49 protein-coding genes and 1 riboswitch are annotated in these 56,093 nt (G+C 39.2%); of the genes, 14 read left to right on the top strand and 35 right to left on the bottom strand.

The window, feature by feature from the left end; translation table 11 throughout:
• Window positions 1–286: 286 nt before the first annotated feature.
• From galU to rppH, 6 genes are all read right to left on the bottom strand, one after another.
• The gene (gene galU / locus I6F53_RS12960) at window positions 287–1,165 is read right to left on the bottom strand and encodes a UTP--glucose-1-phosphate uridylyltransferase GalU (protein WP_166420206.1); all 879 of its coding nucleotides are present in this window, start codon (window positions 1,163–1,165) and stop codon (window positions 287–289) included.
• Between the two features lie 23 nt (window positions 1,166–1,188).
• The gene (locus I6F53_RS12955) at window positions 1,189–2,040 is read right to left on the bottom strand and encodes a thymidylate synthase (protein ID WP_076923555.1); all 852 of its coding nucleotides are present in this window, start codon (window positions 2,038–2,040) and stop codon (window positions 1,189–1,191) included.
• Window positions 2,041–2,050: 10 nt separating this feature from the next.
• Window positions 2,051–2,854 carry a prolipoprotein diacylglyceryl transferase gene (gene lgt, locus I6F53_RS12950; RefSeq protein ID WP_007583122.1) on the bottom strand — a complete coding sequence of 268 codons (804 nt, stop codon included), beginning with the start codon at window positions 2,852–2,854 and terminating at the stop codon, window positions 2,051–2,053.
• Between the two features lie 13 nt (window positions 2,855–2,867).
• The gene (locus I6F53_RS12945) at window positions 2,868–3,677 is read right to left on the bottom strand and encodes a sulfite exporter TauE/SafE family protein (RefSeq protein ID WP_197239806.1); all 810 of its coding nucleotides are present in this window, start codon (window positions 3,675–3,677) and stop codon (window positions 2,868–2,870) included.
• A 90-nt stretch (window positions 3,678–3,767) separates the two neighbouring features.
• Window positions 3,768–6,032, bottom strand: coding sequence for a phosphoenolpyruvate--protein phosphotransferase (gene ptsP, locus I6F53_RS12940; protein ID WP_197239804.1), 2,265 nt, complete (start codon window positions 6,030–6,032; stop codon window positions 3,768–3,770).
• A gap of 29 nt (window positions 6,033–6,061) precedes the next feature.
• Window positions 6,062–6,580, bottom strand: coding sequence for an RNA pyrophosphohydrolase (gene rppH / locus I6F53_RS12935; protein WP_002958704.1), 519 nt, complete (start codon window positions 6,578–6,580; stop codon window positions 6,062–6,064).
• A gap of 530 nt (window positions 6,581–7,110) precedes the next feature.
• On the opposite strand from rppH, the gene mutH reads away from it, so the two are divergent.
• Window positions 7,111–7,782, top strand: a complete 672-nt coding sequence (gene mutH / locus I6F53_RS12930; RefSeq protein WP_197239802.1) for a DNA mismatch repair endonuclease MutH — start codon at window positions 7,111–7,113, stop codon at window positions 7,780–7,782.
• 406 nt (window positions 7,783–8,188) lie between these two features.
• Here mutH and eno read toward each other — a convergent pair whose 3' ends face one another.
• The 5 genes from eno to rlmD form a co-directional block, all read right to left on the bottom strand.
• Window positions 8,189–9,487 (bottom strand): phosphopyruvate hydratase, encoded by a 1,299-nt coding sequence (gene eno, locus I6F53_RS12925; RefSeq protein ID WP_024589994.1) that lies wholly within the window; start codon window positions 9,485–9,487, stop codon window positions 8,189–8,191.
• Window positions 9,488–9,763: 276 nt separating this feature from the next.
• Entirely contained in the window at window positions 9,764–11,398 is a 1,635-nt protein-coding gene (locus I6F53_RS12920) for a CTP synthase (protein WP_010553216.1), read from the bottom strand.
• Between the two features lie 162 nt (window positions 11,399–11,560).
• Window positions 11,561–12,358, bottom strand: coding sequence for a nucleoside triphosphate pyrophosphohydrolase (gene mazG, locus I6F53_RS12915; protein WP_197179177.1), 798 nt, complete (start codon window positions 12,356–12,358; stop codon window positions 11,561–11,563).
• A gap of 2 nt (window positions 12,359–12,360) precedes the next feature.
• Window positions 12,361–14,517, bottom strand: a complete 2,157-nt coding sequence (gene relA / locus I6F53_RS12910) for a GTP diphosphokinase (RefSeq protein ID WP_197179175.1) — start codon at window positions 14,515–14,517, stop codon at window positions 12,361–12,363.
• 8 nt (window positions 14,518–14,525) lie between these two features.
• Window positions 14,526–15,851: a 23S rRNA (uracil(1939)-C(5))-methyltransferase RlmD gene (gene rlmD, locus I6F53_RS12905; protein ID WP_197239801.1), complete on the bottom strand. Its 1,326-nt coding sequence runs from the start codon at window positions 15,849–15,851 to the stop codon at window positions 14,526–14,528.
• Window positions 15,852–15,960: 109 nt separating this feature from the next.
• On the opposite strand from rlmD, the gene barA reads away from it, so the two are divergent.
• A complete protein-coding gene (barA, locus tag I6F53_RS12900) occupies window positions 15,961–18,735 on the top strand; it encodes a two-component sensor histidine kinase BarA (RefSeq protein WP_197239798.1) in 2,775 nt (924 codons plus the stop codon).
• Window positions 18,736–18,816: 81 nt separating this feature from the next.
• On the opposite strand, the gene pdxJ is transcribed toward barA, so the two are convergent.
• The 10 genes from pdxJ to rpoE form a co-directional block, all read right to left on the bottom strand.
• Complete coding sequence (gene pdxJ, locus I6F53_RS12895) at window positions 18,817–19,548, bottom strand: pyridoxine 5'-phosphate synthase (RefSeq protein WP_166420197.1); 732 nt, start codon at window positions 19,546–19,548, stop codon at window positions 18,817–18,819.
• 22 nt (window positions 19,549–19,570) lie between these two features.
• The gene (recO, locus tag I6F53_RS12890) at window positions 19,571–20,263 is read right to left on the bottom strand and encodes a DNA repair protein RecO (RefSeq protein WP_010553211.1); all 693 of its coding nucleotides are present in this window, start codon (window positions 20,261–20,263) and stop codon (window positions 19,571–19,573) included.
• Between the two features lie 20 nt (window positions 20,264–20,283).
• Window positions 20,284–21,216: a GTPase Era gene (gene era, locus I6F53_RS12885; RefSeq protein ID WP_007581730.1), complete on the bottom strand. Its 933-nt coding sequence runs from the start codon at window positions 21,214–21,216 to the stop codon at window positions 20,284–20,286.
• On the bottom strand, window positions 21,206–21,883 hold the full coding sequence (gene rnc / locus I6F53_RS12880; RefSeq protein WP_197239797.1) for a ribonuclease III: 678 nt from the start codon (window positions 21,881–21,883) through the stop codon (window positions 21,206–21,208). Before rnc ends, era begins: the two co-directional genes overlap by 11 nt.
• 2 nt (window positions 21,884–21,885) lie before the next feature.
• Window positions 21,886–22,821 carry a signal peptidase I gene (gene lepB / locus I6F53_RS12875; protein ID WP_197239795.1) on the bottom strand — a complete coding sequence of 312 codons (936 nt, stop codon included), beginning with the start codon at window positions 22,819–22,821 and terminating at the stop codon, window positions 21,886–21,888.
• Window positions 22,822–22,837: 16 nt separating this feature from the next.
• The gene (gene lepA / locus I6F53_RS12870; RefSeq protein WP_197175361.1) at window positions 22,838–24,625 is read right to left on the bottom strand and encodes a translation elongation factor 4; all 1,788 of its coding nucleotides are present in this window, start codon (window positions 24,623–24,625) and stop codon (window positions 22,838–22,840) included.
• Between the two features lie 275 nt (window positions 24,626–24,900).
• Window positions 24,901–25,350 (bottom strand): SoxR reducing system RseC family protein, encoded by a 450-nt coding sequence (locus I6F53_RS12865; RefSeq protein WP_197179161.1) that lies wholly within the window; start codon window positions 25,348–25,350, stop codon window positions 24,901–24,903.
• Between the two features lie 19 nt (window positions 25,351–25,369).
• Window positions 25,370–26,320, bottom strand: coding sequence for a MucB/RseB C-terminal domain-containing protein (locus I6F53_RS12860; RefSeq protein ID WP_166420193.1), 951 nt, complete (start codon window positions 26,318–26,320; stop codon window positions 25,370–25,372).
• A 4-nt stretch (window positions 26,321–26,324) separates the two neighbouring features.
• Entirely contained in the window at window positions 26,325–26,942 is a 618-nt protein-coding gene (locus tag I6F53_RS12855) for a sigma-E factor negative regulatory protein (RefSeq protein WP_197239793.1), read from the bottom strand.
• 1 nt (window position 26,943) lies between these two features.
• Window positions 26,944–27,525, bottom strand: a complete 582-nt coding sequence (gene rpoE / locus I6F53_RS12850; protein WP_002958721.1) for an RNA polymerase sigma factor RpoE — start codon at window positions 27,523–27,525, stop codon at window positions 26,944–26,946.
• Window positions 27,526–27,771: 246 nt separating this feature from the next.
• On the opposite strand from rpoE, the gene nadB reads away from it, so the two are divergent.
• On the top strand, window positions 27,772–29,382 hold the full coding sequence (gene nadB / locus I6F53_RS12845) for an L-aspartate oxidase (RefSeq protein ID WP_197239792.1): 1,611 nt from the start codon (window positions 27,772–27,774) through the stop codon (window positions 29,380–29,382).
• On the opposite strand, the gene I6F53_RS12840 is transcribed toward nadB, so the two are convergent.
• Together I6F53_RS12840 and I6F53_RS12835 are read right to left on the bottom strand one after the other, a co-directional pair.
• Window positions 29,357–29,713, bottom strand: a complete 357-nt coding sequence (locus tag I6F53_RS12840) for a hypothetical protein (RefSeq protein WP_197239791.1) — start codon at window positions 29,711–29,713, stop codon at window positions 29,357–29,359. The genes nadB and I6F53_RS12840 overlap by 26 nt on opposite strands.
• Window positions 29,714–29,768: 55 nt before the next feature.
• Window positions 29,769–30,020, bottom strand: a complete 252-nt coding sequence (locus I6F53_RS12835) for an FAD assembly factor SdhE (RefSeq protein WP_024598759.1) — start codon at window positions 30,018–30,020, stop codon at window positions 29,769–29,771.
• A gap of 164 nt (window positions 30,021–30,184) precedes the next feature.
• Here I6F53_RS12835 and ygfZ point away from each other — a divergent pair, with 164 nt between their 5' ends.
• Together ygfZ and I6F53_RS12825 are read left to right on the top strand one after the other, a co-directional pair.
• On the top strand, window positions 30,185–31,096 hold the full coding sequence (ygfZ, locus tag I6F53_RS12830) for a CAF17-like 4Fe-4S cluster assembly/insertion protein YgfZ (protein WP_197239789.1): 912 nt from the start codon (window positions 30,185–30,187) through the stop codon (window positions 31,094–31,096).
• A 12-nt stretch (window positions 31,097–31,108) separates the two neighbouring features.
• On the top strand, window positions 31,109–31,594 hold the full coding sequence (locus I6F53_RS12825; protein ID WP_197239788.1) for an FKBP-type peptidyl-prolyl cis-trans isomerase: 486 nt from the start codon (window positions 31,109–31,111) through the stop codon (window positions 31,592–31,594).
• A 45-nt stretch (window positions 31,595–31,639) separates the two neighbouring features.
• Here I6F53_RS12825 and I6F53_RS12820 read toward each other — a convergent pair whose 3' ends face one another.
• Genes I6F53_RS12820 through I6F53_RS12810 form a run of 3 tightly spaced genes read right to left on the bottom strand, consistent with a single transcriptional unit; the run spans window position 31,640 to window position 33,323 of the window.
• Window positions 31,640–32,122 carry a hypothetical protein gene (locus tag I6F53_RS12820; RefSeq protein WP_197239786.1) on the bottom strand — a complete coding sequence of 161 codons (483 nt, stop codon included), beginning with the start codon at window positions 32,120–32,122 and terminating at the stop codon, window positions 31,640–31,642.
• Window positions 32,123–32,147: 25 nt separating this feature from the next.
• Window positions 32,148–32,960, bottom strand: coding sequence for a DUF481 domain-containing protein (locus I6F53_RS12815; protein ID WP_197179148.1), 813 nt, complete (start codon window positions 32,958–32,960; stop codon window positions 32,148–32,150).
• Window positions 32,961–33,002: 42 nt separating this feature from the next.
• Window positions 33,003–33,323: an HI1450 family dsDNA-mimic protein gene (locus I6F53_RS12810; RefSeq protein ID WP_197175369.1), complete on the bottom strand. Its 321-nt coding sequence runs from the start codon at window positions 33,321–33,323 to the stop codon at window positions 33,003–33,005.
• A gap of 367 nt (window positions 33,324–33,690) precedes the next feature.
• Between I6F53_RS12810 and I6F53_RS12805 the strand changes: the two genes are divergently transcribed.
• The 4 genes from I6F53_RS12805 to I6F53_RS12790 all read left to right on the top strand — a co-directional run bounded on the left by I6F53_RS12805 (window position 33,691) and on the right by I6F53_RS12790 (window position 36,518).
• Window positions 33,691–34,482 carry a crotonase/enoyl-CoA hydratase family protein gene (locus I6F53_RS12805; RefSeq protein WP_197179146.1) on the top strand — a complete coding sequence of 264 codons (792 nt, stop codon included), beginning with the start codon at window positions 33,691–33,693 and terminating at the stop codon, window positions 34,480–34,482.
• Between the two features lie 71 nt (window positions 34,483–34,553).
• Complete coding sequence (locus I6F53_RS12800; RefSeq protein ID WP_197239784.1) at window positions 34,554–34,907, top strand: CidA/LrgA family protein; 354 nt, start codon at window positions 34,554–34,556, stop codon at window positions 34,905–34,907.
• Window positions 34,900–35,643, top strand: a complete 744-nt coding sequence (locus I6F53_RS12795) for an LrgB family protein (protein ID WP_197179142.1) — start codon at window positions 34,900–34,902, stop codon at window positions 35,641–35,643. The genes I6F53_RS12800 and I6F53_RS12795 overlap by 8 nt, the downstream gene beginning before the upstream one ends.
• Window positions 35,644–35,681: 38 nt before the next feature.
• Window positions 35,682–36,518: a mechanosensitive ion channel family protein gene (locus I6F53_RS12790; protein WP_197239783.1), complete on the top strand. Its 837-nt coding sequence runs from the start codon at window positions 35,682–35,684 to the stop codon at window positions 36,516–36,518.
• A 53-nt stretch (window positions 36,519–36,571) separates the two neighbouring features.
• Here I6F53_RS12790 and I6F53_RS12785 read toward each other — a convergent pair whose 3' ends face one another.
• Window positions 36,572–37,054: a winged helix-turn-helix transcriptional regulator gene (locus I6F53_RS12785; protein WP_197239781.1), complete on the bottom strand. Its 483-nt coding sequence runs from the start codon at window positions 37,052–37,054 to the stop codon at window positions 36,572–36,574.
• A 169-nt stretch (window positions 37,055–37,223) separates the two neighbouring features.
• Here I6F53_RS12785 and putA point away from each other — a divergent pair, with 169 nt between their 5' ends.
• Together putA and I6F53_RS12775 are read left to right on the top strand one after the other, a co-directional pair.
• Window positions 37,224–41,027: a bifunctional proline dehydrogenase/L-glutamate gamma-semialdehyde dehydrogenase PutA gene (gene putA / locus I6F53_RS12780; RefSeq protein WP_197239780.1), complete on the top strand. Its 3,804-nt coding sequence runs from the start codon at window positions 37,224–37,226 to the stop codon at window positions 41,025–41,027.
• A gap of 117 nt (window positions 41,028–41,144) precedes the next feature.
• On the top strand, window positions 41,145–42,338 hold the full coding sequence (locus I6F53_RS12775; RefSeq protein ID WP_197179830.1) for an HD-GYP domain-containing protein: 1,194 nt from the start codon (window positions 41,145–41,147) through the stop codon (window positions 42,336–42,338).
• Between the two features lie 53 nt (window positions 42,339–42,391).
• Here I6F53_RS12775 and I6F53_RS12770 read toward each other — a convergent pair whose 3' ends face one another.
• The 6 genes from I6F53_RS12770 to I6F53_RS12745 all read right to left on the bottom strand — a co-directional run bounded on the left by I6F53_RS12770 (window position 42,392) and on the right by I6F53_RS12745 (window position 47,845).
• Window positions 42,392–43,438 carry a general secretion pathway protein GspB gene (locus tag I6F53_RS12770; protein ID WP_197179832.1) on the bottom strand — a complete coding sequence of 349 codons (1,047 nt, stop codon included), beginning with the start codon at window positions 43,436–43,438 and terminating at the stop codon, window positions 42,392–42,394.
• An 11-nt stretch (window positions 43,439–43,449) separates the two neighbouring features.
• Window positions 43,450–44,367, bottom strand: coding sequence for an ExeA family protein (locus tag I6F53_RS12765; protein ID WP_197179834.1), 918 nt, complete (start codon window positions 44,365–44,367; stop codon window positions 43,450–43,452).
• Between the two features lie 165 nt (window positions 44,368–44,532).
• On the bottom strand, window positions 44,533–45,051 hold the full coding sequence (locus I6F53_RS12760; RefSeq protein ID WP_166420873.1) for an Lcl C-terminal domain-containing protein: 519 nt from the start codon (window positions 45,049–45,051) through the stop codon (window positions 44,533–44,535).
• Window positions 45,052–45,060: 9 nt separating this feature from the next.
• A complete protein-coding gene (locus tag I6F53_RS12755) occupies window positions 45,061–46,716 on the bottom strand; it encodes an Lcl C-terminal domain-containing protein (RefSeq protein ID WP_197239778.1) in 1,656 nt (551 codons plus the stop codon).
• Between the two features lie 70 nt (window positions 46,717–46,786).
• Window positions 46,787–47,119 (bottom strand): hypothetical protein, encoded by a 333-nt coding sequence (locus tag I6F53_RS12750; protein ID WP_166420875.1) that lies wholly within the window; start codon window positions 47,117–47,119, stop codon window positions 46,787–46,789.
• A 21-nt stretch (window positions 47,120–47,140) separates the two neighbouring features.
• Window positions 47,141–47,845 (bottom strand): DUF2982 domain-containing protein, encoded by a 705-nt coding sequence (locus tag I6F53_RS12745; RefSeq protein WP_166420876.1) that lies wholly within the window; start codon window positions 47,843–47,845, stop codon window positions 47,141–47,143.
• 245 nt (window positions 47,846–48,090) lie between these two features.
• On the opposite strand from I6F53_RS12745, the gene I6F53_RS12740 reads away from it, so the two are divergent.
• The 3 genes from I6F53_RS12740 (at window position 48,091) to msrA (ending at window position 52,867) form a co-directional block, all read left to right on the top strand.
• Window positions 48,091–49,143: an efflux RND transporter periplasmic adaptor subunit gene (locus I6F53_RS12740; protein ID WP_166420877.1), complete on the top strand. Its 1,053-nt coding sequence runs from the start codon at window positions 48,091–48,093 to the stop codon at window positions 49,141–49,143.
• A 3-nt stretch (window positions 49,144–49,146) separates the two neighbouring features.
• The gene (locus I6F53_RS12735; RefSeq protein ID WP_197239777.1) at window positions 49,147–52,245 is read left to right on the top strand and encodes an efflux RND transporter permease subunit; all 3,099 of its coding nucleotides are present in this window, start codon (window positions 49,147–49,149) and stop codon (window positions 52,243–52,245) included.
• An 85-nt stretch (window positions 52,246–52,330) separates the two neighbouring features.
• Complete coding sequence (gene msrA, locus I6F53_RS12730) at window positions 52,331–52,867, top strand: peptide-methionine (S)-S-oxide reductase MsrA (protein WP_197239776.1); 537 nt, start codon at window positions 52,331–52,333, stop codon at window positions 52,865–52,867.
• A gap of 74 nt (window positions 52,868–52,941) precedes the next feature.
• On the opposite strand, the gene I6F53_RS12725 is transcribed toward msrA, so the two are convergent.
• Together I6F53_RS12725 and I6F53_RS12720 are read right to left on the bottom strand one after the other, a co-directional pair.
• A complete protein-coding gene (locus I6F53_RS12725; protein WP_197239775.1) occupies window positions 52,942–54,771 on the bottom strand; it encodes a TonB-dependent receptor domain-containing protein in 1,830 nt (609 codons plus the stop codon).
• A 37-nt stretch (window positions 54,772–54,808) separates the two neighbouring features.
• Window positions 54,809–54,972: riboswitch (cobalamin riboswitch) on the bottom strand.
• Window positions 54,973–55,070: 98 nt separating this feature from the next.
• Window positions 55,071–55,856, bottom strand: a complete 786-nt coding sequence (locus I6F53_RS12720; RefSeq protein ID WP_197239774.1) for an ABC transporter substrate-binding protein — start codon at window positions 55,854–55,856, stop codon at window positions 55,071–55,073.
• Window positions 55,857–56,093: the final 237 nt, after the last annotated feature.

Here is a 56,093-nt window from a genome sequence, read left to right as displayed (position 1 = left end):
TTTGATCATGAATTGAGCTTCAACTCAATTTCTTAAGATCTTACCTATGACATCCATGTAGGCAACAAAGAGTAAATTGCCCCGAGGCAGAACCCTTCGGGCAGCGCATGTTTGGCATTTATGCTACGTTATCGCCTATTTATGGGGAATAACCACACTACATAGGCTCTGCCTTGCCTAAATACCAAACAGCCTGCTGCAAATTTAACCTCGAAAGATAAACAGGCCCTGATAAAACTCATAAAAAAAGACGCCTATAGGCGCCTTTCATGTTTTTCGTTAAATGTTAAATCAGTTTTTTGATAAATGATTTTAATTCATCGGCAAATTCATCACGGCGTAGTGCAAATTCAATCGTTGCTTTTAAGTAACCAATTTTACTTCCACAATCGTGGCTACGGCCTTTTATAGCGTATGCATCTACTTTTTCGTGTTCCATTAACATCGCAATTGCGTCAGTTAATTGAATTTCGTCGCCTGCACCTTGCGGAGTTTTTGCAAGTAACGGCCAGATATTTTCGCTTAATACGTATCGACCCACTACCGCTAAGTTTGATGGTGCTTCATCTATTGGCGGCTTTTCTACCATATTAATAATTGGCGAGCTTTCACCTTGCTTTAAGTCAACATCACCTAAATCAACCACACCAAACTGGTTCACTTGCGCCATTGGTACTGGTTCTACCATAATTTGGCTATGCTTGGTTTTCTCAAAATTAGCGATCATTTCTGCTAAGTTATCTTTTTTAAGATCGCTCTCTACATCATCAATAATTACATCTGGTAAAATAACTACAAACGGTTCGTTTCCAATAATAGGCGCTGCACAACTAATAGCATGGCCTAAGCCTTTTGCTTCACCTTGGCGTACGTGAATAATGGTTACGTCTTTAGGGCAGATTGCTTGCACTTCGGCAAGTAGTTGCCGCTTAACACGCTTTTCTAAAGTAGCTTCTAGTTCAAAACTTGTATCGAAGTGATTTTCGATTGAATTTTTACTTGAGTGCGTTACTAACACTATTTCTTTAATGCCTGCAGCAACAGCTTCGTTTACTACATATTGAATTAAAGGACGGTCTACCACTGGAAGCATTTCTTTAGGAATTGCTTTAGTGGCTGGTAACATACGAGTACCAAGGCCCGCTACTGGGATCACTGCTTTCATTTTATGTTTTCCTTAATCTTTTATTATACTGAAAATGGATATTGAATCGCTTCGTGGCATTGATAGCCTGTTACTTCAAAGTCGTCTCGTGTTACCCACGTTTCTATGTCTTCTAACGATTTAATTTTTGGATTAATTTTTAACTGAGGTGATGCAAATGGCTCACGCGTTAACTGCACGTCTCGCATCAACTCAAGTTGGTTTTCGTAAATATGTGCATTAGCAATTTTATGATACGCCTTACCCGCTTTGTGGCCGGTAATTTGAGCCACTAACGCAAGCAACACAAAACACTGAATTTGATTAAAGTTAAGGCCAAGCGGCACATCACAGCTTCGTTGATATGACGTTAAATATAGCGTATCGCCAAGTAAGGAGAAAGTGTGCGTATGCATACACGGGCGCAGGCAACCAAGCTCAAACTCACCTGGATTATAAAACGTAATTATTTCACCACGGTCATCAATGCCATTTTTTAAGTTATTAATAACTTTGGAAAGTTGATCAAGCGTTGAGCCATCTGGACGCTGCCAGCCACGGCCTTGTACGCCATAAACACGCCCCATGTCATCCTCACCTTTACGGTTAGGGTTATTAAGCCATGCGTTGTTATCGTTCGCATTGGCATCCCAAGTTTTACAGCCAATTTCACGAAACTGCTCAGCGCTGTCGTACCCGCGTAAATATCCTAGCAATTCAGCAATCGCTGCTTTGTAGTAACTTTTGCGCGTAGTGATCATTGGGAACTTATTATTAGCCACATCGTATTCTAAATCGGCATTAATAACGGTTAAACAACGCGTACCTGTACGTTTGTTTTCGACCCACTGACCTTCGTCAACAATACGCTGACATAATTTTAAATATTGTTTCATGTTGTTTTTATTATGCCTTAGCTGTTTTAACGTGTTGTGGTTGCTTATATGCCCAAATTAATAAACCTAAGCCGCCTACAATCATAGGAAGTGACAATATTTGTCCCATTGAAATAAAGTCGGCGAATAAACCGAGTTGTGCATCGGGTTGGCGGAAATATTCAATACAGAATCTAAATACGCCGTAACCTAATAAAAACACACCGGCTACGCTGCCTGCTGGACGTGGTTTTTTAATAAACCATTGTAGGATTAAAAACAGCACTAAACCTTCAAAAAATGCTTCGTATAATTGCGATGGGTGACGCGCAAGCGGACCGCCCGTTGGAAATACCATTGCCCATGGCACGTCGGTAACTCGGCCCCATAACTCACCGTTTATAAAGTTACCAATACGCCCTGCTAATAAGCCAACAGGCACAAGCGGAGCAACAAAGTCGCCCACTTGAAGCAGTGACTTTTTACGCGTCCACGAAAAAATTGCGACGGCGGTTATAACGCCCAGCGTTCCACCATGAAACGACATACCACCCTGATCTATTCTAAATAAATATAATGGGTTTTCTATAAAATAACTAAACTGGTAAAACAATACGTAGCCAATACGCCCGCCTAATATTACCCCTAACATGCCGTAAAACAGTAAATCGCTTACTTGGTCTTTAGTCCAACCCGAATTTGGTTTTGATGCTTGACGATTAGCAAACCACATTGCAAATGCAAAACCAATTAAATACATTAATCCGTACCAACGTACGCTTAGCGGTCCAACAGAAAAAATAATTGGATCAATTTGAGGAAATTCAAGTGCCATAAAAAATAAACCTTTAGCTAAAAACCATTTTAATTGCGATAACTACAAGCAGTATCGCGAAAACTTTCTTAATTGTATTAACAGGTAAATAGTGAGTTGCTTTGGCGCCAATAGGCGCAACAAACCACGAAGTAATAACAATTCCAAATAATGCAGGTAAATAAACAAACCCAGCAAAACCATGTTCTAAATCGGTAACCTGCCAGCCTGCGCTGATGTAACCAATAGAACCAAATAATGCGATAACAATTCCACAGGCCGCCGCGCAGCCAATTGCTTTTTTTATATCAACCGAAAAATAATTAAGCATCGGTACTATTAAAGCTCCGCCGCCAATCCCTATTAAACCTGATAACCCGCCCATTATTGCAGAAACGCCCCCTAAAATAGGACCTGCCGGCAACGGTTTTTCTGACATCGGTTTATTACGCGCGGAGAGCACCATTCTTGCTGCAATAAATACAACACTTATAGCAAACACTGTACGTAATATTTGTTCAGGGATTAAACTTGCTGCAAAGCCACTAATAAGTGCGCCTAAAGCCACACCCGACATAACCCACGGGGCGATTGCCCAAGGCACGTTATCATTTTTATGATGAGCCAGCGCTGAAGACGTTGAAGTAAATAAAATAGAAGCGAGTGAGGTTGCAATAGCAATTACTAATACATGATCAGCCGACGTTACATTAAATGAGAGTAACAGAGTGCTTAGTACTGGAACGATAATTAAACCGCCGCCAATGCCTAGTAACCCAGCTAAAAACCCAACAATACAGCCTAGTAGTGCGCAGCTTGCGACTAACAAACCTAAGTCATACATAGTAATCTCAAGTACCCTTTGAAGGTTTATATATTAAAGGATTATAAAACTAATAGCATCTGTGTATGCAAATTAATTAGGTGTACAGTATTATTTGGGGGTGTAAAACAAATCACCTAATTTATGCTCTAGCATAAAGCTTCGCGTTAAACGTAGTACTTGTTTAGCTGTCGATTGCGCTAAACATTCACTTAGTAGTTGTTCCATGTCACTGACATTTAAACGCCTAAGTACCCACTTTACTTTATTAAGCGATGATAAGTTCATACTAAGGCGCCTGTAGCCCATGGCGATAAGTAAAATAGCCCCTTCAGGATCGCCGCCTAGTTCACCACACAAACTAAATGGCAGTTCATATTGCTCACATTCGTGCGCCACTTTATTTAGTACTCTTAGTACACCAGGGTGATAAGGGTTAAAAAGTTCGGCTACACGTGCGTTAGCCCTGTCTACTGCTAATAAATACTGTGTTAAATCGTTACTACCTACTGAGCAAAAATCGACTTTTTTTGACCACTCTGGAAGCATAAATACACTTGAAGGTACTTCTAGCATTATTCCTATATCAGGTCTTTCTATGGTTTGCTCTGGGTATTTTTCACTTAACTCAAAATAAGCCTGCTCAAATAACGCAAGTGACTCATCAACTTCTTCAGTGCCACTGATCATAGGGAGCATTATTTTTAAATTACCCAAACCAATATTTGCTTTAAGCATCGCTTTTAGTTGGTCTAAAAATAACTCTGGATGATCAAGACTAATACGAATACCACGCCAACCTAAAAATGGGTTTTCTTCAGTAATATTAAAGTAATCAAGTACCTTATCGCCCCCAATATCCAATGTACGCATAACCACTGGGTTGGGATGATAGCTAGTTAGTACTTCTCGGTACCAGTTTTCTTGCTCTGCTTGCGAAGGAAACTGACCCTTTTGCATAAACCACGCTTCGGTTCGATAAAGCCCCACACCGTCACAAATATGCGCGCTACTTTGCTCAGTATTAAGCTCAAGGCCTGCGTTTAATAATAAGCTAACATGCTCACCGTCAAGCGTAATTGATTCTGAATCTTGCTCTGCTAAAAAGCGGTTATTTAGTAGGTTATCTTGATGCTGTAACTCTGTGTATTCGTCCATCAGCATTTGTGAAGGCGATATATATAAACGCCCAGCAAATGCATCTAAAATCATCGGCTTGCCATTAAACTGCAGTAAGGGTAAATCCTCTATACCCCAAATAGCAGGAATGCCCATCGCACGCGTTAATATAGACGCATGGCTATTTGCAGAGCCATTTACACTAACAACGCCAGTTAAGTGACCTTTTGGCACTTCAGCAAGCATGGCGGGTGTTAAAGTGTTAGCAATTAAAATTGTATTGGGTGGATAGTTTTTAACAGCGTGCTCGGTATTAACAAGATGATGCAATACACGAAGGCCAATATCTTTAACATCAACAGCACGCTCTTTTATATAAGGGTCTTGCATGGCATTAAATTGAGATATTAAACGCTCTATTACAATTTTTAGGGCGCTTTTAGCACACCAGCCTTCTTGTAATTGCACTTCGACATTATGACCTAAGCTTTTAGCATCAAGTAATTGTTGATACACATCAAATACCGCAAGAGCTTCGTGCGGAATAGAATCGCTTAGCGTCATCGATAGGGTGTTAAATTCTTTGCGCGTTGCAGCTACAGCTTGAGTAAACAAACGGCGCTGCTCAGTAACGTCACTGTCTTTTAGAAGCTCAATAGATTTAAAATCGAGTTTTGGTAATACAACAAATGCTTGCCCTATGCCTATTCCTGGTGCGCTCGATACACCTTTTAAAACAGACGTTTGATGAGATGACTCATCTTGGCGTAGTATTTCTTTAATTTCAGCATGCGCTAACTGTGAAGCAAGTTGGGCAGAAAGCGTTATTAAAAACGATTCTTCGTCTTGGCTAAATACACGTGCCATTTTTTGTTGGACAACAATAACGCCCAGTACTTTTTTTTGATGAACGACAGGTACAGATAAAAAAGCGTTATAGCCTTCTTCGTTTACTTCAGGAGAGAGCTTAAAACGAGGATGCGATTTAGCAAATGCAATATTAATAGGTTCTTCGCGTTGCGCTACTAGGCCAACTAAACCTTCGGTAAAACCAATTCTAAACTTACCTACCGCATCGGGGTTTAGCCCTTCGGTTGCCATAAGTACAAAATTGTCTTGGCTGTAATCTGCAAAATAAATGGAGCAGCACTGGGTTTTCATGGCATCTTTAACCATTTGCACAAAGCACACTAATGCACTGTCTAAATTCGCTTGTCGCGATACAGACTCCGCAATAGATCTCAGTGTAGCCAGCATGTCCTGCTCCTTTACTTATTCTAAATTAACTACCTTTTGCTTCGCCAATGATCTTTATGTTGTTCTCTCTTATTAAAAGGCATCGCGAAAGGAGCAAACTCTTTCATTACACGTCGATAAACATCCCGTTTAAACGATACAACCTGTCTTACAGGATACCAATAACTTACCCAGCGCCAATCATCAAATTCAGGGTGATGGGTTTTGAGTAAATTTACATCTTCGTCTTTACAGCGTAACTTTAGTAAAAACCATTTTTGTTTTTGCCCAATACACACCGGACTAGAGTCTCGGCGGATTAATCGTTTGGGTAATTTATAGCGTAACCAATGTTTTGAGCTTGCGACTATTTCTACATCTTCTGGTCGCAACCCTACTTCTTCGTGTAATTCACGGTACATGGTTTGTTCTGCAGTTTCGCCATCATCAACACCACCTTGGGGAAATTGCCAAGAGTGTTGACCATAACGTCTGGCCCAAAAAACCTGTCCCTGATTATTGCAAATCACAATTCCGACATTGGCACGAAAACCTTCGGCATCAATCACCTTAGTGCCTCATTTGTAAGTCGATTTTTTATGATTGTTCCACATTAGCCGCAATACGGCAAATACTATTATACCCAAGCCAATTAGTTAGCTAAGTTTGAGCTTTTAGCGCATCAATAAATTAATAGAAAGTGAGTAAATATTTGAAAAATAACTAAGTGAAGCTATTGCGGTTCTTGTTTTCCTCTAGTTACTCACAGTTTGTGCATAACTTTTATAAAACGCGCTCATTTTGCAAACAAATCCACAATACAAGATCGAAAAACTCGTGTTCTCCACAGATTCTGTGGATAAACATGTTCATATAGTTGTATTTATCCTTACAACTTTTAAACGGCTTAATCAAAACTGAACGTATAGCTTTAAAAAACTCAAGTGAGTCAGTAACTTAAAGTAAAGCACTCTAATTAAAACATGTTCAAAATTAACACAAACAACAAGCGAGCAAAAAACACACAACCCTAGAGATATCCACGGCTTAGTCAATTTGCTATCATGGCTATGGTATTTATTCAATCGAAATTAATAGTATGCGACCATCAAAACCACTTTCAATTAATGACTTAATGCAGCGCGTAAATAGTATTGCTGGATTGACCTTAGGCCAAATTGCTAGCCAATATAATTTTAAAACCCCTGATGATTTGCTGCGTGAAAAAGGTTGGACTGGCCAGCTAATTGAATATGTACTGGGTGCTACGGCAGGTTCAAAACCAGTTCCAGATTTTGAAGATTTAGGCATTGAGCTAAAAACACTCCCTATTTCTTATAAAGGTAGGCCACTAGAAACGACCTTTGTATCGGTTACACCTTTAATGAACGTTACAGGAATGACCTGGCATACCAGCTCTGTACGTAAAAAACTAAATCATGTTTTATGGCTGCCAATATTAAGTGAGCGAGATATTGCTCCGTTTGATAGAACCATCGGCAGCGGCTTTTTGTGGCAACCCACGCCTGAACAAGACGCTTTATTACAGCGTGACTGGGAGGAACAAATGGAGCTAATTGCGCTAGGTAGAGTCGACGAAATATCAGGCCATTTAGGCGATGCGATGCAAATACGCCCCAAAGCTGCTCATAGTAAAATAGTCACTGATGCTATTGGCCCAAATGGGCAAATAATTAAAACCCTACCCCGTGGCTTTTATTTAAAAACCAGTTTTACGGGTGATATTTTAAAGCAACAGTTTCAGCTTTGAGCTGTGCAGAAAATATTATGAGTTAAGCAAATTCTTTTTCGCACTACGTGCGCGCGTCAGCAAGCTTAACGCCTACAAGGTATTTCACCTTTTTTAATAAAATAATTTGAGGTTTAAATAAAGAGTTTACGTTTTTGTTGATCCCCCTTTTCGCACTGCGCGCGCGTCAGCAAGCTTAACGCCTACAAGGTATTTCACCTTTTTTAATAAAATAATTTGAGGCTTAAATAAAGAGTTTTCGTTTTTGTTGTTCACCCTTTTCGCACTGCGTGCGCGCGTCAGCAAGCTTTTAACGCCTACAACTTATTTTCATCTCTTTGAATAAAAGTATCAGGCATAAAAAATCCCCGCTTATGCGAGGATTTTATCATCTAAAATTAAAAATTAGATTCTATATAAAATAGAATTACTGACCTTTAACTTCTTTAAGACCATTGTACGGTGCTTTATCACCTAATTGCTCTTCAATACGTAGCAATTGGTTGTACTTTGCAACACGGTCAGAACGGCTCAATGAACCTGTTTTGATTTGACCTGCAGCAGTACCTACCGCTAAATCAGCAATTGTTGAATCTTCAGTTTCACCTGAACGGTGAGAAATAACAACAGTAAAACCAGCATCTTTAGCCATTTTGATTGCAGCTAAAGTTTCAGTTAAAGAACCGATTTGGTTAAACTTAATTAAGATTGAGTTAGCAATACCGTTGTCGATACCACGTTTTAAAATCTTAGTATTTGTTACAAATAAATCATCACCTACTAATTGGATTTTATCACCCATTAGTTTAGTTTGATGTGCAAAGCCATCCCAATCAGACTCATCAAGACCATCTTCAATAGAAACGATTGGGTACTGATTAGTAAGATCTTGTAAGAAGAAGTTAAATTCTTCAGAAGTGAATTTTTTACCTTCACCTTTAAGATCGTAGATGTTTGCTTCTTTGTCGTAAAACTCAGATGCAGCACAATCCATCGCTAAAGTAATATCTTTACCTAGCTCGTAACCTGCGTTTGCAACAGCTACTTTGATTGCAGCAAGAGCCGCTTCGTTAGATGCAAGGTTAGGTGCAAAACCACCTTCATCGCCAACCGCTGTTGAGTGACCATCAGCTTTAAGTACTTTAGCAAGGCTGTGGAATACTTCAGCGCCCATACGTAGGCCTTCGCGGAAGTTTTTAGCGCCAACAGGTTGGATCATGAATTCTTGAATATCTACAGAGTTATCTGCGTGCTCACCACCATTGATGATGTTCATCATTGGAAGTGGCATAGAGTAAACACCTGGTGTGCCATTTAAGTCAGCAATATGTTCATAAAGCTCAACTTTTTTAGACTGTGCAGCTGCTTTCGCAGTTGCTAGTGATACAGCTAAGATTGCGTTTGCACCTAATTTTTCTTTATTTTCGGTACCGTCTAAATCTAGCATCACTTTATCTACAGCGCTTTGATCTAATGCACTTTGGCCTTTTAAAGCATCAGCAATTTCGTTATTGATATAACCAACTGCTTTTAATACACCTTTACCTAAGTAACGTGATTTATCACCGTCGCGTAACTCTAATGCTTCACGAGTACCAGTAGATGCGCCTGAAGGTGCTGCTGCACGACCCCAAGAGCCATCTGCTAAATGTACGTCTGCTTCAACAGTTGGGTTACCACGCGAGTCCATAATTTCGCGACCGATTACTTTTACGATTTCTGACATCTTGATTCCTCTATATTCCCAAAATGGTGAGTTCAGCTAACTTTACTACGTTTTATATAGTTTATACCAATTGCATTTAATTAGTGAGCTATTATAGCGCTAAGAAAACAGCTCAATAACAAGGCAGAAATTATGACATATAGTTGTTCTATATGAGTAATTTTTAACCCAGTGAGTGAGTTATTTAATGCGATACAATGCTCATGTTTTTAATAAAATTGGTATCGGTCAGCCCTTAAAACAAAAAAGCCGTGCAATATGCACGGCTTTTTAAAATTACGAATTTGCTTTTTGGTGGATATGCGCGGCTGCTACAAACCCTTCAAACAACGGATGACCATCACGTGGAGTTGACGTGAATTCCGGATGGAACTGCGCGGCAATAAACCAAGGGTGATCTTTATTCTCGATAATTTCTACTAGTTTTTTATCTTCTGATAAACCAGTAAAGCTTAAGCCTGCTTTTTCAAGTATTTCTACAAAGTTATTATTTACTTCGTAGCGATGACGATGACGTTCAACAATTTCGTCGCTGCCATATACTTCGCGTACTTTAGAGCCTGGCGTTAAATGACATTTTTGTGCGCCTAAACGCATAGTGCCACCTAAATCAGATTTTTCGCTGCGAGTTTCAACATTACCTTCAGCATCTAGCCATTCAGTAATTAAGCCAACTACTGGCGCTTCTGAATTTGCATTAAACTCTGTAGAGTTTGCATCCGTTAAGCCTGCAACATTACGTGCATATTCAATTAGTGCTACTTGCATACCTAAACAAATACCTAGGTATGGTACTTTATTTTCACGTGCGTATTTAGCTGCTAAAATTTTACCTTCAACACCACGTCCGCCAAATCCACCTGGTACTAAAATAGCATCTAAGTGTGAAAGTAATTCAACACCTTTGTTTTCTAAATCTTGTGAATCTACGTATTGAATATTAATTGTTAAACGGTTTTTAAGGCCCGCATGTTTTAATGCTTCGTTAACCGATTTGTACGCATCTGGTAATTCAGTGTATTTACCAACCATACCAATTGTCACTTCACCCGTTGGGTTAGACTCTTGATAAAGTACTTGTTCCCACTCAGCTAAATCAGCTTCTGGTGGATCTAAGTGAAAACGACGACATACAAAGTTATCTAATTCTTGCGTTTTTAATAGCGCTGGAATTTTATAAATGCTGTCTACGTCAGGTAATGAAATAACCGCTTTTTCTTCTACGTTTGTGAATAATGAGATTTTTGCACGCTCATTATTAGGTAGTTTACGGTCTGAACGACAAATAAGAATATCTGGCTGAATACCTACTGAGCGTAACTCTTTAACGGAGTGCTGAGTTGGTTTCGTTTTAACTTCACCTGCAGGGCCTAAAAATGGCACTAACGTTAAGTGAATAAATAGCGCGCGTTCGCGGCCAATTTCAGTTCCCATCTGACGAATTGCTTCAATAAACGGTTGTGATTCTATATCACCTACAGTGCCGCCAATTTCTACAATAGCAATATCATAACCTTCAGCACCGTCGTATACACGTTGCTTAATATCGTTAGTGATATGTGGAATAACCTGAATAGTAGCGCCTAGGTATTCACCACGGCGCTCACGACGTAATACGTCTTCATATACACGGCCTTGTGTGAAGTTATTACGACTAGTCATTTTGGTACGAATAAAACGCTCGTAGTGACCTAAATCAAGGTCAGTTTCTGCGCCGTCTTCTGTAACGTAAACTTCACCGTGTTGAATTGGGCTCATTGTGCCTGGGTCAACGTTGATGTAAGGATCCAGCTTTAAAATGGTAACATTTAAACCACGGGCTTCTAAAATAGCGGCCAGTGAAGCTGCGGCAATACCTTTACCCAACGAAGAAACAACTCCGCCAGTAACGAAGATAAATTTTGTACTCATGCGAACCCTAGAATATCAGGAATTAAAAGGAATATAACACCCAAAGAAGAGCCTAAGGGTATATCATCAAGACGGGGCGAAATTGTACCAAAACACTGCTTATCAATCCAGCTAAAATTAGCTAATGCACGCACAAAAAATGTGCACTATTTAACATTAAACCTATTTTACTTTTTTAATCGCATCCCATGCGCTGTCCATTTCTTCAAAGGTGGCTGTATCTAAGCTTTTGCCTTGCGCGTGCAAATAAGCGTGTACCTTTTCAAAACGCGCTGAAAACTTATCATTTGCGCTTCTCAGTAATTGCTCAGGGTCTCGTTTAACATGGCGTACAACATTAACAGTGGCAAAAAGTAAGTCGCCGAGCTCTTCCGCTGTATGATCAGATAACGGGTCTTGCTCAATCGCTTCTTTTACTTCAAGCACTTCTTCGCTCACTTTATCAAGTGCACCATGATACGTTGGCCAATCAAAACCAAGTGCGGCAACGCGTTGTTGAATTTTTTTAGCTTTACTTAAACTTGGCATATTTGCAGGAATATCTTGCCAAAAAGAAGGTGATTCTGTTTGCGTTCTTGCACTGCGCTCTTGTGCCTTGATTGCTTGCCACTGCTGCGATAGCTGCTCGTCTGTTAGCTCTTTTTTATCGCCAAACACATGCGGATGACGACGGGTAAGCTTGTTATTTAATTGCTCTACTACATCATTAAAATCAAATAGATTTTGCTCTTGTGCAAGTTGCGCATAAAAAATAATTTGAAATAACAAATCACCCAATTCGCCTTTAAGCTCACCTAAGTTGCCTGACTCAATACAGTCGGCAACTTCGTATGCTTCTTCAAGTGTATGCGGAACAATAGATTTAAAATCTTGTTTGAGATCCCACGGGCAACCGCCCTTGGGATCTCGCAGTGTTTTCATTATGCTAAGAAGTTGTGTAAGCGCTGCATTATCATTCATGATTAATGACCACGCTTGGCATCGTGTACACCTTCAATTTGGTGTAACTTAGAAAGAACACGGTTAGTACCCGATAAGTCATGTACTTCTATTTGCATCGTAAATATAGCTAACTGATTATCTTCAACCGTATTTACGTTCATGTTTAAAACATTTACTTTTTCGTTAGCAAGTACTGAGCTTATATCGCGTATTAGCCCTGAACGATCGGTTGCTTCTATTTTAATACTTAGTGCGTACGAACCATTAATATCATCAGACCAACTTACTGAAATAACACGCTCTGGATGCTGATTTTTTAAGTTATTAAACGAATCACAGTCTTCCTTATGAACACCTATTCCTCGACCTTGCGTTATATAACCTATTATTTCATCGCCAGGTACTGGGCGACAGCATTTGGCTACATGGCTCATTAAGCTACCAACGCCATCAACCACAATGCCGTTTTTGTCACCGGTTACTTTGCTAGGTGCTTTAATACGAATAATCGGCTCATCTTCAGTCCGATCACTTACAAAGTTAAGCATTTGATTGAGGCGTACATCGCCCGCACCAATGGCAACCATTAAGTCATCAAGTTCTTTAAAGTTAAAACGCTTGATGGCAGGCTCTAAATCTTTGTATGTTAAATTAAGCTTTTGTAGTTCGCTGTCGAGAATTTCTTTCCCCGCACTTAAGTTTTTGTCGCGATCGAGCTGTTTAAACCAGTGATGAATTTTGGCTCTAGCGCGCGATGACTTAATGTATCCTAATGACGGGTTTAACCAATCACGACTTGGATTTGGTTGTTTTTGGGTCAGTATTTCTACCTGATCCCCAGTTGTAAGTTGATGCGTGAACGGCACTATTTTGCCGAAAATTTTTGCGCCAATACAACGATGCCCTACATTTGAGTGAATGTAGTAAGCAAAATCAAGTGGTGTAGCGCCAAGTGGTAAATCGATAATATCGCCGCTTGGGGTAAATATGTATACGCGGTCTTCTACTACTTGGTTTTTAAGCTCTTCAGCTAAATCACCACCATCGACTACTTCTTCTTGCCATTGGAGTAACTTACGTAGCCAGCTAATTTTTTGCTCATAACCCGAGCCGCGCCCTGGTAATGCACCTTCTTTGTACATCCAGTGTGCAGCCACACCCAACTCAGCATCTTGATGCATATCGCTGGTACGAATTTGTATTTCTACTGTTTTACCTTCAGGCCCAAATACCACGGTATGAATTGACTGATAGCCGTTTTGTTTTGGGGTTGCTACATAGTCGTCAAACTCTTTATTAAGATGACGCCAATTGGTGTGCACAATACCCAGCGCTCCATAACAATCTTGTAGGCGTTCAACAACGATACGCATTGCACGAATATCAAAAAGCTGATCAAACTCGTAGTTTTTTTGCTGCATTTTTTTATAAATGCTGTAAATGTGCTTGGGGCGGCCATAAACTTGGGCCTCTATGCCCGCTTCACTTAAACGGTTTTTTACTTGCTCAACCATATCTTCCATATAGGCTTCGCGCGTAAGACGTTTGTCGTCAAGTTGTTTGGCTATGCTTTTATAGGTGCCTGGGTGCAAATATCTAAACGATAAATCTTCCAGTTCCCACTTTAATTGCCCTATTCCTAATCTGTTTGCCAATGGTGCAAAAATATCAGCCGTTTCTTTAGCGGCAATGACGCGGTCTTCTTCATCCGCATTTTTTACATTACGTAAATGACATACCTGCTCGGCAAGCTTAATGACCACGGCGCGCACATCTTCAACCATGGTTAATAACATTTTTCGAATATTATCAACTTGCATAGTTCCTTTACCTTGATGCGATAAAGTACTAATAGTGGCCATTTGTGCAACCCCAGTTAACAGCATGGCTATATTACTACCAAGCTGCTCTTCTATGGTTTCAAGTGATATTAAATCGTTTAAAAAATACGGGGTTAAATACGCAGTAGCTAACGATTCGGGGTCGAGATTTAGCTCAGCTAAAATTTCAACCATTTCGATTGCAGTAGTTTGCCTGCTTTCATTATCACATTTTACGCAGAGCGCTTGCGCTTTAGTAAGTAGCTCTGTTTTTTCTTCAGACAAGGCAAGAAATGAAAGCCGAGTGCTAAAATCTGTTGTCTCATCTTGTTGATGTGATTGTCGTGTAGCTACCATAATGCGTTCTACCTCCGTTGAAATAACGCCATAGTTTCAATATGCCCTGTATGAGGGAACATATTCATTAGCCCAATTTTATTAAGATCAAAGCCAGCTTGTGAAATAATTGCGCTGTCACGGGCTAAAGTAACAGGGTCACAAGAGACATATAAAATAGTTTTAAACTGCTTTAAAGGTAATTGCTCTAATACAGCCATTGCACCCGCCCTAGAAGGATCGAGTACAAGCACATCTAAGTTTTTACTAAACCATGGGGCGCTCTGTATGCTTTGCGTTAAATCAAAGCAATGAAACTGCGCATTGGTAATAGAGTTAGTTTGCGCATTTTGAGCAGCCATTGCAACCGCTGAAGTTACACCTTCTACGCCAATTACAGATTTTGCTTGTTTTGCCAGCACTAATGAGAAATTACCAATGCCACAAAATAAATCCAATAAATTTTCATCACCTTTTAAATCAAGCCAATTTGCTGCTTGCTTTAACATAGCTTCGTTAACTTGCGCATTTACCTGAATAAAATTATCTAAACCAAATTCAAATTTTAGAGCAAATTCTTTAAGATAATAAAACGGCATGGCTAAGTGTGAATGCTCAATTACATCGCTCTCGCTTTGCCATACAATTTGATATTGCTGACTTTGTGAGGCTTGTTCCACTATTGCTTTAAATTCATCGTTGATCGCTTTAGTGTGGCGAATAACAACAAAGTTTTTCTCATCACTTTGGCATAACTGTAAATGGCTTATACTGTGCAGCGCTTTGTGTTGATTAATTAAATCATCAAAAAGTGTAAAAACATCTGTAAATACTTCATCAAGTACTGCACATTTATTAATACTGACAATATTTTTTGAACCACTGGCTCTGTAACCCACACGCATTTTTTTAGCTGCTTTATCAAACATAACGGCAATTCGGGCGCTGCGTCTGTAATGCACAGACTTACTTAATAATGGAGCTTGCCAGTTTAAGCTGTTTAATTTAGCAAACTTACTAAATAGCTGAGTAACTGCAGTTTGTTTTTCTACAACTTGTTGGCTTACTTCTAAATGCTGTAGTTGGCAACCACCACACTGATTGTAGTGCTCGCAAAAAGCGTCAACTCTTGATTCACTCGCTTTAATAACTTTAATTACTTTTGCACTGCTGTATTTAGCTTTATCATCGACGAGCGTTGCTTTAACTGTTTCATTTGGTAATGCGCCACTAACAAAACATACTTTATTATTATGCTTAGCAATGCCACGCCCTTGATGATCCATTCCCGTTATATTTAATTCTAGTGTTTGTTGCTTAAGCGGTTTTTTTTTCGCTTTAAAAATTTGCGCCATTAGGCATTACCTTCAGTTTATTTATGAAGCACCTATATTTAGATGCTTTAGAATGCGTGTTGAACCGTATATACTCAGACCATACTAATAACGATAAAACGCTCCCATCATGACCAAATTAGGCTTACGCGATTCTGTTTTAACACTGACCCTGATCCCAACGGTGATCATAGGATTACTACTTGGTGGCTATTTTACAATAAATCGTTACATTGAGCTTGATGAAATTTTATATCAGCAAGGTACTACTATTTCTGAACCCCTTGCTATTGCGCTTGAGCAACCCATGCTCGAAAAAAACAAACAGCTATTGAATCGCCTTATAAGCTACACACATAACAAGCACTCCCCTACCATTAAGTCGATTGCTATTTTTGATAAAAATAATGCGCTATTAATGACCAGCAATTACCACCGCTCATTTGAAAAGTTAATTAATCAAAAAACGCTCATAAATTTAAAAACAACTCATGTGCAAAAAACTGATGAGCTTATTACGTTTTTCACTCCCATTATTAATCATACAAGTCACGACTCTAAATGGGATCCATCGGCTTTTCAGTCATCTCTGGGCACCGTTATTATACAGCTAAACAAAGACCAAGCGGTTATAGGGCAACAACGTGCTTTATTAATTAGCGGTATTGTCATTATTTTATCGTTAGTGTTTGCAGCAATTTTAGCTTTAAGGTTAAGCCGCATGTTTATGACGCCGCTTAATAAGTTAGTACTTGCAACCGACAAGTTAGTCGAAGGTAAAAGAAGTACTGGCCTTAACGACAACATGATAGGTGAATTTGAGCTATTGCGAGAAGGCTTAAATACCATTGCACACACTATGGTGATGCAAAAAGATGAAATGCAAAAAAATATTGATCAAGCAACGAGCGACTACCGCGAAACACTAGAGCAATACGAAACTTCAAATATAGAGCTCTCGTTTGCAAAAAAAGAAGCTCAAGATGCTAACCGCGTAAAATCAGACTTTTTAGCTAAAATGAGCCACGAACTTCGTACTCCGTTAAATGGTGTTATTGGATTTACACGCCAGCTTTATAAAACACCGCTAAATAAACATCAAAAAGATTATCTCGATACTATTATGCTATCAGCAAATAGTTTAATGACTATTATTAGCGATATTCTAGACTTCTCCAAACTAGAAGCGGGTGCAATGGAACTTGAGTCGATTCAGTTTCAACTTCGTGATGCTGTAAATGAAGTGATGACACTACTCGCTCCCAGCGCACACGATAAACAATTAGAGCTATCCATTTACATTAACCAACAAGTACCAGATGACTTAACGGGCGACCCTACTCGCTTTAAACAAGTGCTGATAAACCTATTAAGTAATGCAATTAAATTTACTGAAAAAGGCTCCATTAAGGTCGATATAAGTCACAGGTTGCTTGACAACGAACGTACCTCTTTACTTGTGGCAGTAACCGATACTGGTGTGGGTATACCAATGGATAAGCAAGACTCTTTATTCACTCCATTTGGGCAAGCCGATTCAAGTATTACACGTAAGTTTGGTGGAACAGGTCTTGGCCTTATTATTACCAAGCATATTGTTGAAGCGATGAGTGGTCGCATAACATTAAACTCTGCGCCAGGTAACGGTACCTGTTTTACGTTTAACAGTGTGTTTAGTTTACCAAATCATGTATTTACTAACGACTTGCCAACTAAATCGCTCATTGGTAAGCGTATTTTATATTTAGAGCCGCATGAGCATACACACCATGCTGTACTTTCGTTATTGACCCAATGGGAATCAAGCGTAACAGCATGCTTTAACGAGACCAGCTTTTTAGACGCTATAAAAAATAGTGAATATAAATATGATATTTGCTTAATTGGTCATATGGCATCTGTTGATGATATGCAGCAGCTAAAAAGCTACGTAAAAGCCGTGCGTGAATCTACTGACTACTTATATTTAATGCTTAATACTGTATCGCACAATATGAGAGAAGCGTTTATTGGTAGCGGTGCTGATGCGTGTTTGAGCAAACCGCTTAATCATCGTAAATTATGTGAAGTACTTGCTGCGCCTTACAGACTTGACCACCCTACTCATAATATTGAGCAAAACGATCAAGCTTTGCTGCCGTTAAAAGTATTAGTTGTTGATGATAATGATGCCAACTTAAAGCTTATTCGCACGCTTTTATGCGAGCAAATTGAAACAGTAGAAACTGCGCATAATGGTTCTCAAGCTTATAGTCTAAGTAAAAGCCATAAATATGATGTGATTTTTATGGATATCCAAATGCCGATAATGGATGGTATTACAGCGTGTAAGCTTATTCGCGAATCATCATTAAATGAAGATACGCCAATTATTGCAGTAACGGCCCATGCCCTTCAAAGCGAAAAAGAGCAACTACTAAAAGATGGCTTTAAAGGCTATTTAACTAAGCCTATTGATGAAGATATGCTTAAACAAATTATTAGCGACCATAGCCCACAGACCCCGGTTAATCGTGATAAAGCGAAAACAGATACACCACAAAGCCCAGCACCATTTCAAAGTAGTCGCATTGACTGGGCACAAGCTCTGCAGCGTGCTGGCGGAAAGAGCGAGTTAGCGCTAGAGATGCTTAATATGCTACTTCTAAGCGTCCCTGAAACTCTTACATTGCTTGCTAAAGCGATAGAGAGTAACGATTGCCAACAAGTGTTAAGTATTGTCCATAAGTTTCATGGTGCATGTTGCTACACCGGTGTACCAAAACTAAAATCACTTGCAGAAACAATTGAAACATCGCTTAAAAATAAATGCTTGCTAGAAAATATTGAACCTGAATTATTCGAGTTGCAAGACGAGCTTGAAAACTTACTTGCTGATGCAAGCGTAACTGAGCTACAAAGATAAGCTTTGAATTTTAGATACAAAAAACGCGGTATTTACCGCGTTTTTTTTAATTAAGCTGTTTAAATACTTATATTGGCAGTATTACATTCTTGCTTCAATCATTAATCGTTTCATGTCGCGTACGGCTTTATCGAGTCCATCTATCGCTGCACGAGCAATAATAGCGTGGCCAATATTTAGCTCGTAAATCTCAGGCATCGCGGCAATGGGTTTAACGTTATGATAATGAAGACCATGGCCAGCGTTAACAATCAAACCTAAGCTTGCTGCGTATTGAACACCTTCACGAATATGCTCTAATTCTTTGTGTAAATCAGTGTCATTTGTTGCATCAGCGTACGCACCAGTGTGTATTTCTACATAAGGGGCACCACACTCTTTGGCTGCGTCTAATTGTGCTTTATCTGCATCAATAAATAACGATACTTTTATGCCCGCGTCGGTAAGTGTTTTTGTTGCGGCTTTAATTTTATCTATATTGCCCGCTACGTCTAAGCCGCCCTCGGTGGTTAACTCTTCACGTTTTTCAGGCACTAGGCACACATACTCAGGTTTTACTTCAAGCGCTATTTTTATCATTTCGTCGGTAACAGCTGTTTCAAGATTCATACGCGTTTGAATGGTTTTTGCCATCACATAAACGTCGCGATCTTGAATATGGCGTCTGTCTTCACGTAAGTGAATCGTAATACCGTCTGCCCCTGCATGCTCTGCTACACTGGCTGCATGAGCGGGATCTGGGTAATTTGTTCCACGCGCTTGGCGAAGTGTTGCAATATGATCTACGTTTACACCCAAAAGAATATCTTTCATTTTCTTACCTGTAAAATTACGTTTATTGAGAGGCCATAAATAGCTCACGGCTTTTTAATGGTTTACTACCTAATAAGGGTTTTAATAAATAGCGGCTTAATTGCTTTGCCATATATAGCACATCGCTTTGGCTAAAGTCATGATTAGCTATGGCATTAAGTTGTTTGCCGCTAAATCCAGAACGCGTATCTTCCTGTACTAAAAAACCAAGTTCGGGGAAATAACTATACGTTTGCTTTTCATCTATTGGCTCACCGCTGGCGTCAAAACTAAAATCCACGCCATAACCGAGTAATTCCAATAATTGAAACTCGTATGAGCGAAGTACTTCTTGTAAATTAGCCCCGCTGTTTAGGTTTCCTAAATGAGATTTATATAGCTCAAATACTTGTTCAATGGGCTCGTTAACAGGCACTATGCGATTGGTAAGCTCATTTAAATAAAAACCACAATAAAGCTCATCGCCTTTTAAAAAGTGCGAGTTACCATGCAGTTCAAATTTATTGATATATTTTAGATCGTACTTGCCGCTGTAATTAACAAGGAGTGCCTGAAACGGCTGAAGTTGTGCTTTATGTTTAGTGGCCTGGCGACCACTAATTCGGGCCAGCATTCTTAGCTGACCCACGCCTTCTACAAGCATATCTAACATTACTTGGGAGTCACTATAAGGACGCCGATGCAATAAATACGCGGTGTAGAAGTCGCTATCCATTCACTAAGCTACTGCTTGGTTTAGTCTTCACTGTAACCTAAGCTTCTTAGTGCACGTTCATCATCAGCCCAACCTGACTTCACTTTAACCCAAAGTTCTAAAAAGACTTTGTTATCAAGCATTTCTTCAATGTCTTTACGGGCTTCACGGCCAATGGTTTTTAGCTTTTCGCCTTTATTACCAATAACCATGCGTTTTTGCGTTTCGCGTTCAACAAGAATCAACCCATTAATATGCCAAATACCGTTGTCTTGCCACTTAAATTGCTCAATTTCAACAGTCACAGAATACGGTAGCTCTTCACCCATAAAACGCATTAGTTTTTCACGGATAACTTCAGCCGCCATAAAACGCATCGAGCGGTCTGTTACGTAATCTTCTGGGAAATAAAACTCGCAAGGCGGTAAACGTTTAGTTACTTCCGCTTTAATTAAATCAACGTTTTTACCTTGCGTTGCTGATACTGGCATAATTCCAACAAAATCAAACTTGTCACTTAACCACTTCATATGAGGTAGCACAAGGTCACGGTCTTTAACTTGGTCAATTTTATTAATAACTAATAATACAGGTTTACCACTTTGCGATACTTTATTAAGTACCATATCGTCATCGGCATTCCAATGAGTGCCTTCAACGACAAAAATAATAAGCTCTACATCGCCAATAGAACTAGACGCTGCTCGGTTCATTAGACGGTTAATAGCACGCTTTTCTTCAACGTGTAGACCCGGTGTATCTATGTATACCGCTTGGTGTTTATCAACAGTATGAATACCCATAATACGATGGCGTGTAGTTTGTGGTTTACGTGAGGTAATACTCACTTTTTGCTCAATGATTTCATTAAGCAAAGTCGATTTACCTACATTAGGTCGACCAACAATGGCAACCATTCCACAAAATGTATCTACATCACGTTCATGAGGCTGTATTAAGGTATCAAGATTCATTTTTAATTATCTTCAATGCTTTTTCAGCAGCTTTTTGTTCGGCCTTACGGCGCGAGCTACCAACAGAAATTATGCTATCCATTCCATCAACAATACATTCAACCGTGAATGTTTGATTGTGTGCTTGGCCTTGTGTATCAACCACAGTGTAGCCCGGTAAAGATAATTTACGGGCTTGTAAATACTCTTGCAGCAGGGTTTTAGGATCTTTCTGGTTAAGCCCTGGTGAAATAGCATCCAAACGTGATTGGTACCACGCCAATATCAGATTGCCACAGCTGTCGATACCTGAATCTAAAAATGCAGCACCTATAATTGCTTCTACTGCATCAGCAAGCGTTGACTCGCGACGGAACCCGCCACTTTTAAGCTCACCCGGCCCTAAGCGTAAATAGTCGCCTAGACCAAATTCAAGTCCAAACTCGGCAAGTGTTTGACCACGCACAAGCGTTGAACGCATGCGGCTTAAGTCGCCTTCACGCGCTTTAGGAAATTTGGCATAAAGTGCATTGGCAATCACAAAGCTTAAAATAGAGTCGCCTAAAAATTCTAGTCGCTCATTATGTTGACCTTTGTGGCTGCGGTGCGTCATTGCTTGCTCAAGTAAACCTTGATCAGCGAATTCATAGCCAATTTTTTTATATAATTCTGTTACATTTTTTTTCATCGTTACTGAATATTACCTAGGCGCTCAAAGCGAACACCAGTTGGAACCCATCCTGGTAAAATATCATCAGGGCCATTCTCAAATTCAAAACTCATCCATATAAAGACAGCTTTACCCACCAAGTTTTCTTTTGGTACAAAGCCCCAAAAGCGACCATCTTGGCTGTTGTCGCGGTTATCACCCATCATAAAATAATGATCAGCAGGGACAGTCCATTCATCAGAAGGCGTGCCCGGTTGCTGGTAGTAACGCCCTTTTCTTTCAGGCGCTTGTGGGTTGATTAATATATCATGCGTAACTGTTGTTAAATTTTCATTCACACGAGCTAGAGGCATTGGGCCTTGTTTAAATTCGTTATCATTAATTAGTTTAAAATCAATTTTATTGAATTCATTACATAAAAGCTCACCCTGTTGGGCTTCGCCTTCTTTACAGTTTGGCTGAATATACAAACGTTTATCACGATAAACAATTTTATCGCCAGGTAAACCAATCGTACGTTTAATATAGTCAACACTTTCATCTAAAGGGTATTTAAAAACAACAATATCACCACGTTCAGGCTCACCGACATCAACTAACTGAGTGCGCCAAACTGGGTCTTTTATTCCATATGAATACTTTTGTACTAAAATAAAGTCACCTACTAGTAGTGTAGGCATCATTGAACCAGATGGAATCTGAAACGGTTCAAAAATAAATGATCTAAAAATAGTAATTGCTGCAATCATCGGAAAAATCGATTTTGCGGTTTCTGTTATTACTGGTTCTGGTGCAATTAATGCCGCAGTTTCTTCATCTAACGGAGCTCCAGCAGACGTTTGCGCTATCGCTAAACGCTCCTGCCTTTTAGGAGCATACATTAAGTGATCTATTAACCATATTAAGCCTGAGCCTAAAGTTAACAGCACCAATAAAACTGAAAAATAACCAGCCATTTATAATCCTTTGTTTTTATTTACCAACTTTCAAAATAGCTAAAAACGCTTCTTGAGGTACTTCAACATTACCTACTTGCTTCATACGTTTTTTACCATCTTTTTGCTTTTTAAGTAGCTTTTTCTTACGGCTCACATCACCACCGTAACACTTAGCAATTACGTTTTTACGTAACTGTTTTACCGTAGTACGGGCAATAACATGTTGTCCGATAGCTGCTTGAATAGCGATATCAAACATTTGACGTGGAATAAGCTCTTTTAATGCATCAGCTAACTGACGACCACGAGACTGCGCACCATCTCGGTGAACAATAATCGCAAGTGCATCAACACGCTCACTATTAATTAAAATATCAACACGTACCATATCTGATGTTTGAAAGTGTTTAAAGTTATAATCAAGTGATGCAAAACCACGACTTGTTGATTTTAATTTATCAAAAAAGTCCATTACCACTTCAGCCATAGGTAGCTCGTACGTAACCGCTACTTGCTTTCCGTGATAGGTCATTCTTGTTTGGCTACCACGTTTTTCAATACACAAAGTAATAACATTACCTAGGTATTCTTGTGGTACCAAAATATTAGCTTCAACAATCGGTTCACGAATTTCTAAAATATCGTTTACTGCAGGTAAATCAGACGGGTTATCAATCTGAAATGTACCTTCTTTAGTAACTATCTCATAGATTACCGTAGGTGCCGTTGTAATTAAATCAATATCATATTCACGCTCTAAACGCTCTTGAATGATTTCCATGTGCAGCATACCTAAAAAGCCACAGCGGAAACCAAAACCTAGTGCAGTTGAATTCTCTGGTTCAAAGAATAACGACGCATCGTTTAAGCTTAATTTGTTAAGTGCATCACGAAATGATTCATACTCATCTGATGCAATTGGGAACATACCCGCATAAACCTGAGGTTTTATTTTTTGAAAGCCTGGTAAGCGAAGCGGCGCCGCATTTTTTTGATGAGTAATAGTATCGCCCACTGGCGCACCATGTATCTCTTTAATACCGGCAATAACGAACCCTACTTCACCAGTTCTTAAAATACCGGTATTAGTTTGCTTAGGTGTAAACACACCCACTTGGTCAGCAGTATGTATATGCTCGTTCGACATTATTTTTATTTTGTCGCCCGTGCGTAATTCACCGTGCTTAATACGCACTAGTGATACAACGCCTTGGTACGGGTCAAACCAAGAATCAATAATAAGTGCTTGTAGTGGCCCATCTTTTTCGCCTACTGGCGGCGGAACATCCCTAACAATCATTTCAAGTACTTCGGCAATCCCTACTCCTGTTTTAGCGCTACATTGCACTGCATCAAGAGCATCAATACCAATAATTTCTTCAATTTCTTCTGCAACACGTAAAGGATCCGCTTGCGGTAAATCGATTTTATTAAGTACTGGAATTACTTCTAAATCCATTTCCATCGCGGTGTAACAGTTAGCTAATGTTTGTGCTTCAACGCCTTGGCCTGCATCAACAACAAGTAGTGCACCTTCACATGCAGCTAAAGAACGCGATACTTCATACGTAAAATCAACGTGTCCTGGAGTATCAATGAAATTAAGTTGATAAGTTTCACCATCGTTCGCTTTATAATTCAACGTTACACTTTGCGCTTTAATGGTAATACCACGTTCGCGCTCAATATCCATTGAATCCAAAACTTGTTTTTGCATTTCACGGTCGGTTAAACCGCCACAAACTTGGATCAAACGATCTGAAAGGGTCGATTTACCATGGTCAATATGGGCGATGATCGAAAAATTACGGATATGCTTCATAAACTGGATTCTATACTTCTATTTTAATGGACTAAATATGAATACCTAAGTGACTTGAAAATACTTGCTATAGGATGCCATAAGCTAAATTTGTATATAACAAACATCACGAATGCTTTTTAAGATGGGTTATAACCATTTTATTTATTGAATAACAACAAGTTATGTTTACTTAACTTAAATAATTCAGTCAGATAAAATAATTTAAAAAACCACGGTTCCCTGTATTTCCAAGTTACTTTGGTATAAAACGGCAATTTTACATTTAATTGGCGTCAATCACCATCTATTTGAGTTAAAGGGATACTAATTGGATGAATTTTTATAACTTTTATATCGTGCTTTAGCGATTTCACACGAGTTTTAGCTATAAAAAAGCCAGTAACACCACCTAAAGCTGCTGCTAAAATCTGCCAACCTTCGGGAGCCATAAATAATTGCGCCGCAATAAATGCAAAAACCAAGCTTAAAAGGAGCGGTAACATGTAAACAGCAAAAGCATGCCTAACTACATGACTATCATCAAGTGATAAGGTAACTTTTTGACCCACTTCGACCGCGGATTCAAATTTATAGGGGAAGGTTTTTTTTGCAGTGCCAAATAGCTTACCAAACACTTGTGAACCGCAACGACCGTTACAGCCTTCACAAGCTTGTTTTTGCTCTGCTTCTAAATGAGCAATGTGGCCATCAAGGGCCACAATAGTGAGGGTTTGTTCAATCATAACAATCCTTACGAATCGTTTATAATGCGCGAGTAACTGACTCTGCAATCGCTTTTGCGGTCATACTCGGTACATTACCAACAACCGATACATCAAAATTACCGCCATTATGCACATATACTGTCGTTGCACCAGAGGTTAGTGCTCCGCTTAAACGCTTACCTGGCAATGGGCGCTGAATAAATACCGAAATTTCAACAAAACCATCAGAGAACAAGTAATAGTCAGTTAATTCATTATTTAAATCGAGCTTATGCCTATCTGATTTTAGTAACTCAAAACCATCTGGTAACCAACTTATTTTCCAGTTGGTGGCAGCACTATCTTCGTTTATAAGTGCATCATTTGGTAAAGGCGTTGGAAAGTTTCGATTAAGTACTTCAAGTAGCATACTGGCTGGCTGCTCTGTCACACTAATATGCGTAAGTTGTAATTGCTCTAAGGCTTCACCTTCATGGTTTACGTATGCTGCTTTTAATAACAACGACGATTCCATATCCAGCCAAATCCAATAATTATATTTATACTCGTCTTTGGACTCTATGCGAACTAACTGTGCAGCACGCCCTGCGATACGACCCTTTCCGCCAAGCACAAAGTCATAGTGCGCACTTAAGCGATCTATATCTTTAAAAAGTACTTCAGGAATTGGTCCAGCTATTGAATCTGTTTTTAGAGAATAGGGTTCAGACTGAGGTTCAAAATAAGTAACTTGGTTATTAATGCGCACCATTTCTAGGCCAGCACCATTAAGTAAACTTAAATGCTCAAGTTCTGTGTCACCTTGTAAAGCATGCACCCAGCGGTAGGGTTCCATTGTTTTACCTTTAACAACCACAAACGAGGCGTCAAAATTACGGGTATGAACGGCATTAGCCATTTGTAGTAATAAATCTTTGGCAGGATTTGTGTCGCTGGCAAATGCATTAAAGCTTACTACCAACGACAGAACAAAAGTGATTACTTTCATTTAATTAGTTTTTTTCCTCAGACGCTTTGATATTAGTTTGCGCTGTTTCTAAAGAATTCGCAACTCGTGCTTGGCGTTGATGCTCAAGAACTAATGCACCAATACGTTGTTGCTGCAGTTCACGCAAACCTTGCTCTGCATTTTCAAGCGCAGGCTCAGATGAATAACTTACTGGTGACGCCATACCCGCTAGCGGTGTGGTTTGCAGTAATGGAATTTCGCTTTGTTGGTCGTTGTTGCTTTGAGGTAACGTATTAACGCCTACAATAGCAAACATTGCCACACTTGCTGCAATAGCTAGTTGAGCAACTGGCTTGCGCCAATTAAAAGCCACTACTTTATTATCTTGTACTGTTTCAGTGATTGCTTGAGGCTGTGTTTTTGTCTGACTAAAGTCAGCATAAACAGGCTCGCTTTCTAGTGCTAATGCAACGCGATCGCTAATATCAATATGTATGTCGTTATTATTTTTTTGAGCACGCATCGCATCACCAATTAACGCATAACGGCCAAACGTAGTGACATCTTGCTCTGCAATTTTTGCATCGGTCAGATGTTGCTCGCCATCAAGTAATGCCGATAACGCTTCGTTATCTAACTTGTTAAGGTGTGCTTTTGTCATACTAAGACTCGCCTATTAATGGGTTTAATTTGTTATCAATTGCTTCACGGGCACGAAATATACGCGAACGCACCGTCCCGACTGGGCAATCCATTACCACGGCTATTTCTTCATAGCTCATCCCTTCGATTTCTCTAAGGGTGATTGCGGTTTTAAGATCTTCAGGCAAACTATCAATCGTATTAAAAATAACAGCGCGTACTTCTTCGCTTAAAAGTAGGTTTTCAGGAGATGCATTAGATCGCATTGAATCTGCACAATCGTAAAATTCGGCATCTTCGGCGTCTATATCATTTGCTGGCGGTTTACGCCCCTGGGCTACTAAGTAATTTTTAGCACAATTAACGGCAATACGGTATAACCACGTGTAAAAGGCGCTGTCACCTCTAAAGTTAGGAAGTGCACGGTAAGCTTTAATAAAAGCCTCTTGTGCTACATCAGCAATATCGCCTTGGTTAGATACATAACGTGAGATCAAACCTGCAATTTTGTTTTGATACTTCTTTACTAATAGGTTGAAGGCGTTTTTATCTCCTTGCTGGACCCTTTTTACTAGCACTAAATCTAATTCCTGCTCGCTCATTCGAGCCGGTACTCCTATGTCTGATTTTTGCTTGTTATTCATATTGTCGTCATTGTTCACAAATACTCTGACCTCTTTATGAATAAAAAGTTCTGCTTAATATTCTTTTTTTATAAAATAGATGATAAATAACGGCGCTAAGCCTTCAAAATCACTACGTAGTAGTATGACAAATATGATACAACTACAGATATTAAAAACAAATATTGCTCTATATGGGCATTGTAACCGCAAAGTACCTCTGACATGAACCAAAATAAACATCACATTGCAGATGTCGCTATTATCGGTAGCGGCGCAGCAGGCTTATCACTTGCATTATCTCTCGCTAATTATTGTAACGTTACCGTGATCAGTAAAGGAGCGCTTACCGAAGGTTCTACTTTATATGCCCAAGGCGGTATAGCAGCAGTATTTGATAAACAAAACGACAGCATAGAATCTCATGTCGAAGATACACTCGATGCGGGCGGCGGTTTATGCGATAGAGACGCTGTTCATTATACAGCGAGTAATGCTCATGATTGCCTACAGTGGTTAATTGACCAAGGTGTTCCCTTTGATATGGAGTTTGATAGCAAAGGAAAAGAGCGTTTTCATTTAACACGTGAAGGCGGTCACAGCCATCGTCGTATTTTGCATGCTGCCGATGCCACTGGCAAAGCGGTGCAAACTACACTTATCAGCCAAGTTAAAATTCATAAGAATATAACGCTTTTAGAGCAATACAACGCCATTGATTTAATTACAGATAAAAGCGCAGGTAAAACAGGCTCACACATTGAAGGTATGTATGTGTGGAACAAAAAAGCGAAAAAGGTAGAAACCATTTCAGCTAAATTTGTTGCGCTTGCAACTGGTGGCGCAAGCAAAGTGTATTTGTATACTTCTAATCCAGATGTATCAAGTGGTGACGGTATTGCAATGGCATGGCGCGCAGGCTGTAAAGTTGCCAATATGGAATTTAATCAATTTCATCCAACAAGCCTTTACCACCCAGAACTACAAAACTTTTTAATTACAGAAGCGATGCGCGGTGAAGGGGCTTATTTAAAACGCCCTGATGGCACTCGCTTTATGAAAGACTTTGACAGCCGTGAAGAGCTTGCTCCACGCGATATAGTGGCACGCGCAATCGATTTTGAAATGAAGCGTCTAGGCGCTAATTACGTTTATTTAGATATTAGCCACAAAGACAAAGATTTTATTATTGAGCACTTCCCTACTATTTACGCAAAATGCTTAAGTGTTGGCCTTGATATAACTAAAGAAGCAATCCCTGTTGTACCTGCCGCCCATTACACCTGTGGTGGCGTAATGACTGACTTTAACGGTAAAACAGATCTCGATAACTTATATGCAGTTGGTGAAGTGGCTTATACAGGCCTGCACGGTGCAAACCGTATGGCAAGTAATTCACTATTAGAATGTATTGTATTTGCCCACGCTGCAGCTAAAGATATTTTAAGCAAAATTGAACATGCACCTGAGCCAATGGAACTGCCTCATTGGGATGAAAGCCGTGTTAGTAATTCAGACGAGGAAATAGTTATTACCCATAACTGGCATGAGCTACGTTTATTTATGTGGGATTATGTAGGTATTGTACGCTCAACTAAACGCTTAGAACGCGCATTACACAGAGTTGAGTTACTGCAGCAAGAAATACACGATTACTATGCAAACTTTAGAGTAAGTAATAACTTACTTGAGCTTCGTAATTTAGTGCAAGTATCTGAGTTAATTATTAGAAGTGCGATGGAGCGAAAAGAAAGCCGAGGATTGCATTACACAATTGACTACCCTGAACAAAATGAAAACCCAACACCGACTATTTTGACTCCAAAGCGAAATTAATCGCATTTAAAGCCGCGCGCTTTAAGCGTGCATAGCTTTGTTTATTAACACCATTGGCTGAAATTATAAGCCAATGGTCGTTACTAAAACCGTTAATATGCAGCCAGATGCTATTGCCATAAAAGCGACTTTTTTTACTAATTTCACCCTGAACTTGTAAAGCTTCACCCTCAAATCGAAATAGTTTAGGTTCTAATATTATAACGCCGTGATTTGGGTGAATTGCTAACACTTTTTGCCAAACTACAAAACCAGCGACCACATTCATTACTAAGCAAAAAATCATAGCCAAAACTGAACTTAAAAATAAGCATAATATTAAACTCAGCATGCAAAAAAAGACCACAATAGGTTTGTGGTCAGCTTTATTATTTGTAACCGTAAACCTATACACGAACTCGGTCTAAGATAAGTTGAACCATGCTATTTAGCTGCTCATCTTTACATTCTTGATGGCCCATAAACCATGCAAATAAATCAGGATCTTCTTCCGTGAGCAAACGCTGAAAGATAGCCTGTTGCTCTGCGTTTAAAGAGTCGTATGCTTCTTCTACAAACGGCATAAACAAAACATCTAGCTCTAACATGCCACGACGACAAGCCCAACGAATACGTGCTTTACTATGAATTTCAACCATTTTAAACCTCATACTTAATTGACTCGAGTTTAACAAACACAAGCCCATTTAGCAGCTATTAATCTCTCATTAAATAATAAAGTCACACCATTAGGTGCTTGTCTGTACCATACGTAACAACTGCGTTATTATGTCACTTCATTTATATTGCAAAGAAGGTTTTTATGTCGAGCGTTTATGCATGTCCGTTATCTCATCAACTTATTAGCCTCTACGGTGCTGATAAATTATCTTATTTACACGGGCAAATCACTCAAGATCTAAATAAATTAACCAGCAGTAATTATTTGTGGGCTGGCCATTGCAGCGCTAAAGGTAAACTTTGGGGCGTATTTAAATTATTTTCTTATCAAGATAGCTACTACCTTGCGGGTAGCCAAGCCGAAGTTGAAAAATCGTTAGCTGAACTTAAAAAATATGCTGTATTTGCAAAAGTTGATATCAGCGAGTGTTCAAGGCGTTTAATTGGCTTAATTGGTGATGATTTATCTGATGTACTTGCACAACTTGATATTAGCTTTGAAGGCGATGCAAGCGCGTGTGACTTTGAAAATGGTAAAGCATTAAAATTAGCTGATAACCGTGTTTTATTAATGGTTGATAACCAATTTAGCATGCCTGATAACGTATCTACACTTGATAACGAAGCTCTTTGGCAACAAGCAGCCATGCTTGCAGGTGAGCCACAGCTAAGTGCTGATGCAATTGGCGAGTATGTTCCTCAAATGGTAAACCTACATGCTATTGGCGGTATAAGCTTTAAAAAAGGGTGTTATACCGGTCAAGAAACTGTGGCTCGCATGAAGTACCTAGGTAAAAATAAGCGTGCAATGTATATAGTTTCAGGGCAAAGCGAAGGACTACTTTCAGAGCCCGATTTAGAAACCCAATTAGGCGAAAATTGGCGTCGTGCTGGTAAACTTATTGCACAGAGCTTTGATGAGCAAACAAATAAATTAACAGGCCTTGTTGTGTTGCCAAACGATACTGATGTAACTCAGGTACTTCGTGCAAAACACACACCTCAGGTGGAGCTAAGCATTCTGCCTCTACCCTACTCTCTTGAAGATGAATAAATAGGAATGACTATGATCGTTGCGGCAAACAAAGTGGTAAAAATGCATTATTCGGTAATGGATAATGATGGCAATAGCATTGATAACTCGTTCGGTGGTGAGCCACTACACTTTATCATTGGCACAGGCTATTTAATTTCAGGCCTAGAAAATGCTTTGCAAGGCAAACAACCAGGCGACACTCTTAGTGTAAAAGTTGAACCTGATGAAGGTTATGGCGAACGCCACGAAAACCTAATGCAAGCTGTACCTAAGTCAATGTTCGAAGGCATGGAAATTGAAGTGGGCATGCAGTTTCGTGCTTCAACAGACGATGGCGACCAATCAGTAATGATCATCGATATTCAAGATGAAGAAGTGATTGTAGATGGCAATAATCCGCTTGCAGGCATAACACTTAACTTTGATGTAGAAATACTAGAAGTACGTGATGCTACAGAAGATGAGTTAACTCACGGCCATGTACACGGCGAAGGTGGATGTGGTCACGACCACTAACACACTGCAAAAGCAGATATAAAAAAAGCGCCTAAGGCGCTTTTTTTATATCATATTACTAGGTTTAACCGTTTCAGTTTTTACCTTACTAGGAAGCACTATTAACACGTTCTTCTCTTTTAGAGCGGCCAATAAACCTTTTTGATCGTTTGTACCAACTCGATACAGTGTGCCATCTTTAAGCGTTAGCTGTATCGCACTAAAACCAGATACTGTATATACCCAGCCATCGTGAGTAATTCGCATACCAATACCGTGTCTGTAAGAGTTTTGAACTGCCTTAGCTTCTATTACTTCGCTAAGCTCGATACTTTGACCGGCAACGCCTGGACCAAACGCCCAGCTAATTTTTTTATCATCTACTTTTACTGTTAGACCATGGAACAAAAAGCCCACCAGCACTAAAATCCCAGCAAATATTATTAAAGGTCCATCAGCGCCTAACAAATTCCATGCAAGCGCCACAAAACCGCCAATCCACGCCAATACAAAAAAGATAAACACCGCATACTGTTTATGCTGATACATAATATTCTCTAAATTAAATAAATACTTAAAAGCTGTACACCAATGTAGCACTCAGCTCTGAGTCAAACTTGAGTTTATCATCTTCGGGTTTTGAATTATAACGATACATGTAGGTAAATTTAAGCGATACCGCGCCAATCACTTGGCTTATCAGTGCGGTTTCTGATTTTAAGCGAGAATTAAGACCTGAAAGCGACTGCTCTATACTCACATCTTGATTAAAACGAGTACGCTTAGAAACCAAGCGTTCCCACTGCATTGCAACACGTACTAAATAACCGGTTTTATTAATTTCATCTTCGCTCACGTCCGAATCTTCATCAGCTACTGAGCGGTATAAACCAGGTCCTACATCAATATCTACTTTGTTTTTAGAGCCTTGATATACACGCGCACCATAACCTGTTGCTATTGTGCTTTTAAAATCAAGTCCACTAAACTCATCTTCTTCGTAATCGCCGTAAATAAAAAATGAAGAGTTTTTAACGCCCACCTTATAGTTACCTTGAGCAGATACAAATATACGGTTTGCTGTTACATCCGTTTCATCCGTATCATCATTATGATCACGTTTGTAAAGAGAGTCTATTTTGAATTGATTTCGCCACTTTTCAAAATCTTGGTATAAATTACCTTTGAGCTTAAAACTGGTCGAATTAGTGTTACCTTTGCTTAAAATAAAGCCAAATTCAGTATCACCGTAAAACATTTCACCTTTATGTAACTCATGAATTTCTTCATCAGAGAGCTTGCCATATTCATGAAAATCTTCAAATGGATCAACCGCCCAACTTGGGCAGCTAATTATCAAAAAAATTAAAAATAAATACTTACGCACATCACTCTCTCTGCACACAATTATAAAAATAAGCCGTATTGCTTATTCAGTTTCTTTCCATAAAATATGACAAAACGGTGCATCTTTATCACGACTAATCAAAATTTTAGCAAACAAAACATCATCATTTTCAAATTCTAAGCCTACCAATACTTGAATAAAGTGCTCTGGCTCTATCTCAAGGGCTACAAAGTCTTGCCACTGATCATCTGGCTCATCTTCTTCAATAAAGCCTAGGTCTTCTCTAAACTCATTAAAGTCTTCAACATCTTTATCACTTAAGTTATTTGGCGCTAACTCTAAAAAAATATCATAAGCTTGGTGAGTAGCTTCTTCTACCGTATATAAACGTGGACCCGACATATGTGCTTAACCTTAAGCTTTTAAGTTGCGCTATATTATCAAATCTCATCATCATTTTGATAAAAAAAAGCTTAAAACACTGACTTTTTTGTAACCGAGTCATGCTTTATTCAGCATACAACTAAAACGATAAAGAATAATTTAAGTAACTTATTGAATATAAAGGTTACTTTTAATAATTTAAGCTTAAATAGCAGCTTAAACTATTTTTATTATCCCAAATTAAAATTGTTCAGTTTTTTATCATCTAAAACCAATCATTTAAGACTACCGCTTTACTAATAAATTCAATTTATTTAAAAATACCATCACTTTACTTAATTCTTATAACAACATAAGCTCAAGTAACAGGTCAGAGGAGTATGTAATGATAAAACTAGAAAAACAAAATGGCATTGCAACCGTCACGCTTAGCAGAGCTAAAAAGCAAAATGCATTAAGCTTTGAAATGTTTGTAGAGCTAAACAAAGCGATTAAAAATATAAAAAAGGATCGTAGTATTCGCGCTGTTGTAATAAAAGGCGATGGCGAGCATTTTTGTGCCGGCCTTGATATATCAGCAGTAATGGCAGCGCCAATGAACATAGTAAAACTATTACTCAAATGGTTGCCGGGCAATCAGAACTTAGCGCAAAAAGTGGTATTAGGCTGGCAGTCGCTAAGTGTGCCCGTTATTGCACAAATTAATGGCAACTGTTTAGGGGGAGGCTTACAAATAGCTTTAGGAGCTGATTACAGGATTGTTCATGTTGATGCCAAGCTTGCTATTATGGAAGCTCGTTGGGGGTTATGCCCCGATATGGGAGCAAATGTAATGATGAGCGGTTTAGTTAATAGAGATCAAGCTCTTTGGCTTGCAAGCCATGCAAACCCTATTACAGCACAACAGGCAAATGAGCTTGGTTTAGTTACTCAACTTACCGATGATACCCAACAAGCCACGCAAAACATGCTCAATACATTACTTGAACGCTCACCCGATACGCTTGCTGCAATTAAACGTATTACACAACTTAGCTATAAACCAAACCAACGTAAAATACTCGCTAAAGAAACTTTTAGCCAAATTCGCTTGCTACTAAATCCAAACACTAAAAAAGCAATTGCTAAAGCTAAAGGAAAAGCGGGTATAACCTACGCAAACACAAAGCATTGGTAGACTATTGCACAATGCATAAAAGAGTTTGATTTGTTAAAGTTAAGCTCTTATCTTTTCTGTGAGCCACTTTGATGAAATATCTGCTCAGTAGCGCTATTATTTTACTATGTCTAGCCTTAGCTAAACTCATTATGCACTTTATTGGTGGGAGCTTTCCTGCACCGTTACTTGCTATGGTTATTTTATTAGTTTTACTCTTATCTGGTATTGTAAAAGAGCAACACGTAAAACCATGCGCCTCCCCTATTTTAAATATTATGCCTATCTTTTTCATTCCTGCAGGTGTGGGATTTATTGAACATCTCGGCCTTATAAAATCGCATTGGGCATTTTTAGCCTCAGTTGTGGTGCTAGTCCCTATAACGACCTTATTACTTGTTAGCAGTGTAATTGCGTATTTTAAGGGAAAAGAAAATAATGACTAATTTAACTTTTTCCGCTATTTCAGAGCTACAGCCTAATTTATGGTGGCTAAGTATCCCTTTTATTATTGTATTGTTTTTAGCATTAAGGGCCGTAAACCAAAGTATAAAAAACAGCGTATTTAAATCGCTCACTAACCCCGTATTTTTAAGTATTAGTATTATCGCTTTATTGCTAGTTAATCTAAATTTGCCTTATACGCAATTTGCCTCGCACAGCAAATTACTAAGTTGGTTATTAGAGCCCGCGATTGTAGCTTTAGCACTTCCGCTATATCAGCAGTTTACGCACGTACGAAAAAACCTATTACTCATAGTCGCAACTTGTAGCTTAGGTATTGTTAACGCAACCGTTGTAGCATTTTTACTAAGCATGCTATTTAATGCGCCAACGCAGCTAAGTGCATCTGTTGCTGCTCTTAGTGTTACTACGCCAATATCTTTAATTGTTACCGACTCATTAGGCGGGATTAGCTCTCTTGCCGCCGCTTTAGTTATTTTTATTGGTTTATTAGGGGCTTTATTTGGTTTTATGCTTTTTAAACTCGTTAATATTTTTAATCACGAATCTCAAGGTGTTGCCATGGGCACAGCTTGTCACGCAATTGGGACTGCCGCTGCTATTGCCGAACACCCAAAAGTTGGCGCTTACTCATCAGTTGCAATGGCGCTAAGCGCTTTATTAACCGCGATTATAGTGCCGCTGTTATATCCATTTTTAGTCAACATTTTGCTATAGTTGGAAAAATACAACATAGCCCTAACATAGAGCGCTTTATGATCAGTTCTGAAATTGAACAGTTTGAAAAATATTACACCATGCTTACTGAGTATATGGTTACCTACAGTATGCAAATTGTTGGCGCTATTTTTATCGTCCTCATTGGTTTGTGGATAGCACAAAAGCTTGCCAAATTTGTAGCCGCGTTAATGACCCGCCATAATGTTGACATTACGCTCACTAACTTTGTCAGTAGCGTGGTAAAAGTACTGCTAATTGTAATGGTTATAATTATTGCACTTGGCAAAATAGGTATCAGCGTTACGCCTTTTGTAGCGGCCATTGGTGCAGCATCTTTAGGTGCTGGTTTAGCACTACAAGGCATGCTTTCTAACTATGGTGCGGGCCTTGCCATTATAGCCACACGGCCTTTTGTTGTTGGTGATACTATTGAAGTTAAAAATGTCAGTGGCCAAGTTAAAACGATTGAGCTTGGCTACACCATTTTAATTAATGAAGAAAAAGTAGAAATTACCATTCCAAATAAACATATTGTGGGCGAAATACTTCACAACTCGTTTAGTTACTCATTAGTAAAAGGTGAGATAGATATTGCTTATAGTGCTTGCTCTGATAACGCAATTAGCCTTATTGAAGACGTACTCAAAGCCCATGAATTAGTCGCGCAAAATCCATTATCACAAGTAGGTATTGAGCGTTTTGCTGATAGCGGCGTAACTATTAGTTATAGGTATTGGGTACCTACAACTAAAATTATCGAAACTAAGCTAGCTATTAACGGTGGTGTTTATAAAGCAATTAATAATGCTGATATTGAAATCCCATTCCCTCAACGTGTCATCACAATTAATAAAACTGATTTAGAAAGCTAATTAGTTTTGATATTGAGCTTGCATACCGGCAAGCTCAACCTACTTTTAATAAACTAAAGATTTATAATCAGCCCTTCGTCTTTTTTAATTTTTTCGATCACCATATAAGTATGATGAGTGCCCACGCCAGGTATATCGACTAAGTCACCTAGCACTTGTCTGTACTCTTCCATATTAGAAACACGGATTTTTAATAAATAATCATAGCCACCTGCCACCATGTCACATTCGACTACTTGATCTATCCTTAATATGTGCTCTCTAAAGACTTTAAATACAGCAGTATTTGAAGCAACAAGCGATACTTGAACATGCGCTACTAAGCTCTGATTAAGTTTAGCTTCGCTAAGCTTGGCGTAATAGCCTTCAATATAGCCTTCTTGCTCTAAACGTTTAACCCGATCTAGGCACGGGCTGGCGCTTAAATTAACCTGCTTTGCGAGGTTAACATTAGAAATTCTGCCGTTCTTTTGAAGAACGTCTAGTATGGCTAAATCAATACGATCTAGCATGCGTAATCTATTTGGAATTGTCATAACAGAATTTTATGCGGATAAGTTAAATTTATACCCTGTAAATTATCGTAAATCGCGAAATTTAACCAGCATATTCTGCTGAATTTTAATTAGAATGCACTCACAATATCACTGGTAATTTATTGGTAATTAATTTTACTATAATTCTTAACACTCCTGAGGGTTGCTTATGTTATTCAACGGCGATTTAACAACGATTTGTCCTATTAGACAAAGAATCCGTGACTTCTACCGCATAGATGAAAATGCGGTTATTGATCATATTTTACCGCTTGCAGAAGTAGGCGTAAAAGCACGAAGTCGTGCCTGGGAAAGAGCCCGCCAAATTGTTTTAAACATTCGTAAAGAGCAAGATGGGCAAGGCGGTGTTGATGCGCTTTTAAATGAATTTTCACTCTCTAGTGAAGAAGGCGTTGTATTAATGTGTTTGGCCGAAGCGCTGCTTCGTGTTCCAGATAAAGCAACTCAAGATGTACTTATTCGCGACAAATTAGCGAAAGGTGATTGGAGCTCTCATTTAGGAAGCAGCGATTCTTTATTTGTAAACGCGTCTTCTTGGGGATTATTAGTTACCGGTAAAATGGTTAACTACACAGACAAAACGAAAGAACAACAGTTCGGCATGCTTAAAAAGACTATTGGTCGTTTAGGTGAGCCAGTTATTCGTAAGTCTGTAAATTTTGCAATGAAAATTATGGGCAAGCAATTCGTTATGGGTCGTACCATTGACGAAGCAATTGAACGTGCTGCCGATACAGAGCAAAAAGGGTATGTATACTCTTACGATATGCTAGGCGAAGGCGCGCGCACAATGAAAGATGCGAAGCGTTACTTTGACAGCTACATGAATGCAATTCATGCTATTGGTAAAGCGGCAAACGGCCGTGGTCCTGTAAAGAGCCCTGGTATTTCAGTGAAGCTTTCTGCTATTCACCCGCGTTATGAGTTCACTCATAAAGACCGCGTGATGGAAGAAATTGTACCAAAGCTAAAAGAACTTGCACTTGCCGCTAAAAAATACGATATCGGCTTTACAGTTGATGCCGAAGAAGCTGACCGTCTAGATATTTCACTAGATGTAATTGAAGTGGTATTCAGTGATGAAGATCTTGGTGATTGGCAAGGTTTTGGTTTAGCAGTTCAAGCGTATCAAAAACGCGCTATTTTTGTAATTGAATGGCTAACGGACCTTGCAAGCCGTGTTGGCCGTAAGATGATGGTACGTTTAGTTAAAGGTGCTTACTGGGATACAGAAATTAAAACCACTCAACAAGATGGTTTAGAGCACTTCCCAGTGTTTACACGTAAAGCGACTACCGATGTTTCTTACAAAGCATGTGCAATCAAAATGCTTGAAGCGCGTGATGTACTTTATCCGCAGTTCGCAACGCACAACGCTTACACTGCAGCGACTATTTTAGAAGTAGCGAAAGGCGACAACACCGGTTTTGAATTTCAACGTTTGCACGGTATGGGTGAGTCATTATTCGACCAAATCGTAAATGAGGAAAAAATTCAGTGCCGCGTATACGCACCGGTTGGTCAACACGAAGACCTACTTGCATACCTTGTTCGCCGTTTATTAGAAAATGGTGCTAACTCATCATTTGTAAACGCCATTGTAGATACAACAAAACCTGTTGAATCATTGCTACCAGATCCTGTAGAAACACTGCAAGGCCTGCGTAACAAGTACAATACGCAAATTAAAATGCCAATTGATTTATACGGTGAAGAACGTGCTAACTCTAAAGGCATGGACTTAACCGATATTAACGTTATTACCCCTTTCAAAGAGAATCTTGAAACATGGTTTAACGAGCACTTAATTGAGCAAAGCCAAGTACCTGAAGGCTCATTGGCTGTTAAAAACCCAGCGAATCACAAAGAAATCATCGGTCACGTTAAGTTGCAAACCGGCGAAGAAATGAAAGTATTACTGGCTAATGCTGAAGCTGCACTTGAACCATGGTCACAAACACCAGTAAAAGACCGTGCTAATTTACTGCGCCGCGTTGCGGATATTTTAGAGCGTCATCACGATGAGCTCGTTGCTATCTGTATTAAAGAAGCAGGTAAAGTAGCGCAAGACGGTATTGATGAAGTACGTGAAGCAGTTGATTTTTGTCGCTACTACGCAGCGCGCGCTGAAGAGCTATCACAAGATGAGCGTTTTGAAGCCCGTGGTGTTATTTTATGTATTAGCCCGTGGAACTTCCCACTTGCAATATTCTTAGGCCAAGTTGCTGCAGCAATCGTTACAGGTAACACTGTAATTGCTAAGCCTGCTGAGCAAACAAGCTTAATCGCAATTCGTGCTATTGAACTAATGCTCTCTGTTGGTTTACCTGAGCATGTTGTTCAGCCTGTTATTGCTCGCGGTTCTGAAGTAGGCAAAACAATTGTTCCTGATGAACGTATTCAAGCAGTTATGTTTACAGGCTCTACTGAAACAGGCACATTAATTTCTCAAACACTTGCTGCACGTAACGATATTCAAGTACCGTTAATTGCAGAAACAGGTGGCCAAAACTGTATGATTGTTGACTCAACGGCGCTTCCTGAGCAAGTAGTTGACGATGTGATCAGTTCTGGTTTTCAAAGTGCTGGGCAACGTTGTTCTGCTCTTCGTGTTTTATTCATTCAAGATGACGTAGCAGATGGCATTATCGAAATGCTTAAAGGTGCATTGGCTGAGTTGCACATTGGCGACCCATCATTACTATCAACTGATGTTGGTCCTGTAATTGATGAAAAAGCACTTAAAAACTTAAACGAACACGTTGAGTACTTAAAAGGTAATTCTATACTTCATTACGAATGTAAAATTCCTGATAATACGCAAAATGGCGCATACTTTTTTGCTCCTCGTTTATACGAAATTAAAGACTTATCAGTACTTAAGCGTGAAGTATTTGGCCCATGCGTTCATATTGTTCGCTTTAAATCGAATGACATTGATAACGTAATTGACCAAATTAATAACACTGGTTATGGCCTGACAATGGGTGTTCATTCACGTATTGAAGAGCGTTGTGAGTACCTAGCTAAAATGTCACGTGCCGGTAACGTTTACATTAACCGTAACATGATTGGTGCTATTGTTGGTGTGCAACCATTTGGTGGCCGTGGTTTATCAGGTACTGGCCCTAAAGCCGGTGGCCCTAACTACCTACAACGTTTAGTGAAAGAAAAAGCATCTCCAGATAACGTACAAATGACTAACCTAACGCCTGACGAACTTGATTTACACCACTACAGCGGTGCAAATGAACAAGTTAAAAAGCTAATGGCTAACTCAATGCGCGATGAAAAAATTTGGCGTGCAACACCATTAAACGACCGTGTTTCGGCTGTACGTCAGTTGCTTGCTAAAATCGCGACGGTAGAAATTATCGACGACTTAGCAGACGATTTAGCATTAACACTTTCAGAAGCACGTGCTCAGCTTAACCGCCTTGAAAAACACATGCGTAAGTTTACTACCCTGCCAGGGCCAACGGGTGAGTCTAATACACTTCATCTAGAAGCACGTGGTTGTGTAGTGTGTTATGCAGATAAGAGCACATCATTCAACTTCTGGGCACTGTCTATCATTACCGCTATTGCAGCAGGTAACACGGTAATTACAGTGGCATCTGAGTTGTTTTATGATGAAGCTGTTGCCTTTAAAGATAAGTTTATCTCTACAGGTGTTGCTGAAGGTGTTTTCCAAGTAGCTAAACCTAATCAGTTACAAGCTATTTTGGCTCACCCTCATTTAGCAGGTGCGGTAGTTGCAGCTCGCTCGTCTCGCTTAGGCTACTTTAGCCAGCAGCTTGCACAGCGTAAAGGTGCAATTTTACCAGTAATTAGCTCTGAGTATTACGATACGTTAATCAAGCGCTTAATTACTGAAAAAACAATTAGTATTGATACAACGGCATCTGGTGGTAACACATCACTAATGACACTTGTTGAAGACGATGAATAAACTATTTAATATTTTCAGTTAAATAAGTAAAAAAGGCACTGAAAAGTGCCTTTTTTATTTGGTCGTTACGTATATACTTGTTAAGTTGGTAGAAGATTAGCAGCAGAAGTTATAAATTTGAAAAGACTCCCTATCTCACAGTTACTCCCAGGTATGTTTGTGCAAGGTGTTACCAGACAAACTGGCAGTATTAAAATTAAAAACCAAGGCTGGGTTAAAACTCAGGCTAGTATTAATAACCTCATAAAAGCAGGCATTTTAGAAGTAGAAATTGACCCTGATAAAACCCTCATTGATTCAGTCCCTGAAAAAGATCCTATCGCTACACCTATAACAAAAATAAAGCGTGATCCTTGGCAAAAAACACACAGTGCCGAACAAGAAATGGGAAAAGCAAAAAAGCTTTACGATGAGGCAAAAACACTCCAACTAAAAGCATTTAAAGATATAAAAGCAGGCCGCGATATAGATATTGCGCCGTTTAGAGAGCTAGCTAGTGGCTTTATGGACTCAGTTTTTAGAAATCAAGACGCACTAGCCTGCCTTACACAGATGCGCCAAAAAGACGCTTACCTACTTGAGCACTCAATAAATGTCTCTATTTTAATGGGCATTTTTGCAAAGCATTTAGGCATAGATAAAGACATTATTGTTGAGCTAACAACCGGCGCACTACTGCACGATATTGGTAAAATAAAAATTCCTGATGAAGTGCTCAATAAACCAGGCCGTTTTACTGACGACGAATTTAAAATAATGAAAATGCATTCGCTTTTCAGTAAAGAGATTTTAGAAGAGGCCGGCTTAACAGGTGTTGCTGTTGATATTGCAGGAATGCATCACGAAAGACTCGATGGTAAAGGCTATCCGTTTGGTAAGAAAGGCGATGAGATAAGTCAGTACGTACGTATGGCGTCAATTGTTGATGTGTATGATGCACTCACTGCAGAGCGTGTTTACAAAGCAGGTATGGAGCCAATAAAGGCGTTTAAAATATTAAAAGACGGATGCCATGATAGTTTTGATCCTGTTCTACTTAATAAATTTATTCAATGTATTGGTATCCATCCGGTAGGAACGCTCGTTAGATTATCGAGTCAAAAAGTGGGTTTGGTTACTGAGAGTAACCCAAGCACACCACTAAAACCGGTAGTTAAAACATTTTACAGCGCTAAACATAGCCGCTATACCGAAGTAAAAGATATCGATTTATCTAACAAAAAAACAGTAGATACTCTCGAATCAGCTGTTAAACCCAAAGAATATAATATTGATTTAGAACGCTTTTATAAAAATTCAATACTTTCCTAAAACAATTGAGAGCTCAATATTCTATTGAGCTCTCAAACATAATATCTAAGTACTTACTGCGGCCAATCTTGCAGTGCTTTTAGGCTAAATTCATAACCATCAAAATCAAGTACACTTTGCTCAGGTGTAATCTCTCTTACAGTTAGAACGCCAATACTCTCTCCTTCATGTAACTCTCGGCCATTTAGCTTGATCCAACGCTTATCAGCGCTCGATGAATAAATATGCGCTTGATATTTAATGCTAGGCAACATTGATTGCAAACCATCAGGTAGTAACTCTACAGGCTCAACACGTGATGACGTTTTTGATGCATGAGTAACTTCATAATCTTGATTTTTTTCTACGTCTTGTATAGCTTGCGCAAACGCATTTTTAAGCGTTGTAGGCACCGCTTCAAGTTCAGGGTCGCTCACTTGTTGAGCCTGACTACTGCCATTAATTGGCTTACCCAGCACCTTATATTTACTCATATCTAGTTGAGCAGATGATGTATTTTGACTTTGATTTTGCCCAAACACCGAAGCGTTTTGCGTATTGCTTGGGGCGTAATTACTTTGTGGGTTAAATACTGGCTGATTATAATTTTGAACTGGCATTACTTGTTGCATGTTCTGTTGTTGATTATAACCTGCTGCACTCGCCCCCTGACTTGATGGCATAGGAATATATTGCCCATTTGGGGTTAATAGCATTTGCTGCACACCAGTAGGCGTTTGCACGTGCACAAGTTGCCCTTCAATCGTGGCAGTATTTGTTGAAGTTGCTTTGGCTGGTTCTAACTTAGCTATTTGTATTTTTTCAACTTCATTATCTATTTGCTTAATTTCTTTTTTAGGTGCTAAATTTTCGCTTTCAGCCACCTTAATTACAGCGGATTGTGATGTATTTAATAAAGTAGTACCTTGAAACCACTTACCCGTAGTAAAGCCACCAGCTACTGCAATAAAAGCACCTAAACTAGTACCAAAAACTAATGCTAATCGTCTATAACGCTTAAGTGCTTGCTGTTGCTTTAACTGCTCTGATTGCAAGTCGTACTGTTCAGCACTCATATCTGATTGCTGCGACTGCTTTAGCGCATCTAATAAATAAGACATAACTTACCTAACTATAAAATAAATGAAAGCCCAATACCTACGGCAAATAAAGCAGCGAATGCAAGGCTATATGGTACAAATGACGTTGCTTTGTTAGCCTCATTAACTGGCGCTACAAAATCCATGGGTAATGACTCATGTGCTGATTTTTTTATTATATCGCTATCAACTATCAACTGCTGCTTTGCAAAAGTGCCTACCAAAGCACGCTCACAGACCAAGTTCATTAATCGTGGCACACCACCGGTTAATTGATGAACAGCCTGCATGGCGTCCATCGAAAAAATGCCTTTTTCACACCCTGCAACATGTAACCGATGCTTTATGTAAGCAACTGTTTGGCCTTGCGTAAGTGGTAATAAATGGTAACGAGCTGTTATTCTCTGGGCAAGTTGCCTCAGCTCATTGCGCTTTAAAAGTTCTTGTAACTCCGGTTGGCCAACCAATACTATTTGTAATAATTTTTTATGATCGGTTTCTATATTGGTTAGCAAACGCAATTGCTCAAGCACATTAGGAGCAAGTAATTGCGCTTCATCAATAATAAGTATGGTATGCCCACCCGATTTATTATTGGTCTCTAAATGCTTTTTTATAATATCGGTAAGGCTTTTAAGCGTCGCATTATTAGTATCGTAACTAATGTTGAGCTCATCACAAATACTGGCTAATAACTCCAGCTCTGAAAGTGCTGGGTTATGTATCATCGCTACTTGAGTGTTTTCAGGCAATTGTTCTAACATGCTGCGGGTAATTGTTGTTTTACCTGTGCCTACTTCACCTGTTAATAATACAAAACCACCGTCTTCACCTAATCCGTAGGTAAGGTGTGCTAAGGCTTCTTTATGTCGTTCACTTAAAAATAAGTAATGAGGGTTGGGCGAAATTGAAAAAGGTTTTTCATTCAGGCCAAAATAGCTTAAATACACCGTGATGTTCCTTCGTAATTAAATCACGGCCTATAATGGCAAAAAAACGCGCTAAGTGACAACGTTGTAAGCGCTTTATTATTGAAATAACGTAAATTTATGTAAAACAAAAAAATGCAGCCGTTTTAAGGCTGCACTTTTGTATATCAAATTTTTTGATGTACTTTATTTTTCGTAGCGTACTAACCGTAAATACACATTACTGGTTTTGGCATGCAAGCTATTCAGCCCACTATCAAATTGATAAACCCACGCCGAGCTCATAGTGCTCACACCCGATGTATTTGACCAATAGTTTTGAAGCTTAGTACCAAAAAACACCTCTTCATTAATGCTCGGCTCGGTGCAACTGTGCTCTAGAATACTCGCTAATTCTTTAATGTTAGGCATTTGCCAATCATCGTAATCTGCGGTTGTATCATTTTTAGCACCGCGAAGCGCTTCTTGCCAAGTAAGGGAAGGTGTAGAACCTTCACAAAGCTGGGTCTCTGTATTATAAGTTTGCCCATAACTACAGCGTTGCCACATTAGGCCAGTTCCTGTATCAGAAACCGTACCGTCTGTATTTATGGTAAATCTATCTGTCGGTGTTGTGGTATCTGCACCGACGTAGCAAGTTTGCGCCGCTGCAATATTAAAGCTCAAGCTTATAGTTGCTAGTGCATAGAGTAATTTTAATTTCATTATTTTCTCCTAACGGCTTCTAACTAAACGTACATAAGCGAGCTTTTCTTTTGGATAAGCAAGGTCGTTACCATTACTCATATCTATAATATACGCTTGCGATAAACTTGTACCATCGGCTGCAGTTTGCGAGGTCCAGTACGGTAAATCCACACTTTCTATATCACCTGATTGAGGAATATAAGGAAAAAACGATTCGTCTATTAGCACTCTTTGCCCTTGTTTCCCGTAATCAATTAAACCTAAAAGCTCGTTATAAGTTGGTAAGCGCCAGTTTGTACCACCACAGAAATCTAAGCTATTCACTTCGTTTATATAACTTTGCACGCCGCAACTGGTATCATCCGGACAAGTTGAATTGGCTGTACTGGTATCGGTAAAAGTCGTAGCTCCTAAATCCCAAAAGTAATGATTTTGCCCTTCACGCAAACTTGTATTTGGCAATACTCCAGATGATTCAGTTTTTACTTCCCATACAAGCCCAGTAACATTATCGCGTATACAGGTAAAGTCACTACTATCATCACCAACTTCATCAGCAAACTGATTTAGTTTAGTATAATCAAACGCTAAATTACCTTTGCCAACCTTATCTAAACGATTTGCATAGCTATCGCGTCCGAGCTCTGCATCTTGCTCTGGAAAATCATCGCTTTCACAGTTAATGCGTTGTGTATTGTTGTAACACTCACCAACACCACTATCGTTTATAAGCCCAAGCGCTTTAGGTGATACATCAACAAATAAAGAGTCTGTATCGGTACGTCCTTTTGAATCAGTTATCGTTACTTCAAAGCTCAATGTGGATTCAGTATCTACATCAGAGGCAAAAAATGTCGTTGTACATTGGTTGCTATTACTTAATGTTTCGGTATTACCGGTAAGTTGTTGCCATTTACACTGATAGGTATCGGTAACAGTTTCACTACTTGTTGCATCAAGCGTTACTTTTTCAAACTCTTCAATATTTTGATCAGCACCTGCATTTGCATCCACTAATTCATTTGTTTTGTTAAGCGTCATTGAATATTGCGTACTCGCCTCACCGCCTTCATCATCGGTAACGGTTAGCTGCCAAGATAAATTTACGTTACTTTCAAGTAATGGATGAGAAAAGCTAAGCGTTGACTCATTAAAGCTCGCAATATCTAAATCAGGACCTGATAGCAATTGCCACAAGTAACTATCAATTTGGCCATTATCGTCAGGATCGCTCGACTCAAGAGCGCTTAAAGTCACCGTATCTTTGTAAACGGAAGGAAGTGTTTCAGGAGATGTTTGTGTAATAACAGCAAGAGGAAGTTGGTTATTAGAGCTCACTGAAATAGAAATATCGTCACTAACAGCGCTACTACCCGTACTTTGATAGCTTACTCTTAAGATTATTTCACTATCAGCTTTTACATCCGGTGCGGTAAGTGTTTGCTCAGCGCCATCAAGCGGAAAGCCTTCTAAGCTTGGGCCGCTAACTTGCTGCCATGAAAACGTACCATCAGCGGGAGAGCCTTGTGCTGTGATGGTAAATTCAGTTTTTTCGATAATTTGTAAATCGATTCCAGCATTAACAGAGGTTTCTACAACTGTATTATCGCTATCACCGCCACCGCCTCCACACGCACTTAACAAACCACAAGAAATGAGAGGGATTAAAGCAAACGCTTTCATACGCAGCACCTTTTTTATGTCAAATAATTACTATAGTGTAATCACAAGCAATAAAGATGCCATTAAAGCACTACAGATAAGTATCTTGATGAATACGTACAAATAGCTTTGTACCTATTTTACTGTAATCAATTTTATACTCTCGACCATCTAACGCTTGAATAAACAATAACTGTTTTTCTTCGCCAAATATATCAGCGCTACTTACATAAACCATCTCTAAATAACGCTCTTTTGCGTCGCGACGGTTTTTGGGTAACTCTTCTTTAAATGGCTCCAAGCCATGTTGCGTTACTTTAATTTTGGGATGAATTTCAGAGTTTACAATCACTAAATCAAGTTTTTTATCTTTATGTATTATGGTATTTCGACCACTTTTTAAAAAAGCTCTGTCTTGGCTCATTTTCTTTCCTACAGTCGCAGCTTAATTGTTAATTTGCGACGCTATAAACTGACTAGGCTCGCGCTTCCATTTATTTAAGTTAGCACTAAATGCCCAAATATCTCTATCTAATACACTGGCAGGTAATAATAAATCGTAACCTGTTAGCAGTTGAAGGTGCTTAGTTCTGTTAGCAAACATGGCTATAAGACCAGTATAGCTTACCCCTTTATGGGATGTGTACTGTGTATCTTCTATTAACCATTCTGATGGGCAACTGCCATTTTTGCAATGTTTTTGAACAACTTGCATAAACAAATTACGCTGCTCTATTAAAAGTTTCCCTGCAATTCTTGGTGCAAAATTTGTTAAAAACTCATCTATGTCGTTTACTTTAACACCCACCGCATTGAGCTCTAAGTAATCAAGGCCATCTTCTACTTTTGGTATACCGCTGTGATGGAAGTTATTACGAGACATGCTCCAAGCCCCATATTTATGGCAATAAACAAGCTCCGATTCACTTATCAAAAGGCTATAATACGGCTCTTGAGTTTTTAAATATCCAATAAAAATAGCGGCAATACACAAACTCACTAAAAACACTTCAAGGATGCTAATTTCACCTGGCCTTAGTAAATTAAACAACATAATAAAAACTAAGCCTATAGCACCGACTGCAAGCACCTCAATTGCGTTTCGCGCACCTTGTGCCCGAAATTTAATTACATTGTTAGATTTATCCATATTGGTAAAACACCATATAAAAAACAAACATAATAATGGCCCAAATTATGATCTTTCTTGTTGTTATACATAAGTTACAGGTCGTTTTAAATTTCATACATTACCGCTTTATCCTCAACAAAATAGGAACAATGAATAAATCTTATTTACTTTTACGCTTAACGCACAAATTTATGAGACACATAACCGCCTTTTCTCGGTCTTATTTCGTACAATACATATAATTAATTTTCAGGTATGAAACGATGTACTCAAGACAATCAGGTAAAGCTCTTTTTCCATTTATTATTACATTACTACTAATATTTAGCGTTTATTTATATTTACCCGCTAGCCACGGCGAACAAGCCGATTCATCACAAATGTCTACCCAAGTTATGGCTCATACTGTTACCTCTCAGGAAAACGCAGTGATGATAGAAGCCATTGGTAGCGCACGTGCAAACCAAGCTATTTATATAAAAAGTGCACAAAATGATTATGTCACCGATATATATTTTAAAGATGGCGACCTAGTCAGTAAAGGACAAAAACTAGTACAGCTACAAAGCCAACAAGAACAGCTTGCAGTTAAAGAGCTTGGTATTAATTTACGTGAAGAAAAACGTCAGTTAGATCGCCTAACCGAACTTTCACGTTCGCAATCAACGGCAAAGTCGTTACTTGAAGAGCAGCTATCTCGTGTTGATGCAACTGAGGCTCAACTAGAAAGCGCTAAAACAAAGTTAAATGAAATGACTATTACCGCGCCATTTTCGGGCCTGTTAGGTAAGCGTGAAATATCAATAGGTGCCTACGTAAGCAATACAACAATAATAACCACACTTGATGATATTAGTATTATTAAAGTTGACTTTAAAGTACCTGAAAAATATTTAGCACAATTAAATATGGGTATGAAGGTGCTTACCCAAAACGATGCCTACCCAGGGCAGACATTTACTGGCAAGGTAACGCATATTAGCTCGCGTATTGATTCGGTAACACGCAGTGTTGAAGTAACTGCAAGTTTTGCTAATAAATCAGGCTTATTACGCCCTGGTATGTTACTAAACACAGCGCTTGAGCTTAGTAGTAACCAAGCTTTAATGGTGCCAGAAAAAGCCGTTATCCCTTTACAAGACAAACACTTTGTTTTTCAAATTCAAGACGGAATAGCTAATAAAATTGAAGTGCATGTTGCTGGCAGAAATAATGGCTGGGTTGCTATTGATGAAGGCTTAACCGATGGCGAGCAAATTGTTACTGAAGGGCTAATAAAAATTCGCTCTGGAAGTAAAGTAAGCGTAAAGGGGTAATACGTGAAAATTACAGATACTAGTGTTAAACGCCCTGTTTTTGCCATTGTAATTAATTTACTCCTTCTTACTTTTGGATTGGTTGCATTTACTATGCTGCCACTTCGTGAATATCCGGATATTGAAACGCCGATTGTAAATATCAGCACTGAATACACTGGTGCTTCTGCCGAAATTATAGAAACAAAAATAACGCAAATAATAGAAAACCGTATTTCGGGTATTGAAGGTATTAAAAGTATTAACTCATCGAGCCGTAATGGACGTTCAAACATTACTATTGAATTTGATATTAACCGCGACATAGATGCCGCATCTAACGATGTACGCGAACGCGTGGCTCGTGCACTAGATAGCTTGCCAGATCAAGTACGCCCGCCTGAAGTATCTAAATCAAATAGTGATGAAAGCCCTATTGCATGGTTTGTATTAAACAGCGAAACAATGGACTCGTTACAGCTCTCTGATTACGCACAGCGCTTTATTGTTGACCGCTTAGCGGTGGTAGATGGCGTATCTAATGTACGTATTGGTGGTGAGCGTCAATACGCCATGAAAATTTGGCTAAACCGTCAAGCAATGGCTGCACGCGGTATTACTTCAAGCGACATTGAAAATACACTTCGTACAGAAAACGTTGAGCTACCTGCCGGTGAAATAGAATCAATAGACCGTGACTTTACAGTACGTACTGCACGTAGTTATAAAGATCAACGCGATTTTAAAAATCTGGTAATTAAACGCGGCGATGAAGGCTATTTAGTACGTTTAGGTGAAGTTGCTGATGTACAGCTAGAAGCTGCCGACGACGAAAGCTTATTCCGTGGTAACGGCCGCAATATGATTGGTTTAGGTATTGTAAAACAAGCTAAAGCAAACACACTTACTGTAGTAGATAACGCACGTAGTGAGCTTGAAAAAATCAAACGCAATTTACCTGAAGGCACCACAATTCAAGATAGCTACGATTCGTCTGTATTCATTAAAGAGTCAATTAATGAGGTTTACAGCACACTTGCCATCTCTATGGGTTTAGTCGTACTCGTTATATTTTTGTTTTTGGGCAGCATAAGAGCAACGCTTATTCCGGCAGTAACAGTACCGGTCGCACTGGTTGGTAGCTTTATGTTTTTATTAGCAATGGGCTACTCAATCAACTTACTAACGTTGCTTGCCTTAGTTCTTGCCATTGGTTTAGTAGTAGATGATGCCATTGTAATGCTCGAGAATATTCACCGTCGTATTGAATTGGGTGAACCACCGTTACTAGCTGCATTTAGAGGCGCGCGTGAAGTAGGTTTTGCCATTGTAGCAACCACTCTTGTGCTTATATCTGTATTTGTACCACTGGTATTTATGGATGGTCGTATAGGCGCATTATTTACTGAATTTGCTATGGCGGTAAGTGCTGCTGTATTTTTCTCAAGTGTTACCGCTCTTACACTCGCACCAGCACTGTGCTCTAAAGTACTTAAAGTATCAGACAAACCAAATAAGTTTAGCCAATGGATGGATCGTCAATTTACTAAAATTGAAGTAAGTTACCGTAATTCACTCTCAACTAACATAACTCGTAAATGGGGTTTAATGGTGAGCCTATTATTAGCTGGTTTTGTTAGTTACTCGCTGTTTTTACAAGTTCCTTCTGAGCTAACACCAAAAGAAGACCGTGGTACGTTCTTTATTATGATGAGCGGCCCTGAAGGCGCAAGTTATGAAAATAATGCCGCTAATATGGCTAAAATTGAAGAACGCCTAATGCCCTATTCTGAAGCCGGTGAGCTAAGCCGTGTACTTGTTCGAGTTCCTGGTTGGGGTGGCAGCGGCGGTGTTGCGATTGTGGGTATGGCCGATTGGGATAAGCGCAAACGCTCAACGTGGGAAGTAATGGACGAAATAAGCGGTAAAATGCAAGAAGTTACCGATGTTCGTGCATTTGCCATTATGCGCCGTGGTATTGGCGGTGGTGGCTCGTCTCGCCCTATTGAGTTTGTATTACAAGGTAACGATTACGCACAGCTAGCTGATTGGCGCGACCGTATAATAAAGCGTGCAGAACTAAATCCTGGTCTTGTAAGAATCGACCATGATTATAAAGAAACCTTCCCACAGTTTTTAGTGAGCATAGATAAAAACAAAGCCGCTGATTTAGGTGTATCGGTGTCTGATGTAGGCTCAACCCTTGAAACAATGCTGGGCCAGCGCCGTGTTACAACATTTATTGACCGTGGTGAAGAGTATGATGTGATTTTAAAAGGGACTAAAGAAGATTTCACCAACCCTACTGATATTTCAAATATATACCTTAAATCACGAAGCGGTGAACTAGTCCCACTTGATAGCCTTATCAGCTTAAAAGAAGAAGCAACCGCATCGCGCTTAAACCGATATAACCGTATGCGCGCAATTACATTAAGCGCCAACTTAGCTGACGGTTACACACTTGAGCAAGCGCTTAACTTTTTAAACGAAGTAGCCGCTGAAGAAAACGATATAGATGGCGCAGTAGATTACAAAGGTGAATCGCAGCTTTATTACGAAGGCGCATCAGCGATGACCTACGTATTTATACTTGCACTAACCGTTACCTTCTTGGTGCTTGCTGCACAGTTTGAAAGCTTTATGCACCCGTTTGTAATTATGCTTACTGTACCACTTGGCTTAATGGGCGCTATGTTTGGTTTATGGTCTACAGGCCTCACGCTCAATATTTACAGCCAAATAGGTATTGTTATGCTCATAGGTTTAAGTGCAAAAAATGGTATTTTAATTGTAGAGTTTACTAACCAATTACGTGATAAAGGCGTTGAGTTTAGTGAAGCAATACTACAAGCGGCTACCCAGCGTCTTCGCCCAATAATAATGACCTCACTAACAACCGTTATGAGCTCTGTTCCTTTGGTTTTTGCCTCAGGCCCCGGCGCCGAAAGCCGTATGGTAATTGGTGTAGTTGTATTTACTGGCGTTATTGTATCTACCCTGCTGACTCTTTTTGTTGTACCTGCAGCGTATTATGCTCTATCGAAAAATACACAGTCACCTGAGTTTTTACAACAAAAGCTGAATAAACAAGCTGCTGATAAACCTTTCGAAGAGATCTAATCTCTTTATTGCGCCGTAACCTTGTTGTTGCGGCGCATACAATTTATGCTCGCCTTTAAACTCCATATACATTTTAGGAATACTTATGAGCTCAACAACGCAAGTAGCAACATTTGGTGGCGGCTGTTTTTGGTGTATAGATGCAGCATTTAGACGTGTAAATGGCGTATCAGATGTGAGTTCTGGCTATACCGGTGGCGAAACTGACGCCCCAACCTATAATTCTGTATGCTCTGGCACAACAGGGCACGCTGAGGTTGTTAAAATTGAATTTGATACTACTGTAGTTAGCTTTGAAACATTGTTAGCAATGTTTTTCACTTTGCATGATGCAACACAATTGAATCGCCAAGGTAACGATATAGGCACACAGTACAGAAGCGTTGTTTACTATCACGATGAAGCCCAACTAAAGCAAACCAATGAAATGATAGCCCAACTGCAAAGCCATGTGAGTGAACCGATTGTGACAGAAGTGAGCCCTGCTACTACGTATTATCCGGCAGAGCATTACCATCAAGATTACTATAACGAAAACCCACAGCAAGGTTACTGTAGTATTTTAATAGCACCTAAATTACACAAGTTTGAAACCGTATTTAAAGAGTTTTTAACTGAGTAACTAAATTTAGTCGCATAGTAAAAAGCCCGATTTAAATCGGGCTTTTGTCTATGTATTCAAACTAAAAGTGGTAATTAGAATTGGTAGCTTGCGCCTGCAAAAAAGCGACGCTCAGGTGTGTTGTAGTAATACACTTCACCCGTTGTAAAATCAGCGTTTGAATCAACCGCGTTGTATTCTTTATCAAATAAGTTTTCTACACGAAGCGAAACTTCAATGTGTTCATTTACTTGATAATTACCGGCTAAGTTCCAAAGTGTGTATGAGCCTAAACGCGTTACAGCACCTTGTCGGTCACTACGATATTGCATGTCTAAGCTTGCATCAAATGCACCAAACTGTTTTGCAAGTTCCCAGTTAAAGGTACGTTTAGCAACATTGCGTAACTCTGCACCTGTTTCTTTATTTTCTGCGCTTAAGTAAGCAAAGTTAAGGTTACTATCAAAACCAAAAAGCTGCTGAGACAAGCTAAATTCAACCCCTTCAAAGCGCGCTTCATCGATATTAGCGAGTGCAAAATTTGCGTCGTAATCAATTCTATCTTCAATATCGTTTCTGAATATTGCAACATCAACTTGTGTAATGTCAAAGTCCACACTCAAACCAAGCTCACGGTTTACTGATTTTTCAGGCTGTAAATCAGGGTTACCAAAGTTTGGAAAATATAAATCGTTAAAGGTAGGCGCTTTAAAACCAGTGCTTTGACTTATTCTAAAGGTTGCATCTTCAGATAAATGATAGCCTGCAGCTGCCGTATAGGTTGTTTCATCACCAAATTGCTCATCATCATCTTGGCGTACAGTTAAGTTAGCAAGAATTTTATCGGTATCGTAGTAAGCACCTACAAACACAGCAAGTACATCTCGACTATCTTCAACAAACACCTCAGAGCTGTGCGATACATCGTCGTTATACCAGTTAATACCACCACTAATATTAAATTCATTAGACAGTTGATACTGACCGTTGTAATCAATTTGAGTACGTTTAGTTATAAATGTGCTGGTTGCAGGCAGTCCAGTGAAAAAATCGACAAAAGTGTTATCTGAGTCATCCGTTGCAATAGCAATATCAACACTGTGTGATTGGTTCGTGTAGTTTTTATTCCAACCAGCAGAAAGTTGATAGTTTTTAAAATCACCTGTTTCAACAGTACTTGTGGCTGGACTAAAACTACTGTCGTAATCAGCAAAACCTTCGCTGTATTGACCAAGTAACTTAAAGTCGCCGTAGTGTGCGTCAGTGTAATTTACTTTAAAACCAAGATTTTTATTCTCGTAGCCATCTTCATCTGGTGCTACGCCTTGCAGTACATCAAAACCATCTGTTTTTTCAAAGCCTGCATTAAATGCTGATGTTATATCACCTGATTTTACAGAGCCTGCCACTTGATAATTTTGGTAAGAATCAGAGCCCAACGTAGCACTCACAGATAAGTTATCTGACTCACGCGTTATAATATTAATTACACCAGCGAGTGCGTCAGAGCCATAAATAGCTGCACGTGAGCCTTTAATAATTTCAATGCGTTCAATACTATTTAAAGGGACATTACTTAAAGCTTTTTCACCAAGTGTTGCGGAGCCCGTACGCACGCCATCAATCAAAATTAACGTATCGCCAGAGCCTGTACCACGAAGTGACACACCTGTATTTTGGCCAAAGCCACCGTTTGGATTAACCTGAAAACCAACTTGCTTGCTTAATAACGTAGGTAAATCACGTACATTGCTTGCTTCTATTTCAGCACGGTCAATAACATTCACACTTGCTAAAACATCATTAATTGACTGCTCAAATTTATTAGCTGTAACGGTTATTTTTTCAATTGATTGTTCTGCGCCAGACACAGAAAATGAAAGCGCAGCAGAAATTGCAACGCCTAGAGTTGTTTTGTTTAACATGAAGTCCCCTACCTTTGCCCACCGCAAAGATTTTAGTAAGTAAGATTGCATCAAGGCCGGTCTCCGGACTCAGTAAGCATGTAAAAACAGGCAATACTTTACCGTTGCGGGGGCAGTGTTGGGGTTGTAGTCATCATGAAAACGCACCAACTTCCCGATTATCTTGCCGTTAGTTTCAATACCTTAAAACCAATGCCTAAGCATTAAGCAAGCACCTTGAAAATATGTCGCTATTGTGAGTATTTTGTTTACAAATGTCAATGGACGTCTATATAGCTAAATCTAGTTAGCTATAAGTTTCACTCAATACTAAAACTTGAAGATACACCGTATTTATCTAGTAGATTTTTAATTTGGGGCTGTATAACTGAAGAGTTAAGAATAGCGTCAATTTTAGACGCTGATATTTTATTTTGCTTAGTATTAACTAAAAAATGAGTATCAAAAGCGGCATCGGGGATTTCACTTTTGTATAGCAAACTCATATCGAAAGCTTTTTGGTCTTTAAAATACTGGTACGCAATGCTATTTAATACGCCAATGTTAGCACGCTTCAGTAACAACATTTTAACCACGTTATATTCGTCTATAGTAAGGCTAACGCCATGCTCCTCACTTAAGTAATAAGCATCAGTATTGTAGCCAGCAAAGTGATACGAATAACCTAATACACCTACTTTTGTTAGTGCTCGTAAATCATTAAAATAATCTTGGTTTTTTGCATTTTCTTTAAGCGCATATAACTCATTTTTTGTGATCATATAAAAACTACTTTGCATAACATTCGAGCGTACAGACTGAGGGATCCATTGCAATGCCATTAAAAATAGAACATCAAAATGCCCCTGTTCAACAGACTTTGATAGCCTTTTAACAGGTAGCGAATTGAGTATAAAGTTAAATTCGATCTGAGAGTCGTTCAATATTTTTATAAACTCAGGTGCAAGTCCCTGCTGTTTTTGTGCATCAATGATGATCGGGAAATAGCCATCTTCAACTAATATATTAATATTAACTGTTTTTGACAAACTAGGTTGTGTAAATAGAGTTAACACAAATAGCAAAAATAATTGATAGGCTTTCATTTAATACTTTGTATAAAAATTACATGTAGTAAATATAGTAGCTTAAATACTAAAAAGCGGATCAATCGAAGGAAAACTTAAGGAGGAAATATATAAAGCGGCTTTAATTAGCAGTAAAAAATTAAAGCACGCTTTATTACAAAGCTTAAAGAGCTTTATTGGTAGTGTTTAGAAATCTGTGTCATTTCAGTATTATTAAGAAAACAGGAGTGACACATGACTCAATCTTTCGATTTC

It is taken from the genome of Pseudoalteromonas sp. SWN29 (assembly GCF_015864465.1).
Classification (GTDB): Bacteria; Pseudomonadota; Gammaproteobacteria; order Enterobacterales; family Alteromonadaceae; genus Pseudoalteromonas.
This window is presented reverse-complemented; position numbering and strand designations above follow the sequence as displayed.

What these genes read in the sequence shown, in the direction of transcription:
- galU (WP_166420206.1), bottom strand. Translation starts at nt 1,165, where the DNA reads ATGAAAGCAGTGATCCCAGTAGCGGGCCTTGGTACTCGTATGTTACCA.
- I6F53_RS12955 (WP_076923555.1), bottom strand. Translation starts at nt 2,040, where the DNA reads ATGAAACAATATTTAAAATTATGTCAGCGTATTGTTGACGAAGGTCAG.
- lgt (WP_007583122.1), bottom strand. Translation starts at nt 2,854, where the DNA reads ATGGCACTTGAATTTCCTCAAATTGATCCAATTATTTTTTCTGTTGGA.
- I6F53_RS12945 (WP_197239806.1), bottom strand. Translation starts at nt 3,677, where the DNA reads ATGTATGACTTAGGTTTGTTAGTCGCAAGCTGCGCACTACTAGGCTGT.
- ptsP (WP_197239804.1), bottom strand. Translation starts at nt 6,032, where the DNA reads ATGCTGGCTACACTGAGATCTATTGCGGAGTCTGTATCGCGACAAGCG.
- mutH (WP_197239802.1), top strand. Translation starts at nt 7,111, where the DNA reads ATGCGACCATCAAAACCACTTTCAATTAATGACTTAATGCAGCGCGTA.
- eno (WP_024589994.1), bottom strand. Translation starts at nt 9,487, where the DNA reads ATGTCAGAAATCGTAAAAGTAATCGGTCGCGAAATTATGGACTCGCGT.
- I6F53_RS12920 (WP_010553216.1), bottom strand. Translation starts at nt 11,398, where the DNA reads ATGAGTACAAAATTTATCTTCGTTACTGGCGGAGTTGTTTCTTCGTTG.
- mazG (WP_197179177.1), bottom strand. Translation starts at nt 12,358, where the DNA reads ATGAATGATAATGCAGCGCTTACACAACTTCTTAGCATAATGAAAACA.
- relA (WP_197179175.1), bottom strand. Translation starts at nt 14,517, where the DNA reads ATGGTAGCTACACGACAATCACATCAACAAGATGAGACAACAGATTTT.
- rlmD (WP_197239801.1), bottom strand. Translation starts at nt 15,851, where the DNA reads ATGGCGCAAATTTTTAAAGCGAAAAAAAAACCGCTTAAGCAACAAACA.
- barA (WP_197239798.1), top strand. Translation starts at nt 15,961, where the DNA reads ATGACCAAATTAGGCTTACGCGATTCTGTTTTAACACTGACCCTGATC.
- pdxJ (WP_166420197.1), bottom strand. Translation starts at nt 19,548, where the DNA reads ATGAAAGATATTCTTTTGGGTGTAAACGTAGATCATATTGCAACACTT.
- recO (WP_010553211.1), bottom strand. Translation starts at nt 20,263, where the DNA reads ATGGATAGCGACTTCTACACCGCGTATTTATTGCATCGGCGTCCTTAT.
- era (WP_007581730.1), bottom strand. Translation starts at nt 21,216, where the DNA reads ATGAATCTTGATACCTTAATACAGCCTCATGAACGTGATGTAGATACA.
- rnc (WP_197239797.1), bottom strand. Translation starts at nt 21,883, where the DNA reads ATGAAAAAAAATGTAACAGAATTATATAAAAAAATTGGCTATGAATTC.
- lepB (WP_197239795.1), bottom strand. Translation starts at nt 22,821, where the DNA reads ATGGCTGGTTATTTTTCAGTTTTATTGGTGCTGTTAACTTTAGGCTCA.
- lepA (WP_197175361.1), bottom strand. Translation starts at nt 24,625, where the DNA reads ATGAAGCATATCCGTAATTTTTCGATCATCGCCCATATTGACCATGGT.
- I6F53_RS12865 (WP_197179161.1), bottom strand. Translation starts at nt 25,350, where the DNA reads ATGATTGAACAAACCCTCACTATTGTGGCCCTTGATGGCCACATTGCT.
- I6F53_RS12860 (WP_166420193.1), bottom strand. Translation starts at nt 26,320, where the DNA reads ATGAAAGTAATCACTTTTGTTCTGTCGTTGGTAGTAAGCTTTAATGCA.
- I6F53_RS12855 (WP_197239793.1), bottom strand. Translation starts at nt 26,942, where the DNA reads ATGACAAAAGCACACCTTAACAAGTTAGATAACGAAGCGTTATCGGCA.
- rpoE (WP_002958721.1), bottom strand. Translation starts at nt 27,525, where the DNA reads ATGAGCGAGCAGGAATTAGATTTAGTGCTAGTAAAAAGGGTCCAGCAA.
- nadB (WP_197239792.1), top strand. Translation starts at nt 27,772, where the DNA reads ATGAACCAAAATAAACATCACATTGCAGATGTCGCTATTATCGGTAGC.
- I6F53_RS12840 (WP_197239791.1), bottom strand. Translation starts at nt 29,713, where the DNA reads ATGCTGAGTTTAATATTATGCTTATTTTTAAGTTCAGTTTTGGCTATG.
- I6F53_RS12835 (WP_024598759.1), bottom strand. Translation starts at nt 30,020, where the DNA reads ATGGTTGAAATTCATAGTAAAGCACGTATTCGTTGGGCTTGTCGTCGT.
- ygfZ (WP_197239789.1), top strand. Translation starts at nt 30,185, where the DNA reads ATGTCGAGCGTTTATGCATGTCCGTTATCTCATCAACTTATTAGCCTC.
- I6F53_RS12825 (WP_197239788.1), top strand. Translation starts at nt 31,109, where the DNA reads ATGATCGTTGCGGCAAACAAAGTGGTAAAAATGCATTATTCGGTAATG.
- I6F53_RS12820 (WP_197239786.1), bottom strand. Translation starts at nt 32,122, where the DNA reads ATGTATCAGCATAAACAGTATGCGGTGTTTATCTTTTTTGTATTGGCG.
- I6F53_RS12810 (WP_197175369.1), bottom strand. Translation starts at nt 33,323, where the DNA reads ATGTCGGGTCCACGTTTATATACGGTAGAAGAAGCTACTCACCAAGCT.
- I6F53_RS12805 (WP_197179146.1), top strand. Translation starts at nt 33,691, where the DNA reads ATGATAAAACTAGAAAAACAAAATGGCATTGCAACCGTCACGCTTAGC.
- I6F53_RS12800 (WP_197239784.1), top strand. Translation starts at nt 34,554, where the DNA reads ATGAAATATCTGCTCAGTAGCGCTATTATTTTACTATGTCTAGCCTTA.
- I6F53_RS12795 (WP_197179142.1), top strand. Translation starts at nt 34,900, where the DNA reads ATGACTAATTTAACTTTTTCCGCTATTTCAGAGCTACAGCCTAATTTA.
- I6F53_RS12790 (WP_197239783.1), top strand. Translation starts at nt 35,682, where the DNA reads ATGATCAGTTCTGAAATTGAACAGTTTGAAAAATATTACACCATGCTT.
- I6F53_RS12785 (WP_197239781.1), bottom strand. Translation starts at nt 37,054, where the DNA reads ATGACAATTCCAAATAGATTACGCATGCTAGATCGTATTGATTTAGCC.
- putA (WP_197239780.1), top strand. Translation starts at nt 37,224, where the DNA reads ATGTTATTCAACGGCGATTTAACAACGATTTGTCCTATTAGACAAAGA.
- I6F53_RS12770 (WP_197179832.1), bottom strand. Translation starts at nt 43,438, where the DNA reads ATGTCTTATTTATTAGATGCGCTAAAGCAGTCGCAGCAATCAGATATG.
- I6F53_RS12760 (WP_166420873.1), bottom strand. Translation starts at nt 45,051, where the DNA reads ATGAAATTAAAATTACTCTATGCACTAGCAACTATAAGCTTGAGCTTT.
- I6F53_RS12755 (WP_197239778.1), bottom strand. Translation starts at nt 46,716, where the DNA reads ATGAAAGCGTTTGCTTTAATCCCTCTCATTTCTTGTGGTTTGTTAAGT.
- I6F53_RS12750 (WP_166420875.1), bottom strand. Translation starts at nt 47,119, where the DNA reads ATGAGCCAAGACAGAGCTTTTTTAAAAAGTGGTCGAAATACCATAATA.
- I6F53_RS12745 (WP_166420876.1), bottom strand. Translation starts at nt 47,845, where the DNA reads ATGGATAAATCTAACAATGTAATTAAATTTCGGGCACAAGGTGCGCGA.
- I6F53_RS12740 (WP_166420877.1), top strand. Translation starts at nt 48,091, where the DNA reads ATGTACTCAAGACAATCAGGTAAAGCTCTTTTTCCATTTATTATTACA.
- msrA (WP_197239776.1), top strand. Translation starts at nt 52,331, where the DNA reads ATGAGCTCAACAACGCAAGTAGCAACATTTGGTGGCGGCTGTTTTTGG.
- I6F53_RS12725 (WP_197239775.1), bottom strand. Translation starts at nt 54,771, where the DNA reads ATGTTAAACAAAACAACTCTAGGCGTTGCAATTTCTGCTGCGCTTTCA.
- I6F53_RS12720 (WP_197239774.1), bottom strand. Translation starts at nt 55,856, where the DNA reads ATGAAAGCCTATCAATTATTTTTGCTATTTGTGTTAACTCTATTTACA.